Raw genomic sequence first — 56,147 nt, 5'->3', positions numbered from 1 at the left:
CCGTAGCCGGCGACGTACTCCTTGCCCGAGTGGTGCGGCGTGTTCCACATCTCGCGGACCTCCTTGAGGGCCGCGTCGGGGTCCATCCAGGGCTCGTACCAGCAGATCGGCGGGACGCTCGCGACCACCGATCCACCGCCACCGCCGCTCGGGGCGGCCGTGCCGGTGTAGGTCACCTGCACGCAGTAGCTGCCGCCGCCGCACGACGACCCGGCGCTGTCGAAGCCGTCGGCGTTCGCCGCAGCCTGCCCCAGGAACGCCAGCGCGGTGCCGGCCCCCAGCGTCAGCGCGGCCTTCACGGCCAGTCTCGTCAGGCTCATCGATCCCCCGTCGTTCCGTTCGCGCTCGCTCAGACCTGACACGGCGCCGTGCTCAGGCGGACCGCGTCCGCCACCACCCAGCCGTCGGATGCCCGCTGAGCACGCCCCGAAACGTGTAGAAGGGGTTCAGCGGCTCCGTCGGCCGGTCGTTGCCCTGCTTCACGTCCACCGACCAGTTCTGGGCACAGCTCCGGACGGTGGCCTGCCGGCCGGTGATCCTGACCGCCCCGACCGCGATCACGGCGTCGCCCCGGGTGTAGAGCTTCTCGTCCTGCAGGTAGCGCACGTAGGCGATGACCTGCTCGGCGGCCTTCCCCGTGGCGACCTCGCCCAGCGCGGCCGGGTCCAGCTCGGGACCGGCGAACGCGTCGAACCGGGTCTGCCAGTAGGCGATCCAGGCGTCGGCCACCGCCTGCCGCTCGTCGTCCTTCACCGCGACACGACCGGGGTAGATCTCGTGCCCCTCGTCGTCCGCCTCGCCGGCGGGGTCCTCGGACTCGGTCGGGCTCGGGGACGGCTCGCTGGGCTGCGACGTGCCCAGCTCGACCTCGCGGGCGGGGGTGTCGGCGTCGGACGAGCAACCGGCGAGGACCGAGAGCGCGCAGGCCAGGACGACGGTCGGCACGAGTGTCTTCTTCACTGGTGCGGTCTCCCCCGAGGCTGGCGACGGTGCGAGCCGCAGCCTAGCCGACCACGAGCGGGCACTGCTCCGCGAAGTCCACGGTGATGTCCGCGATCACCCAGGTGTCGGAGCTGACCTGGAGCGCGTCGACGCGGCCGAGGTACGCCGCCGGGGCCTTCTTCTCGACGACCTGGCCGGACCCGTCCACGTCGACCGAGGAGTTCTGCATGCAGGTGTCGATCGTGGCGGTCGTGCCCTCGACCTCGACCCTGTTGACGTTGACGACGATGCTGCCCACGACGTGCTCGCCGCGGCGCGCGAGGCGGTCGGCGTACGACGTGACCTGGGTGACCGCCTCGCCGGTCGCCACCTCGTCGAGCGCCGCCTGGTCGACCTCGGCGCGGTTGAGCATCTCGAGCCGCACCTGCGTGTAGCGGACGAACGCGTCGACGACCGCGAGCTGCGACGGGTCGCTGACGGTCACCTCGCCCTCGGAGGCGTTGACGTCGTCCTCGGCGACGACCGTGCCGAACGCCGGCGGGCTCGGCGGCTCGCTCGGGCTGGGCTCGGCCGCGCTCGTCGGCGCGGGCTGCGCGGGGGTCGACTCGGGCGCGGCCGGCGTCTCCGTCGCGTCCGTGCAGCCGGCCAGCGTGAGCAGCAGCGCGGCGAGGGCGACGACGGGGGCGCGGGTCACGCCCCCAGCATGGCTCAGAACGCGTCCGGCGGGACGTAGACGCCCCACACCTCGCGCAGCGCGTTGCACACCTCACCGACGGTGGCGCGGGCGCGCAGCGCCTCCTTCATGGGGTGCAGCACGTTGTCCGTGCCCTCGGCCGCGGCCTTCAGGTCGGCGAGGTGCTTCTGCACGGCGTCGTTGTCGCGCTCCGCGCGCAGCGCCGCCAGCCGCTCGGCCTGCTGCGCCTCGATCGCGGGGTCGACGCGGAGCGGCTCGTAGGGCTCCTCCTCGTCGAGGCGGAACCGGTTGACGCCGACGACGACGCGCTCGTCGCCGTCGATCTCGCGGGCGATGCGGTACGCCGACTTCTCGATCTCGTTCTTCTGGAAGCCCTTCTCGATCGCGGCCACCGCGCCGCCGAGGTCCTCGACCTGCGCCATCAACTTGCGCGCCTCGGCCTCGAGCTCGTCGGTGAGCTTCTCGATCGCGTAGGAGCCGGCGAACGGGTCGACGGTCTTGGTCACGTCGGTCTCGTAGGCGATCACCTGCTGGGTGCGCAGCGCGAGCCGGGCCGACTTGTCGGTCGGCAGCGCGATCGCCTCGTCGTAGGAGTTGGTGTGCAGCGACTGGGTGCCGCCGAGCACCGCGGCGAGCGCCTGCACGGCGACGCGGACGAGGTTGACCTCAGGCTGCTGCGCAGTGAGCTGCACGCCCGCGGTCTGCGTGTGGAAGCGCAGCGTCTGGGCCTTGGGGTTGGTCGCGCCGAACTCGTCCCGCATGACCTGCGCCCAGATCCGGCGGGCGGCCCGGAACTTCGCGACCTCCTCCAGGATCGTCGTACGGGACACGAAGAAGAAGGAGAGCCGGGCGGCGAACTCGTCCACGTCGAGCCCCGCCTTGATCGCGGCCCGGACGTACTCGATGCCGTCGGCGAGCGTGAACGCGACCTCCTGCGCGGGCGACGCCCCCGCCTCGGCCATGTGGTAGCCGGAGATGGAGATGGTGTTCCAGCGCGGCACCTCGGCCTTGCAGTAGGCGAAGATGTCGGTGATCAGCCGCAGGGAGTGCGCCGGCGGGTAGATGTAGGTGCCGCGGGCGATGTACTCCTTCAGCACGTCGTTCTGGATGGTGCCGGTGATCTTGTCGCCGGGGACGCCGTTCTCCTCCGCGACGAGCTGGTACATCAGCAGCAGCAGCGCGGCCGGCGCGTTGATGGTCATCGACGTCGACACCTGGTCGAGCGGCAGCCCGTCGAACAGCACCCGCATGTCGTCGATCGAGTCGATCGCGACGCCGACCTTGCCGACCTCGCCGTGCGCGATCGCGGAGTCGGAGTCGTGGCCCATCTGGGTCGGCAGGTCGAACGCCACGGAGAGGCCGCCGGTGCCGTTGGCGACGAGCTGCCGGTAGCGCTCGTTGGACTCCTTGGCGGTGCCGAACCCGGCGTACTGCCGCATCGTCCACGGCCGGCCGGTGTACATCGAGGAGTAGACGCCCCGCGTGAACGGGAACTCCCCCGGCTTGCCGAGCTGCGCCTCGGGGTCGAACCCCTCGAGCGCCTCCGGGCCGTAGAGCGGCTCGAAGGGCAGTCCTGACTCGGTGATGCCGGTCTCACTCATGCTTGTGAGGGTACGGCGGGCGGGTGGCGACGGTCATCGTGAGACATCCCACTGGTCGACACACGAAAGGCACCGCGTCCGGCCGGCCGGCCCGCGGTGCCGATCGTGCGTCGGGGTCAGGCCTGGCGTCCTCGGTGGATGTCCTCCGACATCCGCACCAGCGCGTAGTAGAACTCCAGCGTCATCCGGATGAGCGCCAGGTACAGGATCGCCAGGATCGGGCCGAGGACCAGTGTGAACAGGATGGCGGTCGATTCGCCTGTGGCGATGGCCGCGATCAGGAAGCCGACGAAGCCGACGGCCAGGGCGATGGTCGCCAGCACGTAGACGACCTTCACGATGCTCGGCGTCACGAAGCTGTTGAACGAGAAGTCGAACAGCGCCCCGAAGAAGCCCTTGGCCGGCGGGCTGGTCGGGCCCGGTTGCTGTCCCCAGCCCGCAGGATCGCTGGGCGGCGGAGGCGGCGGTGTGTACTCGGACATGTTTCCCCCTTGCGTGGACGCAGGCGCCCGATGCGCCTGCTGATCGGCAGTGTGGCGACCGCGGGCAGCCTTGGGAAGGATCGACATGCCGCGGCGTGATAGACCCACTCCATGCCTGACGCCCCTGGGTCCCGCGAGCAGGTGGAGCAGCTGCTCGACCGGATCGACACCGTCGACGTGCACACCAACGCGATCTGCACCCTGCACCCGGACGCGCTGGGGCAGGCCGAGGCCCGCGACACCGAGGCGGCCGAGGGTCGCTCGCGCGGGCCGTTGCACGGGGTGCCCGTGCTCGTGAAGGACAACGTCGACACCCACGACCTGCCGACGACCGCCGGGTCCCTCGCGCTCGCGGACGTGCCGAACCCGACCAAGGACGCTGCCCTGGTCCAGCGGCTGCGCGAGGCCGGGATGGTCGTGCTCGGCAAGACGAACCTCAGCGAGTGGGCGAACATCCGCGACGGCCTCTCGACGTCGGGCTGGAGCGCGTACGGCGGGCTCACCCGCAACCCCTACGGCCTCAACCGGTCGGCCGGCGGCTCGTCGTCGGGCAGCGGCGCCGCGGTCGCCGCCGGCCAGGCGCGCTTCGCCATCGGCACGGAGACCGACGGCTCGATCACCTGTCCGGCCGCGTTCAACGGCGTGGTCGGGATCAAGCCCACCGTCGGGCTGGTGCCGACCGACGGCGTCGTCCCGATCAGCCGCTCGCAGGACGCGCCCGGCCCGATGGCGACCTCGGTCCGCGACGCCGCCACCCTGCTCACGGTCCTCACGGGCGACGGCACCGACTACGCCGCGCACGCGGTCGACGGCCGGCTCGCGGGCAAGCGGATCGGGGTGCCGCGGAAGATCTACTGGGGCTACTCCGCGCACGCCGACACCGCCGCCGAGCGGGCGGTCGGCCTGCTCGCCGCCGAGGGGGCGGAGATCGTCGACGGCACCGACCTGCTGTCGATGGAGGACGCCGGCTGGGAGGACGAGCTGCTGGTGCTGCTCGCCGAGCTGCGCAGCGGCCTCGCCGACTACCTCGCCACCCGCCCCGGCGACGTGCCCCGGACGCTGGAGGAGGTCGTCGCCTTCAACAAGCAGCACGCCGACCGCGAGCTCGAGTACTTCGGCCAGTTCCACTTCGAGCGTGCCCTGGACGGCCCGGCCGTCGGGAGCGAGGAGTACGTCGCGGCCCGGGCCCGCTGCGTCAAGGCCGGCCGCGACGAGGGCATCGACGCGGTGCTGCGCGAGCACGACCTCGACGCCCTGGTCACCCCGTCGTACGCCCCGGCCGTGCCGATCGACCTGGTCAACGCCGAGCACCACCCCGGCGCCTGCACCCAGCCGGCGGCGATGGCCGGCTACCCGCTGGTGACCGTCCCGTCCGGGCTCGCGGGCGGGCTGCCGGTGGCGGTGTCGTTCTGGGGCACCGCCGGCAGCGAGGCGACGCTGGTCCAGATCGCGCACGGCTACGAGGCCGCGCGCAACCGGGTGGCCGGGCCGCTGCCCGCGCCGACGTTCCCCACCTTCGTCTGACGCGACCCGCCGGTCCTTTCGACAAGGGGACCGTGCGGTAATCGATGTCACAGCCCCTGGCGACGACGGACCGGGTGGGCCAGGAATAGAGTGCTGGGGTTACCCGTCCGGTCATCTCCGAAAGGTTCCTCCCTTGCCCAGCAGTCCGGCAGGAACGCTGTACCGGGGCCGTGAAGGCATGTGGTCGTGGGTCGCCCACCGCATCACCGGCGTCACGCTCTTCTTCTTCCTCTTCGCCCACGTCATCGACACCTCGATGGTGCGGGTCTCCCCCGAGGCGTACAACACCGCGGTCGAGACCTACAAGAACCCGATCGTCGGGATCATGGAGGTCGGCCTCGTCGCCGCCTTCCTGTTCCACGGCCTCAACGGCATCCGGGTCATCCTCGTCGACTTCTGGTCGAAGGGTCCGCGCTTCCAGAAGCAGATGACGTACGGCGTCCTCGGCATCTGGGTCGTGCTGATGATCCCCTTCGTGATCCGGCACCTCTCCAACGTCTTCGGAGGTGGCCACTGATGAGCGCCCCGGCGATCCAGGCTCCCCGGTCCCGTCCGGCGAAGGCCTCCAACTTCGAGCTCAACACCTGGCTGTTCATGCGCGCCTCCGGGGTGCTGCTGCTGGTGCTGGTCTTCGGCCACCTGTTCGTGAACCTCATGCTCGGCAAGGGCATCCACGCCATCGACTTCGCGTTCGTCGCGGGCAAGTGGGCCAACCCGTTCTGGCAGGTCTGGGACCTGGCGATGCTGTGGCTCGCGGAGCTGCACGGCATGAACGGTCTCCGCACGATCATCAACGACTACGCCACCAAGCAGCAGACCCGCTTCTGGCTCAAGACGCTGCTCTACTTCTCGGCGTTCATCGTGCTCGTGCTCGGCACGCTGGTCATCTTCACGTTCGACCCCTGCATCGACCCGAGCTCCACGCTCGAGGTCTGCCGGGTCAAGTAAGCGAGGCTCCTCATGGTTCAGCACCACAAGTACGACGTCGTCATCGTCGGTGCGGGTGGCGCCGGCATGCGCGCGGCCCTCGAGTCCGGCCAGCGCACCCGCACGGCGGTCCTCACCAAGCTCTACCCCACCCGCTCCCACACCGGCGCGGCCCAGGGCGGCATGTGCGCGGCCCTCGCCAACGTCGAGGAGGACAACTGGGAGTGGCACACGTTCGACACCGTCAAGGGCGGTGACTACCTCGTCGACCAGGACGCCGCGGAGGTGATGGCCAAGGAGGCCATCGACGCGGTGCTCGACCTGGAGAAGATGGGCCTGCCGTTCAACCGCACCGACGAGGGCAAGATCGACCAGCGTCGCTTCGGTGGCCACACCCGCAACCACGGCGAGGCCGCCGTACGCCGGTCGTGCTTCGCGGCCGACCGCACCGGCCACATGATCCTGCAGACGCTCTACCAGCAGTGCATCAAGCACGGCGTGGAGTTCTACAACGAGTTCTACGTGCTCGACCTGCTGACCGTGGAGGACAAGGGCGGCGTCAGCGTCAACGGCGTCGTCGCCTACGAGCTCGCCACCGGCGAGATCCACGTCTTCAACGCCAAGGCCGTCATCTTCGCGACGGGTGGCTTCGGCAAGGTCTTCCGCACCACCTCCAACGCCCACACGCTCACCGGCGACGGCATGGGCATCGTGTGGCGCAAGGGCCTGCCGCTCGAGGACATGGAGTTCTTCCAGTTCCACCCGACCGGCCTGGCCGGCCTCGGCGTGCTGCTGTCCGAGGCCGCGCGCGGCGAGGGCGGCATCCTCCGCAACAGCGAGAACGAGCGCTTCATGGAGCGCTACGCCCCCACCATCAAGGACCTCGCGCCGCGCGACATGGTCGCCCGCGCGATGGCCAACGAGGTGCGCGAGGGTCGCGGCTCCGGTCCCGACAAGGCCTACGTCTACCTCGACCTGACGCACCTGCCGAAGGAGCAGATCGACGCGAAGCTCCCCGACATCACGGAGTTCGCGCGCACCTACCTCGGCGTCGAGCCCTACACCGAGATGATCCCGGTGTTCCCGACCGCGCACTACGCGATGGGCGGCATCCCGACCAACATCAAGGGCGAGGCGCTGGCCGACAACCACACGGTGATCCCCGGTCTGTACGCCGCGGGCGAGGTCGCCTGCGTCTCGGTGCACGGCGCCAACCGGCTCGGCACCAACTCGCTGCTCGACATCAACGTGTTCGGCCGCAGGGCCGGCATCTACGCCGCGGAGTACGCCGCGTCGACCGACTTCGACGACATCGTCGAGGAGCGCCCGGAGGGCCGCGTGGTCGACATGATCGAGCACATGCGTGACGCCGGCGGCTCCGAGCGCGTGGCGGCCATCCGCCAGGAGCTCCAGGCGACGATGGACATCAACGCGCAGGTCTACCGCACCGAGGGCTCGCTCAAGCAGGCGCTCGCGGACATCGAGGGCCTCAAGGCGCGCTACGTCAACGTCTCGGTCCAGGACAAGGGCAAGCGGTTCAACACCGACCTGCTCGAGGCCATCGAGCTCGGCTTCCTGCTCGACCTCGCCGAGGTGCTGGTCGTGTCCGCGCTGGCGCGCAACGAGTCCCGCGGCGGCCACTTCCGCGAGGACTACCCCACCCGTGACGACGTGAACTTCATGCGGCACACGATGGCCTACCGCCAGGAGGACGGCACCGTCCGCCTCGACTACAAGCCCGTCATCGAGACCCGCTACAAGCCGATGGAGCGCAAGTACTGATGTCGACCGCCACGACCGAGGCGGGCGCCGCGCCTGCCACCAGCACCACGACCATGACCGTCACGGTCAAGATCCTGCGCTACAACCCCGAGGTGTCGGAGGAGCAGCACTGGGAGAGCTACCAGGTCACGGCCGAGCCGACCGACCGCGTGCTCGACGCGCTGCACAAGGTCAAGTGGGACCTCGACGGGTCGCTCACCTTCCGCCGCTCCTGCGCGCACGGTGTCTGCGGCTCCGACGCGATGCGGATCAACGGCAAGAACCGGCTGGCCTGCAAGACGCTGCTCAAGGACGTGAACCCGTCCGAGCCGATCACCGTCGAGCCGATCAAGGGCCTCCCGGTGCTCAAGGACCTCGTCGTCGACATGGAGCCGTTCTTCGCGGCGTACCGCTCGGTGATGCCGTTCCTCATCACGACCGGCAACGAGCCGACCCGCGAGCGGCTGCAGTCGCAGAAGGACCGAGACCGCTTCGACGACACCACCAAGTGCATCCTGTGCGCCGCCTGCACGACCTCGTGCCCGGTCTACTGGACCGACGGGCAGTACTTCGGCCCGCAGGCGATCGTCGGCGCGCACCGGTTCATCTTCGACAGCCGCGACGAGGGCACCGACCAGCGCCTGGAGATCCTCAACGACCAGGAGGGCGTGTGGCGCTGCCGCACGACCTTCAACTGCACCGAGGCGTGCCCGCGGGGCATCGAGGTGACGAAGGCGATCCAGGAAGTGAAGCGGGCGCTGATCTTCCGACGGTGAGCCGTCGGGCTTCAGTACTCCAGCGCGTAGTCGGCGTCGGCCTTCGCGTCCGGGGCCGAGCTCGCGTGCACCCACACGTGGCCGCGGCCGTCGCAGTGGTGCCGTGCACAGCTCAGGTTGCCGCCGGGTGACTTCGCTTCGCACATGGTCAAAACCTCCATCCCGAGGGTTGCCCGCCGGCGCGCTCCCAAACGGCATGACCAGACAGGATGGGCGCATGGAGCACGCGTACGACGTCACCGTCACGTGGACCGGCAACACCGGCGAGGGCACGGCGGGCTACCGCAGCTACAGCCGCGACCACACGCTCGTCACGGAGGGCCGGCCGGATCTGCTGGGCTCGTCCGACCCGACGTTCCGCGGTGACCGGACGCGCTGGAACCCCGAGCTGTTCCTGCTGGCCGCACTGTCGGAGTGCCACCTGCTGTCGTACCTGCACGTGTGCGTGTCCGAGGGCGTCGTGGTGACGTCGTACGTCGACGAGGCGCACGGTTCGATGACCACCGACCCCGACGGGAGCGGCCGGTTCACCGAGGCGCTGCTGCGCCCGCGGGTCACCGTCGCCGACGCCTCGATGGTCGCCGCCGCCGAGAAGGCGCACCACCGCGCCAACCAGCTCTGCTTCATCGCCAACAGCGTGAGCTTCCCCGTGCGGCACGAGCCGGTCACGTCGGTTGCGCCGTAACGCGCCCACGGGACGCGCACGTCCCCGACACTGGTGCGGTGTCGCACCAGCCACTCGATATCCAGGTCCTGGAAGCCGTCGCCCAGGGCGTGACCACGTCCGACGGCCTCGTGTCGACCCTCCACGCGGAGCCGGCGAAGGTCGACGCCGCCGTCGAGTGGGCCGTCGCCAACCAGATGCTGCTGCGCCACCACATGAGCGAGGGCGAGTACCTCGAGCTGACCGACGGCGGCCTGGCCAGCGTGGCGATGCGGCGCCGGCTCGCGGCCTCGGTCGACGCCGGGGGCCGGATCGACCTGTCCGTGCTCTCGCGCGAGCTGGGGGCGACGTACCAGGCGATGCAGGAGGGCCAGGCCGACGAGCTCACCCGCAGCCAGGCTCACGTCCTGGTCGACGACGCCGAGCGTGAGTCGGCGGTCGCCGAGCTGAGCCGGCACTTCGCTGAGGGCGCCTTCGGCCAGGAGGAGCTCGACCGGCGGACCGGGCTGGCCCTGCAGGCCCGCACCCGCGGCGAGCTGCACACGGCCCTCGCCTCGCTCGAGGCGGACGCGCCGGCGCCGGTGCCGCTCCGGGTCACGTCGGCCCGCACCACGGTGCGGATCGACCCGAACGCCCGGAAGATCGTCACGATCTTCGTCCTCGCGTTCTTCGGGCTGTGGCTGGCGAACGTCCTGCTCGTCAACGTGGTGCGCTGATCAGCTCGGCTCGATGAGCACCGCGGGCTTCCTCGGGTAGCCGATCGGCAACGCGTAGACGCCCTTGACGTGCCGGTAGAGCACCCGCCACTGCCAGTAGCCGGTGTAGGCCCAGCGGACCTGTCGCATGCTGCGGGCGTACGACGTGATCGCGCGGACGTAGTAGTCGGACGGGTTGTAGTGGTACAGCGCCTGCGCCATGCGACGCGGGGCGCCGTTGGCCTTCAGCAGCCGCGCGGCGGCGAAGATCGCGTCCCGCGGGTCGTTGATGTCGCCACCGGCGCCGTACATCTCCCACGTCGAGGGCAGGAACTGCATCGGGCCCTGCGCGCCGGCGGTGCTGGTGCCGCGGATCCGGCCCATCCGGGTCTCGGTGAGGTGGATGGCGGCGAGGTACTCCCACGGCACGCCGGTACGGCGCTCGGCGGCGCGGTAGTAGCGCAGCAGGACCGACGGGGCCGGCGGCCGGACGATCCGCCAGCGCGGCAGCTTCTTCTGCGGCGGGGTGAGGTCGCGCAGCGGCGCCGCCGCGGCGAGGCACGCGCGCACCACGGTCGCGGCGTCGGGTCCCAGGTCGGCGAGCACCGCACGCTGGGACCTCGACGAACGGTCGGCCAGCGCGCGCACGTCGAGCTGGAAGCCCTCCCCCGCCTCGCGCAGCGCCCGGGCGTCGGACGCGGGGTCGCGCAGCACGTCGGCGGACGCCTGGAGACGCCCGGCCATGCCCGTCGGGGTCCGCGAAGCCGACGCGGACGGCGAGGCAGACACGGTCGACGAGGACGGCTCCTTCGCCAGCGCGGTGGCCTCGTCGCGCGGTCGCTCGGGCGCCGTCCCGCCGGAGCAGGACAGTGACAGCGTGGCGGCGAGGACCGCCGCGACCACCGAGCGCATCATCCCGAGCCTCCTACCCACTCACGACGGGAGCGTCGTGTTGTTACCGCCGCTGACCACCAGCGCGACGGTCTCCCCCGCCGCGACGGGCACGACGCCGCTCAGCACGGCGGCGAGCGGGACGCAGGCGGCCGGCTCGGCCAGCACGCGCAGGTGGTCCCACAGCCACTGCCGCGCCGGCAGGATCGCGTCCTCGTCGACCAGCAGCGACGAGGCGCCCTGGGCGGTCGCGAGGGCGAAGGCGTGGTCGCCGATCCGCGGCGGTCCCAGCGCGTCGGCTGCGACGCCTTCCGACGGCCGGTCGACGGGGTGGCCCGCGGCGAGCGCGTCGTGCAGGTGGGCGCAGAGGGCGGGCTCGACGGGCTGCACCGGGACGACGCCGGCCAGTGCGGTCGCCACGCCGGCGTAGAGGCCGCCCCCGCCGCACGCGATCAGCACCCGGTCGGCGTCGGGCACCTGCTCCTCGAGCTCGAGGCCGAGCGTGCCGGCGCCCGCGACCGTGGCGAACGTGTCGTAGGGGTGCACGACCGGCACGCCCTCGCGCTCGCTGTGCTCCTGGCAGGCCGCGAGCGCCTCGCCGACGTGCCCGTCGACGCGGTGCAGGCGAGCGCCGTACGCCTCGATGCGCTCGAGCTTCGCGGGTGTGGCGGAAGCCGGAGCGAACACGTCGGCGGCGAGCCCGGCGCGGCGGGCCGCCCAGGCGACGGCCGCGCCGTGGTTGCCGCCCGACGCGGCGGCGACGCCCTCGACGCCCTCGTGCAGGGACAGCACGTTGTTCATCGCGCCGCGCGCCTTGAACGACCCGGCGTGCTGCAGCAGCTCCAGCTTGAGCACCACCCGGCCCATGACGCCGAGCTCGTCGCCGGCCACCTCCACCACGGGGGTACGGCGGACGGCGGGGCCGACCAGGTCGCGGGCGGCCTCGACGTCGGCGCGGCCCGGCAGCACCGACAGGGTCACGAGGTGACCCGGTCGGACGCGGACGTGCCGGTCGCCCGCCAGGCCTTCCAGCCGAGCCGGCCGAGGATCGCGGCGATCGCCAGGTTCACCACGATGAGCACGATGTGCGCGACCCAGTAGCCGGTCGGCCGGTCCTCGCCGCGAGCGTGCGCCTCGGCGAGGTTCTTGGCGAAGTTGGCGTAGCTGAACACGTTCCATGCCGCGATCAGCAGGAACAGGACGGCGTGCTTGCGTTCGAACCTCACCCGGCCATCCTGCCCCGCGCCCGGTAGCCGCCGGCGGGGTGGGTCAGCGGCCCGGGCGCCGCCGGGTGGCGACCAGGCCGCCGACGAGCGCCAGCAGGCCCCCGACCACGGCGAGCCCGGTGCGCGAGGCCCGGCCGGCGTCCCCCGCCCGGTGGTCCGACGCCGTCCCATCGCTGTCGGGCTCCGCCTCCACCGGCGAGGACGGCTGCTCACCGGCGATGCCGACCAGGGCGGCGCCGGGCGAGAAGGTCGCCTCCTTGCGCCGGTGCTCGACAGCGGCAGGCGACGTGTGGGACCACGCGGCGGCGTACATCACCAGTCGCGAGAAGTAGTTGATCCAGATCACCAGGATCAGGGTCACGCCGAAGGCCTGGAACGACGCCTGCCCCTTCGTCAGCCCGATCAGGAAGCCGGCGAGGCTCTTGAGCACCTCGAACCCCACCGCGCCGAGCGTCGCGCCGGTGATCATCGCGTGCCGCGGCAGGTGCGGCGCGGCCAGCAGCCGGAACATCGCGAGCAGCAGCACGACCGACGCGACGACTCCGAGGGCGTGCCCGATCAGCCACAGCAGCGCGTTCGGCAGCGTGGCCGCGGCGTCGATGCCGAGCCAGCCCAGGATCCGCTCGGAGAACCCGGTGATCAGCCCGGTCAGGATGACCGAGACGACGAGGGTGAGACCGATGACACCGAGCGTGCCCAGGTCGCGGAGCTTGCCGAACACGAAGTTCGGCTGCTCCCGCCGCGGCAGCACGAACATGACCTCGAGGGCGGAACGCATGCCGGACAGCCAGCCGAGCCCGGAGTAGAGCACGCCGAGCAGACCGATGAGCCCGACCCGGCCGCCGTAGTCCTCGAAGGTCTTGAGCGGGATCTCGCCCTCGTCGCGGCCGATCACCCCGGGGAGGAGGTTCTCCACCTCGGCAGCGATGTCGGCCTTGAGGTCGGGGTAGACGTGCGCGAGGATGCCGACCGCCCAGAAGCCGAGCGCGAGGATCGGGAAGAAGGACAGGAAGCCGAAGTAGGTCACGGCACCGGCCTGGGCGTTGCCGTTCACGGTGCTGTAGTGCCGGACCATCCGGACGAGGTGGTCGACGATCGAGTAGCGCTCACGCACGCGCGCGACCGTGGCGGTGGCACGCTCCTTCATCGTCGGCATGCGGGTCTCCTACCCAGCCGGGACCGCTCCAAAAGTACCGCTGCCCTCAGTCCGCGGCGGCGGTGAGCGGGTAGGCGCGGGTCGGCTCCCAGCCCCGCTCGGCGTCGTGCACGTAGAGGTGGAAGCGGTCGACCTCGAAGGTGCAGTCGAAGTCGGCCAGCTCCCCGAAGGCCTTGTCCAGCGCCTCGTCGTCGAGGTGGTGCGCGACGGTGACGTGCGGGTGGTAGGGGAACTGGAGCTCGGTGGCGAGCGGGCCGCGACGCACGGACAGCGCGAGCTGCTCGCAGCCCGAGATGCCCTCGACGACCACCACGAACACGACGGGCGACACCGGGCGGAAGGTGCCGGTGCCGCGCAGGTGCACGCGGAACGCGGTGTTCATCGCCGAGGCCTCGGCGAGGTGCTGCTCCACCGTGGGCAGGTCGGGATCAGCCACCTCGAACGGCGGCATGAGGGTGATGTGGGTGGGGATGCCGGCGGCGGTCGCGTCGCCGAGCTCGGTGCGGTAGTCCTGCAGCCGGCCGCCCCAGGGTTCGGGCACGGCGATGGCCACGCCGATGGTGGTCATGGGCGCCCCTACCCGATCCGGACGAAGCCGACGCGGTCGTAGACGTCCGCCAGGGTGCGCTCGGCGACCGCGTTGGCGCGGGCCGCGCCATCGCGGAGGACCGCGTCGAGCTGCGCCTTGTCGTCCAGCAGCTCGAGGGTCCGGTCGCGGAACGGCGTGACGAACTCGACGACCACCTCGGCGAGGTCCTTCTTGAAGTCGCCGTAGCCCCGGCCGTCGTACTCCTTCTCCAGGTCCTCGATCTCCCGCCCGGTGAGCGCGGAGTAGATCGTCAGCAGGTTGGAGATGCCCGGCTTCTCCCCCTCGTCGAAGCGCACCTCGCTGCCGGAGTCGGTGACGGCCGACCGGATCTTCTTGGCCGAGACCTTGGGGTCGTCGAGCATCTCGATGATGCCGCCGGGCGAGGACGCCGACTTCGACATCTTCGCGGTCGGCAGCTGGAGGTCGAGGATCTTCGCGGTCGACTTCAGGATGTACGGCTCGGGCAGCCGGAACGTCTTCTTGAACCGGTGGTTGAACCGGGCGGCCAGGTCGCGGGTCAGCTCGAGGTGCTGGCGCTGGTCCTCGCCGACCGGGACGTACTGCGGGCGGTAGAGCAGGATGTCGGCCGCCTGGAGCACCGGGTAGGTGAACAGGCCGACGGACGCGGCCCCCTCGCCGCCCTTGGCGGACTTGTCCTTGAACTGCGTCATCCGGCGCGCCTCGCCGAAGCCGGTCAGGCACTGCAGCACCCAACCGAGCTGGGCGTGGGCGGGCACCTGCGACTGGATGAAGATCGCGGACCGCTCGGGGTCGATGCCCATCGCCAGCAGCTGGGCGGCGGCGCGCAGGCAGCGCTCGCGCAGCAGCTTGGGGTCCTGCTCGACGGTGATCGCGTGCAGGTCAGCAATGAAGAAGAACGGCTCGTGCTCCTCCTGCAGCGCGACCCACTGGCGCAGCGCACCCAGGTAGTTGCCGAAGTGGAACGAGTCGGCGGTCGGCTGGATGCCGGACAGCACGCGCGGTCGGGCCGCCGAGGTGGGGGCGTCGGGCATGCGAGCGATTCTGTCAGGCTCACCCAGGCCGCGGGTCACGAGGCCTTGTCGTCGGGCACGCCGGACACGACGGCCGTGGTCTCGGCGTCCGCGTCCGGCGTGGTCTCGGGCGCGGGCAGCGGCCCGTCCGGGGGTACGACGGTGACCAGGACGCGCCCGACCCGGCGGTTCTCGACGTCCTTGACGACCATCCGGTGGCCCTCGAAGTCGACGCTGTCGCCCTCGGTGACGAGCCGGCCGAGCCGGGCCATGAGGAAGCCCGCGACCGTCTCGTAGGGGCCCTCGGGCAGCTCGATGCCGGTCTCGTCCTCGAAGTCGTCGAGGTTGATCAGGCCGTCGACCTCGATGTCGCCGCCGCGCAGCCGGGTGGTCTCGGCCTCGTCGACGTCGTACTCGTCCTTGATGTCGCCGATGAGCTCCTCGACGAGGTCCTCCATCGTCACGATCCCGGCCGTGCCGCCGTACTCGTCGGCGACGATCGCGAGGTGGGTGCCCTCGCGGCGCATGTCGGCGAGGGCGGCCAGGATCGGGCGGGTCCACGGCAGCACGAGGCTGTCGCGGGCGAGCTCGCCGACGCGCACGGACCGGTTGGCCATGTCGGGGTCGAGCAGGTCGCGCACGTGCACGAAGCCGAGCACGTCGTCGGCGGACCCGCGGATGACCGGGTAGCGCGAGTGCGGCTGCGTCAGCGCCTCGCGGGCGGCCTTGTAGACGGGCGTGCTCGCGTCGAGGAAGTCGACCTCGGTGCGCGGGATCATCACCTCGCGGATCTGCCGGTCGCCGGCCTCGAACACCTCCTCGACGATCCGGCGCTCCTCCTCACCGAGCGTCTCGTGGGCGTTGACGAGCTCGCGCAGCTCCTCGTCGCTCATCTGCTCGGACTTGGCGTCCGGGTCGCCGCCGACGAGGCGCACGACGAAGTTGGTGGAGACCGAGAGCAGCCAGATGACCGGCCGGAACACCTTGGAGATCTTGTCGACCGGCGGGCCGAGGACGAGGGCGAAGGTCTCGGCGCGCTGGAGGGCGAGCCGCTTGGGAGCGAGCTCGCCGAGGACGAGCGACAGGTACGAGATCGCGATCGTGACCAGCACCAGCGCCAGCGCGCCGGCGAAGCCCGGGGGGACCCCCCAGCCGACCAGCACCGGCTCGAGGTCGTCGGAGAGGGTGGCGCCACCGAAGGCCGCGGACAGGAAGCCCGCGAGCGTGACGCCGACCTGCACGGCGGCGAGGAAGCGGTTGGGGTCCTGGTTCAGCTCGGCCACGGTGGCGCCGCGCCTGCCGCGGGACGCGAGCGAGCGGGCCTGACTGTCGCGCAGTGACACGAGGGCGATCTCGGCGGCGGCGAAGAGGCCGCCGATCAGCACGAAGACCACGACGAGGCCGATGTTGGCCAGGGTTCCGTTCACCGTCGGGTCATCCGTCTATGACAGTCGTCCATGCACCAAGGATAAGAGTTTGCGAGGGGTGCTCGTGATCGCCAGGGTTGCGGCATGCGCTTCCCGGACGACGTGCCCACCCTCACCGACGGCCTGGTGACGCTGCGCGCCCATGACGAGGGCGACGTGCCCGCCCTGCTGGAGCAGGGCACGGACCCGGCGATGGTCGCCTGGACGACCGTCCCGGTCCCGGCGTCCGAGGAGTCGGCCCGGGTGTTCGCGACCGAGATCATCCCGGCCGGCTGGGAGAGGGGGACGTCCTGGGCGTTCGCCGTCGAGGCGGCCGACGAGACCGGGACGCCGCGGTTCTGCGGGACGGTCGAGCTGCACGACCGGGGCGCCCTGCGGGCCGAGATCGCCTTCAGCGCGCACCCGTGCGCGCGCGGACGCGGGCTGATGGAGCGGGCCTGCCGGCTGCTGCTGGAGTGGGGCTTCCGCACGCAGCGGCTCGAGACGGTGATCTGGTGGGCCCACCAGGGCAACTGGGCGTCGCGCCGGCTGGCGTGGCGGCTGGGCTTCTCCTGCGACGGCACCGTGCGGCGCTGGCTGACGCAGCGCGGCGACCTGCGCGACGCCTGGGTCGGCGTGCTGCTGCACGGCGAGCCGCGCGAGCCGCGGACGCCCTGGCTCGACGCGCCGCGGATCGACGGTCCGACGGTGTCGCTGCGCCCGTTCCGAGCCGGCGACGTGCCCCGGGTCGTCGAGGCCTGCCAGGACCCGACCACCCAGCACTGGCTGTCGCGGATGCCGTCGCCGTACACGCGTGCCGACGCGGAGGCCTACCTGGAGACCCGCCGCGAGCAGCTGGCGTCAGCGGAGGGGGTCTCCTGGGCGGTCGCCGACCCCGCGACCGACGAGCTCCTCGGGGCGCTGTCGCTGTTCGACCTGCGTCCCGGCGCGACGGCCGAGGTCGGCTACTGGGCGCACCCCGACGTCCGGGGGCGCGGCGTGATGACCGCCGCGGTCCGGCTGGCCGTGCGGCACGCGTTCGTGCCTGTCGAGGACGGCGGTCTCGGCCTGCACCGGCTCACCGTGCTGCACGCGGACGGCAACGTCGGGTCGCAGCGGGTGATCGAGCGGAACGGCTTCACCTACGTCGGCCGCGAGCGGGAGCAGGCGCGCCTGCGGGACGGGACGTACGTCGACCACTTGGCGTACGACCTGCTCGCGCGCGAGTTCAGGCCCTGACGACGTCGCGCCGGTGCAGCAGCACCGACCACGCGAGCAGCACGAGCCCGGCGGCGGACAGCGCCACGCCCACCCACGCGGTGGAGGCGTAGCCCCAGCCGGCGGCGATCACGAGGCCGCCCAGCCACGCGCCCAGGGCATTGGCGATGTTGAGCGAGGAGTGGTTGAGCGCGGCGCCGATCGTCTTGGCATCACCCGCGACGTGCATGAGCCGCAGCTGCAGGTTGATCGTCAGCACCCCGCCGGCCGCGGACACGAAGAACACCGTGAGCAGGCCCGGCCACAGCGCCGCGGACGAGAACGAGAAGACCGCGAGGCCGACGCCCATCGCCGCGCCGCTCGCGACCAGGGAGCGCAGCACCGACCAGTCGGCGAGCCGGCCGCCGAGGATCGTGCCGATCACCGCGCCGAGGCCGAACGCCAGCAGGAAGACCGGGATCATCGACCGCGACTGGCCGGTGACCTCGGTGACCGTCGGGGCGATGTAGGAGTACATCGCGAACATGCCGCCGAACCCGACGGCGCCGACGAGCAGCGTGAGCCACACCTGCGGCTCACGGAACGCCCGCAGCTCGCGCCGGCCCGTTGCCTCGGGGTCACCGGGCGTCGACGGCACCAGCGCGAGCACGAGCAGCACGGTGGCGACCGCGACGAGCGCCACGGCGCCGTACGTCACGCGCCAGCCGAGGTGCTGACCCATCCAGGTGCCGAGCGGGACGCCGGCGACGGTGGCCAGCGGCAGCCCGAGCATCACGCGGCTGACCGCGCGGCCGCGGCGCTCCGGCGGCACCAGCGAGGCGCCGACTAGGGAGGCGAGGCCGAAGTACGCGCCGTGCGGGATGCCCGACACGAATCGGGCCAGCGTCAGCTGGCCGTAGTCCTGGGCGAGCGCGCTGGTCACGTTGGCGACCGCGAACGCGACCATCAGCCCGATGATCAGCGCACGGCGCGGCAGCTTGGCGCCGAAGACGGCGATGACCGGGGCGCCGACGACGACGCCGAGGGCGTACGCCGAGATCACGTGCCCGGCCGCCGGGATCGACACCGAGACGCTCTCGGCCATCTCCGGCAGCAGGCCCATCGTCACGAACTCGGTGGTCCCGATCGCGAACGAGCCCACGGAGAGCGCGGCGATGGCGGCCGCGACCCGGCGCGGCGACGGGTACGTCGCGCGGCCCGGCGCGGTGCGGTCGGTCGTGGTGGCTGGCGCGGTCACACCTGGCCCAAGACACCGCGCACCCGACCTATTCCCGCCCGGCGGTGTGGCGCGTGGCACGATCGCCGCGATGCCGCGAACGACCGAGACGACCGACACCCCACCCCGCCGGCCGAGCGGCACGCCACCCTTCTGGCAGCCCGGCGAGCAGGTCTGGTGGCGCTACCTGCGGCCGGGCTGGCGACCGGGCGACCCCCAGACGGTGCACCCGGTGACCGTCGTCCGCGACGACGCCGACGCCCTGGTGGCGTGGATCGCGCCCGGCACGCCGGTGGCCCGGCCCGAGCGGCCGGACGGCCGCAGCATGCGCGACGCGCCGATCGAGGAGATGTTCACCGCGCCGCGGGTGCAGCGGTGGGGCACCTGGTTCGGGCGCGGCAACATCCGGTACGCGCCGACGGGCAGGCCGTGGTCGGTCTGGCTGTTCTGGGCCGACGACGGCCGCTTCGACGGCTGGTACGTCAACCTCGAGGACCCGCACGTACGCGACGACCGCAACCTCTGGACCCGGGACCACGTGCTCGACGTCGAGGTCGAGCCGGACGGGACGATCACGATGAAGGACGAGCACGAGCTGGTCGCGGCCGTCGAGCAGGGCCGGTTCACGCAGGACGAGGCCGACCGGATCCACGCCGCGGCGCGCGACGCGATCGCCGAGGTCGAGGCCGGGCGTCCGCCGTACAGCGAGGGCTGGGCGGCGTTCCGGCCCGACCCGACCTGGCCCGTACCGGACCTGCCGCCGGACCTGCGCCCCTGACTCCTGGACCTTGACAGTGTTGGTGTCACTGTCGAGACTCGACGGCATGCTGCGCCGCACCCACTGGCTCCGGCAGCTCGCCCGGCTCGACCCGGAGACGGACTACGAGGAGATGTACGGCCTCACCGTCCGGCACGAGTTCCCGTGGGACATGAACCAGTCGCTGTCGTTCGCGCTGTTCCGCACCTACGCGGTGCCGTCGATCGGCCGGCTGCTCGACGAGACGGGTGAGTTCGCGCGGCGTCCGCAGAAGCGGTACGACGACACGAGCCTCCTGCTCGACGAGGTCGCCACCCACGGCCTCGACTCCGACGGCGGCCGGCGCGCGGTCCGCCGGATCAACCAGATGCACGGCGCCTACGACATCTCGAACGACGACATGCGCTACGTGCTCGCGACGTTCGTCGTGGTGCCGAAGCGGTGGATGGACGACTACGGCTGGCGGCCGTTCACGCCCGGCGAGGTGGCGGCGAGCACGCGCTACTACCGCGAGCTCGGCCGGCGCATGGGGATCAAGGAGGTCCCGGAGACGTTCGACGGGTTCGCCCGGCTGCTCGACGACTACGAGGCCGCGCACTTCGCCTTCGACGAGGGCGGCCGACGGGTCGCCGACGCCACGATGTCGCTGATGACGACGTTCTACCCGCGCGTGCTCGCGGCCCCGGTGCGGCTGTTCGCGCGGACGCTGATGGACGAGCCGCTGCTGGCGGCGTTCGGCTACCACGCTCCCCCGGCGTGGGTGGTGCGCGTGGCGCGCGGCGGTCTGCGGCTGCGCGGCCGGCTGGAGCGGCTGCTGCCGGCCCGCCGGGAGCCGCTGACCGTGCGCGACCTGCGGTGGATCCGGAGCTACCCCGACGGCTTCGACGTCGAGGCCATGGGGACGTTCCCGGAGCGGTGCCGGGCGACGAGCACGGCGGCCCCGAGCACGGCCAGCGCGAGCCCGACGACGAGCAACCGGAGCGATGGAGCGCTCTCCTCGCCCGGTGGCGGAGGCAGGAACTGCGAGACGACGGCGTAGAAGCCGGCGAGCACCAGCATGGTGGCGAGCGACGTGACGTAGCCGCGCTCGCGCTTGCGCAACCAACGGGTCATCTGTCCCCCCAGGACGGTCTGACCTGGGAATGCCCGCGGCGGCGGCGCGGCAAACGGTGGTCTAGCTGATCGGGTGGAAGCCGTCGCGCTTCACGCGCTTGTAGAGCCAGAAGGACCCGACGGCGACGAGCACGAGGCCGACGCCGGTCCACAGCCACGGGTTCGCGTCCTCCTGCTCGGGCGACCTCGCCGGCAGCCAGGGGGCGACGAGCGCAAAGATGCCGAACAGGATCAGGAACGCCGCCGCGCTCGTCAGGAATCCTCGGAGTCGACGTTGGTTCCACTCGCGGAACGTCTCGTCGTCGTCCCCGTCGTCGGTGCGGTCGACCATGACCGTTCCCCCGTCCTGTCGTCGTACCGGGAACGGTTCCCCTGGCCGCCGGACCGGAAACGACAACGGGCCCCGCCGAGGTCGGCGGAGCCCGTCGTGCGGGTCGTGCGGGAAGTCAGCCCAGCGAGGCGAGTGCGTCGTTGAGCGTCTTGGACGGGCGCATCACGGACGTGGCCTTGGCCTCGTCGGGGCGGTAGTAGCCGCCGATGTCGGCCGGCTCGCCCTGTACCGCGAGCAGCTCGTCGTTGATCGCCTCCTCGCTGTCGGCCAGCGTCGACGCGAGGTCGGCGAACGCCTTGGCCAGCTCGGCGTCCTCGGTCTGCTGCGCCAGCTCCTGCGCCCAGTAGAGGGCGAGGTAGAAGTGGCTGCCGCGGTTGTCGATCTCGCCGGCCTTGCGGCTCGGGGACTTGTTCTCGTTGAGGAACGTCCCGGTCGCCCGGTCGAGCGTGTCGGCGAGGATCTGCGCGCGGGCGTTGCCGGTGGTCTGCGCGAGGTGCTCGAAGCTCACCGCGAGCGCGAGGAACTCACCGAGGCTGTCCCAGCGCAGGTGGTTCTCCTTGACCAGCTGCTGCACGTGCTTCGGCGCGGAGCCGCCGGCGCCGGTCTCGAACAGGCCGCCGCCGTTCATCAGCGGCACGACCGACAGCATCTTGGCGCTGGTGCCGAGCTCGAGGATCGGGAACAGGTCGGTGTTGTAGTCGCGCAGCACGTTGCCCGTCACCGAGATGGTGTCCTCCCCCTTGCGGATCCGCTCCAGGGAGTACGCCGTCGCCTCGGCCGGCGACAGGATCTCGAGGGTGAGGCCGTCGGTGTCGTGCTCGGGGAGGTACTGCTCGACCTTGGCGATGAGGTTCGCGTCGTGGGCGCGGCTCTCGTCGAGCCAGAACACCGCCGGCGTCCCGCTGGCGCGGGCCCGCGTGACGGCGAGCTTGACCCAGTCGCGGATCGGGGCGTCCTTGGTCTGGCAGGCGCGCCAGATGTCGCCGGGCTGCACGTCGTGCTCGATGAGCACCGTGCCGGACGAGTCGACGACCTGGACCTGGCCGGCGGCCTGGATCTCGAAGGTCTTGTCGTGGGAGCCGTACTCCTCGGCCTTCTGCGCCATCAGGCCGACGTTGGGCACCGAGCCCATCGTGGCCGGGTCGAAGGCGCCGTGGGCGCGGCAGTCGTCGATCACGGTCTGGTAGATGCCGGCGTACGACGAGTCCGGGATCACCGCGAGGGTGTCGGCCTCCTCGCCGTCGGGGCCCCACATGTGGCCGGACGTGCGGATCATCGCCGGCATCGAGGCGTCGATGATGACGTCCGACGGCACGTGCAGGTTGGTGATGCCGCGGTCGGAGTCGACCATCGCCAGCGTCGGGCCGTCGGCGATGCCCTGCTGCACGGCGGCCTTGACGGCCTCGCCGTCGGGCAGCTGCTCGACGGCCGACAGCAGCGCGCCGAGGCCGTCGTTCGGGCTGATGCCCGCGGCCTTGAGCTGCGCGCCGTACTGCTCGAACAGCGTCGGGAAGAACGCCTGCACGACGTGGCCGAAGATGATCGGGTCCGAGACCTTCATCATCGTGGCCTTGAGGTGCACCGAGAACAGCACGTCCTCGGCCTTCGCGCGGGCGACCTGCTCGGTGAGGAAGCGGCGCAGCGCGGCGACGTCCATGTAGGTGGCGTCGACGACCTCCCCGTCGAGGACCTCGATGCCGTCCTTGAGCACGGTCTCGGTGCCGTCGGTGGCGACGTGCTTGATGGTGAGGGTGTCGTCGCCGTCGATGACGACGGACTTCTCGTTGGAGCGGAAGTCGTGCTCGCCCATGGTGGCGACGTTGGTCTTGGAGTCGGAGCTCCAGACACCCATGCGGTGCGGGTGCGCCTTGGCGTAGTTCTTCACCGACGCCGGCGCGCGGCGGTCGGAGTTGCCCTCGCGCAGCACCGGGTTGACCGCGGAGCCCTTGACCTTGTCGTAGCGGGCGCGGACGTCCTCGTCGTCGGCGCCCGTGACCTCGTCGGGGTAGTCGGGCAGGTCGTAGCCCTGCTGCTGCAGCTCCTTGATCGCGGCCTTGAGCTGCGGGATCGAGGCGCTGATGTTGGGCAGCTTGATGATGTTGGCCTCGGGCTTGGTGGCCAGCTCGCCGAGCTCGGCGAGGTCGTCGGCGACCCGCTGCTCGTCGGTGAGCCGGTCCGGGAACTGCGCGAGGATCCGGCCCGAGAGCGAGATGTCCCGGGTCTCGACGCCGACGCCCGCGGTGGAGGCGTAGGCGGAGACGATCGGGAGGAACGAGTGCGTCGCGAGCGCGGGCGCCTCGTCGGTGATGGTGTAGATGATCGAGTTCGGTCGAGCGTCGCTCACGTGAGTGGCTCCGTTCCGCACGTACGGCGTGGGTCGAGGAAAGTTTCTTGACGTCAAGATATCTCATGCCGTCGCCGGCGTGCACCGGCCGTCCCATCCTGCCGCGCGTGCGGAACGCACGCGAGGTCTCGTCCGCGCTCAGTCGTCCCCGCCGGACCCGCCCTCTCCGGCGTCCTCGTGGTCGCCCTCGATCACGACGACCTGCATCTGCTCGTCGAGGCGGACGTCGACGGTGCTGCCGTCCTCCTTCGTCACCTCGACCTCCCAGGTGGCGCCGTCCTCGCTGTCGCGCTCGACGCTGTTCGCCGTACCACCGTGGGTGGCGGCGAGCGCCGCCTGGGTGGCCCGGTCAGCCTCGGGTCCCGTGACCGTGACGTCGCCGTCGTCGCCGGTCGCGACCGCGACCCCGCCGGCCACGCCCGCGATCACGACGGCCCCGCCGACCACGGCGGCGACCTTGGTGCGCTTGTTCATGTCGACCTCCTCGGGATGAGGCTGCCAGGCTCGCGCACCGCACCTGAAGCGACGCTGAACCCGCCTGGACCGACCCGGCGTCGCTCAGCGCGCGTTCAGCCGCGACGTGCCACCGTGGGCACGTGCGCGTGCTCGTGGTCGACGACGACGCCCGGCTGGCCGGCGCGCTGCGGCGCGGCCTGGAGACAGAGGCCTTCGCCGTCGACGTCGCGGCCGACGGCGACGAGGGCGCCTGGTACGCCCAGGAGTTCCCCTACGACGTGATCGTCCTCGACGTGATGCTGCCCGGCACCGACGGCTACACGCTCTGCGCGCGGCTGCGCGAGGCGGGCAACTGGACCCCGATCCTGATGCTCACCGCGAAGGACGGCGACAGCGACGAGGCGCACGCCCTCGACACCGGCGCCGACGACTACCTCGCCAAGCCCTTCTCGTACGTCGTGCTGCTCGCCCGGCTGCGCGCACTGCTCCGGCGAGGGGGTGGCGAGCGGCCGACGGTCGTGACCGTCGGCGACCTCACGCTCGACCCGGCCGCGCACCAGGTGCGGCGGGGCGACGAGCCCCTGGAGCTCACCCCGCGCCAGTTCGCGCTCCTCGAGCTGCTGATGCGCCACCCGGGCGAGGTGCTGGCGAAGCAGGAGATCCTCGACCGGGTCTGGGACTTCGCCTTCGACGGCGACCCCAACATCGTGGAGGTCTACGTGCGGCAGCTCCGCACCCGGATCGACCTGCCGTTCGGGCGCGCGTCGATCCAGACCGTGCGGGGCGCCGGCTACCGGCTCGATCCCGGCGGCGGCTGATGCCCCGGCTGCTCCCCCGCTCCGTGCGGGCGCGCACGACGCTGGTGGCCGGACTCGTCGTCGCGGCCACGCTGGCGCTCGCGTCCGTCCTGCTCGTGGCCGGGCTCACCCGTTCGCTCGCGGCGTCGAGCGACGACGTCGCCCGCTCGCGCGCGGCCACGCTCGCCGCGCAGCTCGCCGCCGGCACGCTGCCCGCGGAGGTCGACGCGATCGGTGACGACTCGTTCGCCCAGGTGGTCGACGGGGAGGGCCACGTGCTCGCGGCGTCGGAGAGCATCGTCGGCGCGCCGGCCGTGTCCGACCTGCGGCCGCGCGGGACGGACCCCGAGGTCCACACGATGCGCGGCGTGCCCGACGACGACGAGACCGAGGACTACCGGGTCTGGGCGCTCGCGGCGCGGACATCCGACGGCGGTCCTGCGGTGGTGTACGTCGGGCCGAGCCTGGAGTCGGCACAGGAGGCCGGCGCCTCGCTGGTGAGCGGGCTGCTGGTGGCGGTCCCCCTGCTGGTCGTCGCCCTGTGCGGCCTGGTGTGGGTGCTCGTCGGACGGACGCTCCGCCCCGTCGAGACGATCCGCGCCGGGGTCGCGGCGGTCGACGGCCAGGTGCTCGACCGGCGGGTGCCCGAGCCGCCGACGGGCGACGAGGTGGCCCGTCTCGCCGTCACGATGAACGCCATGCTCGCCCGGCTCGAGGAGGCCGACACCCGGCAGCGGGAGTTCGTCGCACACGCCTCCCACGACCTGCAGAGCCCGCTGACCGCGCTGCGCGCCGAGCTCGAGGTGGCGCTGGCCGACCCCGAGCGGGCCGACTGGCCGGCCGTCGCCCGTGGCGCCCTGGCCGAGAGCGACCGGATGGAGACGCTGGTGCGCGACCTGCTGTTCCTCGCCCGCTCCGACGCCGGCGGCGGGGACCGGCCGCCGCGGCTGCTCGACCTCGACGACGTGGTGCGCGAGGAGATCGAGCGGGCCCGCACGTCGTCGCCCGTGCCGCTCGCCTGCTCGCTGCAGCCGGCGCCGGTGCGCGGCCACCGGGACGATCTCGCCCGGCTGGTGCGGAACCTGCTGTCCAACGCCGTGCGGCACGCGCGGTCCGCTGTCACGGTCACGCTCGCCGCCGAGGAGGGGCACGCCGTGCTGCACGTGGCCGACGACGGCGCGGGGGTCCCCGCCGACGATCGGGAGCGCGTGTTCGAGCGGTTCGTCCGGCTCGACGAGGCCCGGCGCCGTACCGGACTGGCGGACGAGGGCACCGGCCTCGGCCTCGCGATCGTCCGCTCGGTCGCGGCCGCCCACGGGGGCACCGCCCGCCTGCTGGACGGCTCGACGGTCGAGGTCAGGCTGCCGACGGCGTGAGCCGGGAGCGCTGCTAGCGTCACGAGCATCCACCCGAGCTTTTCCGAGGAGTCGTCGTGAGCAACGCCCCCGTCAAGGTCGCCGTCACCGGCGCTGCCGGCCAGATCGGCTACAGCCTGCTGTTCCGTCTCGCCAGCGGCTCGCTGCTCGGCCCGGACACCCCGATCCAGCTGCAGCTGCTGGAGATCACTCCGGCGCTCAAGGCGCTCGAGGGTGTCGTCATGGAGCTCGACGACTGCGCGTTCTCCACGCTGGCCGGCGTCGAGATCGGCGACGACCCGAACACGATCTTCGACGGCGTCAACCTCGCCCTCCTCGTCGGCGCCCGCCCGCGCGGCCCGGGCATGGAGCGCGGCGACCTGCTCGAGGCCAACGGCGCGATCTTCACCGCGCAGGGCAGGGCCCTCAACGCGGTCGCGGCGGACGACGTACGCGTCGGCGTCACCGGCAACCCGGCCAACACCAACGCGCTCATCGCGATGACCAACGCCCCCGACATCCCGAGCGAGCGGTTCTCGGCGCTCACCCGGCTCGACCACAACCGCGCCATCTCGCAGCTCGCGGCGAAGACCGGCGCGAAGGTCACCGACATCAAGAAGATGTCGATCTGGGGCAACCACTCGGCGACGCAGTACCCCGACATCTTCCACGCCGAGGTGGGCGGCAAGAACGCCGCCGAGGTCGTCGACGACCAGGCCTGGATCGAGAACGACTTCATCCCGACCGTCGCCAAGCGCGGCGCCGCCATCATCGACGCGCGCGGCTCCTCCTCGGCCGCGTCCGCCGCCTCGGCGACCATCGACGCCGCCCGCGACTGGCTGCAGGGCACGCCCGACGGCGACTGGGTGTCGATGGCGGTCAAGTCCGACGGGTCGTACGGCGTCCCCGAGGGCCTGATCTACTCCTACCCCGTCACCACCAAGGACGGCTCGTGGGAGATCGTCCAGGGCCTCGAGATCGACGACTTCTCGCGCGCCAAGATGGACGCCACCGCCGCCGAGCTCGCCGACGAGCGCGACGCGGTGAAGGGGCTCGGCCTGATCTGATCCGCGTGCCCGGCGCCGCCGGGTGCGCCGAGAGGCCACTTTCCCACCGACACGCCGGGCGTGTCGGTGGGAAAGTGGCCTCTCGCCGTTACAGGGGCTGGCTGGGGACGATCACGGCGAGCGTGATCAGGCCCAGGCCGGAGACGGTCAGCAGCACGACGTCGGACCAGCGCCGCCGGACCCGGAGCATGCCGGCCGCGCGCTCGCTCAGCACCGCGCGGGTCAGCGCGCCCACGAGCATCGCGACGCCCATCCACACGAGCCCGGTCCGCCAGGCGCCCCACACGACGAGCGCGAGGCCGACCAGCACGATGCCGACGATCACCACGAACACCGTGCCGCCGACCGTCTGCGGGAGCCGGCGCGGAGGCGGTTCGGGCGCCGGGGGCGGCGGGGTGGGCGGCGTGGTCACGAGCTGGTCGCGGGTGTCAGGCACGGACTGCATCGGCCCGGGCGGCGAGCTGCTCGGCCCGCTCGACGACGTTGCTGAGCAGCATGGCGCGGGTCATCGGGCCGACTCCACCGGGGTTCGGCGACACCCAGCCCGCCACGTCGTAAACGTCGTCCGCGAGGTCTCCCGCGATCTTGCCGTCGACGCGTGAGACGCCGACGTCGAGCAGCGCCGCGCCGGGCTTGACCATGTCGGCGGTGATGATGCCGGGCACGCCGGCCGCCGCGACGACGATGTCGGCCTCGCGGACGTGCTTGGCGAGGTCACGGGTGCCGGTGTGGCAGAGCGTGACGGTGGCGTTCTCCGAGCGTCGGGTGAGCAGCAGGCCGAGCGGCCGTCCCACGGTGAGGCCGCGGCCCACGACGCACACCTCGGCGCCGGCGATCTCCACGCCGTGCCGGCGGAGCAGCTCGATCACGCCGACCGGCGTGCACGGCAGCGGCCCGGGCCGGCCCAGCACCAGCTTGCCGAGGTTGACCGGGTGCAGCCCGTCGACGTCCTTGTCGGGGTCGACCCGCGAGAGCAGGGCGAACTCGTCGAGGCCGGTCGGCTGCTGCACCAGGAACCCGGTGCAGTCGGGGTCGGCGTTGAGCTGGTCGATGACGTTCTCGACCTCGGCCTGCGTCGCGGTGGCGGGCAGGTCGCGCCGGATCGAGGTGATCCCGATCGAGGCGCAGTCCTTGTGCTTGGCGCCGACGTACCAGTGCGAGCCCGGGTCGTCGCCGACGAGCACCGTGCCGAGACCCGGCACGACGCCCTGCTCCTGGAGGCGGGCGACGCGCTCGCGGAGCTCGTCCTTGATCGTCGCGAGCGTGGCCTTGCCGTCGAGAATCTGTGCGGTCATCGCGGTGATCCTTTCAGACCCGTCGCTCAGTGGAAGAAGTGCCGGGTGTTCGTCAGGTACATGCTGACCCCGGCGGCGCGGACGGCCTCCACGACCTCCGGGTCCCGCTTCGAGCCACCCGGCTGCACGATGGCCCGGACCCCGGCGTCGAGCAGCACCTGCGGGCCGTCGGCGAAGGGGAAGAACGCGTCGGAGGCGGCGAGCGACCCGGCCGCGCGGTCGCCGGCGCGCTCGACGGCGAGGCGGCATGAGTCGACCCGGTTGACCTGGCCCATCCCGACGCCGACGGAGGCGCCGTCCTTGGCGAGCAGGATGGCGTTGGACTTCACCGCCCGGCAGGCGCGCCAGGCGAAGGCCAGGTCGGCGAGCTCGGCGTCGGAGAGCGGGTCACCGGCGGCGAGCGTCCAGGTCGCCGGGTCGTCGCCACCGTCGCCCCCGTCACCCGCACGGGCGTCGACCGCGTCGCTGGCCTGGATCAGCAGACCGCCGGTGATCGCGCGGGTCTCGATGCCGGCGTTGTCGGCGGGCTCGCAGACGAGGATCCGGATGTTCTTCTTCTGGGCGAGAACCTCGACGGCGCCGTCGTCGTAGCCGGGCGCGACGATCACCTCGGTGAAGATCTCGGCGACCTGCTCGGCCATCTCCTTGCTCACCGGCACGTTGGTGGCGATCACGCCGCCGAAGGCCGACACCGGGTCGCAGGCGTGCGCCTTGCGGTGCGCCTCGGCGACGTCCGCGCCGACCGCGATGCCGCAGGGGTTGGCGTGCTTGATGATCGCGACGGCCGGGGTGCCGGTCGGGAAGTCGTACGCCGCCCGCCGGGCCGCGTCGGCGTCGACGTAGTTGTTGTGGGACATCTCCTTGCCGTGCAGCTGCTCGGCCTGCGCGAGGCCGGGCTCGGGCACGAAGCCGGAGGTGTAGACCGCGGCGCGCTGGTGCGGGTTCTCGCCGTAGCGCAGCACGGCCTTCTTCTCCCACGTGGCGCCCATCCACGCCGGGAAGCCCGAGCCCTCGCTGGTGTCGGTGAGCACGCTGCCCATCCAGGACGCCACGTGCACGTCGTACGTCGCCGTGTGCACGAACGCGTCGGCGGCGAGGCGCTGCCGCTGAGCCAGCGTGAAGCCGCCGCCGCGCACCGCGTCGAGCGCGTCGTCGTACTGCGCGGGCGAGGTCACGATCGCGACGGACGGGTGGTTCTTGGCGGCGGCGCGGACCATCGACGGGCCGCCGATGTCGATCTGCTCGACGCACTCGTCGGGGGTGGCGCCGCTCATCACGGTCTCGGTGAACGGGTACAGGTTCGACACGACCAGGTCGAACGGCTCGACGCCGAGCTCGGCGAGCTGCTCGCGGTGGGAGTCGAGGCGGAGGTCGGCGAGGATCCCGGCGTGCACCTTGGGGTGCAGCGTCTTGACCCGGCCGTCGAGGCACTCGGGGAAGCCGGTCAGGTCCTCGACCTTGGTCACCGGGACGCCGGTGTCGGCGATCCGCGACGCGGTCGAGCCGGTCGAGACGATGGCGACGCCGGCGTCGTGCAGGCCGCGGGCCAGGTCCTCGAGGCCGGTCTTGTCGTAGACGGAGATGAGCGCCCGCTTGACGGGACGTCGGTCTGACATGTGCTGCTCCTCGTCGATCGTTCGTGTCGTTCGATCAGCGAGGGCACCCAGGCGTTCGATGCGCTCGACCTTGCACTCCCTGGTGGTTGCCCACCTGCGCCAGTCGTGTGCGCCCAGACTATCCGCCAGCCGGCGCCCCGCCGAAACGCACCTTCCGGTCGCTGATCGTGAAGCCCTCGCGGGCCATCCGGCCCACGCAGTCGACGAGCATCGCGCGCTCGGCGACCTTGATCCGCTCGTGCAGGGTCTCGACGTCGTCGTCGTCCTCGACCCGCACCGTCACCTGGTCGACGATCGGGCCGGTGTCGACCCCGGCGTCGACGACGAAGAGCGTCGCCCCCGTCACCTTCACGCCGTACGCCAGGGCGTCGGCCGGCCCGTGCATCCCCGGGAACGACGGCGAGAGCGCCGGGTGCGTGTTGACCGTGCGTCCGCCGTACGACGCCAGGAAGGTGGCGCCGGTCAGCTTCATGAACCCGGCCAGCACCACGAGGTCCGGCTCGTGCTCCGCGCACGCGGCGCTCAGGGCGGCGTCCCACGCCTCGCGGGTCGCGTAGTCCTTCACCCGGTGCACGAACGTCGGGATGCCCGCGCGCTCGGCCCGGGCGAGACCCTCGATCCCGTCGCGGTCCGCGCCGACGGCGACCACCTCGGCGCCGTAGGCCGGGTCGGCCGCGGCGTCGAGCAGCGCCTGGAGGTTGGTGCCGGAGCCCGAGACGAGCACCACGAGCCGGGCGGGGGTGGCGGTCACGGCAGCACCCTAGTGCCGCGGTGGGTCAGAGCCGGACGGTGTCCTCGGTGTCGGGATCACGCTCGGGCTCGGTCACCGCGTCCTCGACCAGGCCGTGCCGGCGCAGCCACCACGTCGCGGCGACGGCCCCGGCCAGCGCGCCCAGGCCGAGGCTGACGACCGCCGCGGCGAGCACGTCGAGGAACGGCGTGCCGACGTCGGCCATCCGGCCCGGTCCGACCGGTCCCCCGGCCAGCGCGACGGCGACGGAGAGCAGCAGGGCGCCGACGACGCCGGCCCCGAGGCCACGGATCGCGCCCTGTTCGAACCGGGAGGTCGGGTGCCGGCGGACGGTCAGGAAGCCGACCACGACCGCGAGCAGCACGGGGACGCCGATCAGCGCGCTCGTCCAGGCCGAGGCGGGGCCGGGCGCCGGGAGCGCGGCGAGCAGCGGGAACGCTGGGACCGGGCCGAGCAGCGCGCCCGAGGGGGCGACGACCGTGCCGGTGCCGACGGCGAAGCCCGGCCCCAGCAGGTACGCCGCACCGAGCAGCGCGGCGTTGGGGGCCACCGCGCCGGTGACGAGCGTGAACAGCGCGGCCCCGGTGCCGTCGGTGTGCAGCCGTGAGAGCACGCTGGCGGCGGTGCCGATGTCGAGCGCCAGTGCCACGGTGACGAGCACCGATCCGGCGGCGAGCACGGCCAGCGCGACGCCGAGGGCACCGCGGACGACCGCGCGGGCGGTCTCGGGCACGCGGGTCGCCCACCACGAGGTGTCGCCGCGGCGGAGCAGGCCGAGCCCACCCCCGACGAGGGCGAGGAGGAACGCGCCGGTGAACGACGGCATCAGGCCCGGCTCGGCCGCCGGGACGGAGGCGAGCAGGGCGGTGACCAGCGCGACCAGGGCGTAGACGCCGGCGAGGACGATCGCGGCCAGCGCGACGGCCGGCGCGTCCTCGTCGGCCGAGGTCAGCCGGGCCCAGCGGCCGAGGCGGAGCACGACGTACCCGCACACGGCGGTGAGCCCCAGCGGGACGACGCCGACGGTGGTGGCGCCGAGAGTGAGGCCGGAGCCGTGGCCGAGCAGCCACGCGACCGCCCCGACCCGGATCGCGTCCCGGGTGTCGCCGTGGGCGCCGGCGTCGGAGGCGAACCAGCCCACCAGCCCCACCGCCATGCAGGCCAGCAGCATCGCGCCGGAGGCGACGACGCCGGCGAACGCGGCGCTCAGCCACAGCGGCCGGGCCACCGGCCCCGACGGGCCGGACGACGGCGGGAGCGAGCGGGTCGGACGGGCGAGCAGGTCGGTCATCGCCGCCAGTCTGGTCGAGCCGGGCGCGCGATCCGCGGACCCACGCCGTGATCCCGGCCACGCGGATTCGGCCTCCCGTGGGATCACCTTCTATCGTGGTGGGGTTCTGAGGACGGCACGGGGAGGTGTTGGGAGGCTGACGCATGCAGCGGGAGGAGAGCTTCGACTCCTTCTACCAGGCGACCCGTCGCGCCCTCCTGCTCCAGACCTTCCTCCTCACCGGTGACCTGACCGCCGCGCAGAGCGCGGTCAAGGACGCGTACGTCGCCGCCTGGCACCTGTGGCGCAAGGTCGGTCCGCTCGACGACCGCGAGGGCTGGGTCCGGGCCCGCGCCTGGCAGCTCGCGCAGCGCCGTCACGCCGGTCGCATCTGGCACCGCAACAAGGGCATCACCGACGACGACCGGCGGATCCTCGACGCCCTCGCCAAGCTCCCCACCGCGCAGCGCCGTGCCGTGCTGCTGATCCTGCTCGCCGGCGTCCCGGCGCCCGCGGCCGCGCGCGAGCTCGGACTCACCCAGGACGTGGCCCAGCGCAACCTCACGGCCGGCGTGGCCTCGCTCGCGGAGGCGCTCGACGTACCCGCGGAGGCGGTGCGGGTCCGGCTGCTCCAGCTCATCGGTGCGGCGTCCTCGGTGACGCTCCCCCGGGCGCCGCTGATCCGCCGCCAGGGCCAGAAGCGCCGGCAGGGCCACACCGTCGCCGCCGCGATGGTCGCCGTCGCCGTGGCGATCGGCGCCGGCGCCGTCGCCTACGAGCCCGGCGGCCGTCAGGTCACCGCCGACGGCAACCTCCGGATGCTGCGCCCCCAGCCGGTGACCGAGCGGACGAGCAAGGTCGCCGAGCTGCCGACCGCGGACAACATGCTCGACAAGGACCAGATCCGCCGGCTCGGCCGGTCCCAGGAGTGGGAGGTCCTGCGCACGCACGCCAACACCGCCGGTGACGGCATCAACACCATCTGCCAGCAGCAGCGGTACGCCGACCCCGACGGGCTCGCGGCGATCGTCCGGGAGTTCGAGACCACCACGGGCAAGTCCGACCGCGCGGCCACCCAGACCGTCGAGATCTCCGAGTCGGTCAAGGCGGCCAAGCGCGGCTACCGGACCACGCTGGGCTGGTACGCCGGCTGCCGGCTCGCGCGCCTGCAGCTGCTCGACGCCTACCGGGTCGACAACATCGGCGCCGAGGCCAACGTCCTGATGGTCCGGGTCTGGGAGAAGCCGGTCACCACCTACTCGGTGGGAGTCGCGCGCATCGGGGCCGTCGTGACGACCACCGTCGCCCGCTCGGTCGGCGCCGACCCACCACCGGCGGAGGAGATCACCCAGTCGCTGGCCGACTCGGTGTCGATGCTGTGCGCGCGCAGCGGCTCCGAGGGCTGCGCCAAGCGCCCGGCGTACTCCGTCGTGCCGCCACCGCCCTCCGGCGAGGAGCCGGCCATGATCGCGGTCGCCGACCTGCCGCCGGTCGGCCGGATCAACGACCCGTGGGTCGGTATCGACGCGACCAGCGGCACGCCCAACCCCGCCGCGACGTCCTGCGACCGCGCCAACTTCGGCAAGACCGGCGCGCGCGAGACCCGTTCGCGCACCTTCCTGATCCCGCAGGCGAAGCTGCCGGCGCGGTTCGGGCTCAGCGAGACCTACGGCCGCTTCCGCGACGAGAAGGCCGCCCGTAAGTTCCTGTCGGGCGTCCGCTCCAGCGTGTCGAACTGCGAGGACCGCGACCTCGCCACGTCCGTGGTGTCCTCGAACACCTACCAGAGGAACGGCGCCGACCGCTCGGTCTACGCCCTGCGCACGGAGATCTCCGACAAGGAGTCGATCCGGTTCCGGGTCGGCTTCGTGCGGATCGGCCGCACCGTGGCCCAGCTGACCTTCGTCTCGGCACCGAAGTACGACGTCACGCCCGACCGGTTCGAGGCGCTGACCGTGCGCGCCGGCGACCGGCTGCGCGAGCTCGACCTCGTCGACGACGACGGCTGAGCCGCCCCGGGCCCCGGCACGGCCTAGGCTGCGGCGGGTGACCGACCCGTCCCCGCTCTCCCGCGACACCGCCTTGGCCCTCGACGCCGCCGACCCGCTGCGCACCGAGGGTCGGCACGGCGACCCCGCCGACCTGTTCGACCTCCCGGACGGCGTCGTGTACCTCGACGGCAACTCGCTCGGCGCCCTGCCGCGCGCCGTCGCCCCGCACCTGGCCCGCGTGGTCGGCGACGAGTGGGGCCGCGGCCTGATCTCGTCCTGGAACGACGCCGACTGGATCAACCTGCCGGCCCGCGTGGGTGCGAAGATCGCCGCGCTGATCGGCGTCCCGTCCTCCGACGTCCACGTCGGGGACTCCACGACCGTGCTGCTGTTCAAGACGATGGTCGCCGCGTCGCGGCTGCGCCCCGGCCGCCGTACCGTCGTGGTCGAGCCGACCACCTTCCCGACCGACGGCTACGTCGCCGCCGGCGTCGCGGAGCTGCTCGGCCTCGAGGTGCGCTGGTGCGACCCGGCCGACCCGGTGGCCGCGCTCGACGACGACGTCGCGCTGCTGGCGCTGACCCACGTCGACTTCCGCAGCGGCGCGATGTACGACCTGCCCGGCATCACCGCCGCGGCTCACGACGCCGGTGCGCTGGTGCAGTGGGACCTCTGCCACTCGGCCGGCGCGGTGCCCGTCGACCTCGCCGGCGCCGACGCCGACCTCGCGGTCGGCTGCACCTACAAGTATCTCAACGGTGGCCCGGGCTCGCCCGCCTACGCGTACGTCGCGGAGCGGCTCCAGGGCGAGCTGCGCCAGCCGATCACGGGCTGGATGGGGCACGCGACGCCGTTCGAGATGCAGCGCGACCACGTCCCGGCCGACGGCGTCCGGCGGATGGCGTCGGGCACACCGCCGGTGCTGGCGCTGTCGGCGCTCGACGCGGCGCTCTCGGTGTTCGACGACGTCGACCCCGCGGCGCTGCGCGCGACGAGCCTGTCGCTGACCGACCTGTTCATCCGGCTCGTCGAGGCGCGGCTCGGCGACACGTTCGAGGTGATCACGCCGCGCGAGCACGCACGACGGGGCAGCCAGGTGTCCCTGCGGCACCCCGAGGCGTACGGCGTCGTGCAGGCTCTGATCGCCCGCGGCGTGGTGGGTGACTTCCGGACGCCGGACGTCGCGCGGTTCGGCTTCGCGCCGCTCTACGTGACGCACGCCGACGTGTGGGACGCGGTCGAGCACCTGGTCACCGTGATGACCGGCGAGGAGCACCTCGACCCGGCCTACCGGGTGCGCAACCTGGTGACCTGAGAAATGTCCGCTCCCCGCGCAACCTCGGCGCCCGCCCGGGCGTAGACCTCCCGAGACAGCGACACGACGAGCGGGACCGACGAGCACGACCGGACGGGGGGCAGGCATGGACGCGGAGGAGTTCGACGACTTCTACGCCGCGTCGTTCGGGCGCCTGGTGCACCAGCTGCACGCGATGATCGGCGACCGCGACGAGGCGCAGGAGTGCGTGCAGGAGGCGTTCGTGCGGGCGTGGTCGCACCGCGGCCGGCTCGACAAGGCGCAGGCGCCCGAGGCGTGGGTGCGCACGACGGCGTACCGCCTCGCGGTCAGCCGCTGGCGCCGCACCCTCCGCGGCCGCCGGGCGCCCGACCGGGCCCTGCAGCCGACCGTCCGCGCGACACCGCCCTCGCAGCAGGTGGACGACCAGGTGGCCGTGATCGCGGCGCTCCGGCAGCTGCCCGAGCCGCAGCGGCGCGCCCTGGTGCTGCACCACCTCTGCGACCTGCCGGTGCGGGCCGTCGCCGCCGAGACCGGCGCCACCGAGGGCACCGTCAAGGCCCGGCTCTCCCGCGGCCGCGCCGCCCTCGCCGAGCTGCTGTCCGACACCACTGCCAGCAGCGCCCGGACCGGAGGTGCCAACCATGCCGACCCCTTCGACACCCTCCGGCGCCGCGACCCCGAGGAGGTGCCCGTGGACCGGCTCCCCGCCGACGAGGTACGCCGCCGTGGTGACGCGCGCCGTCGCCGCCGCACGACGCTGCAGGGCGCGGCCGCCACCCTGGCGGTCGCGGCCGTCGTGGGCGGGGTCGCCTTCGGGACCGGCGCCGTGGACCGCACCGCGCCCGCGCCGCCGCCGGCCTCGCAGGGACCGTCGCCGAGCCCGTCCCCGACCCGCGCGGCGGACCCGACCCCGGTCGTCGACCCGGACGCGGTCACCGCGATCCCGGCGGGCTTCCCGCTGGCCGACGGCTACCCGGCGGACGCCGGGGTCGACGAGGAGCGGCAGGGACCGGCCGCGGACGTGGAGGCGTTCACGGGGATGCAGGCGTGCGACGAGCAGCTCGAGCGCCTTCCCCACGCGGACCGGCTCGCCGCCACGTTCAGCCAGCCCGAGGACTACCGCGGGCGCGAGCTGACTACCTACACGTCGGAGTCCGACGCGCTCGACCAGCTGACCCGGGTCGTGACGCTCTACGAGGGCTGCCCGCGCCAGTCCTTCGAGGGCGGCGGACCCGACACCGTGACGACGGTCGAGCCCGGCTCGCTCGGCGACTCGTCGTACACGATCACCCGGTACAGCGAGCTCGACGGCTCGTACCCGCCGGGCATGGAGGTCATCGTCGCCGTCCGGGTGAACAACGCGCTGCTGCTCAGCAGCGAGGCCAACGAGGGCGGCGGCAGCCTGCAGGGGATCCGGCAGGCGGCCGGCCGCGCCGAGGGGGCGGTCGGGGCGGTCGTGCAGGCCATGTGCGTGTTCGCCGCGGACGGGTGCGGCGAGCAGCACGCGGCGGGCCTGCTCGCCCAGGCCGACTTCGAGCACCTGACCGAGTTCCGCACGACGTGGAGCCGGTCCCGCGCCGACGTCAGCAGCGACGACTGCCGGGAGACCATCCCGGCCACGTTCCTCGAGCGCGGCGCGACGGTCGAGGTCTACGACGGACACAGCGAGGACGACGTCCTGAACGCGCGCGGGATCACCACGTTCACGCAGTACCCGAGCGAGGCCGCCGCGGCCGATGCCTACACGGCCGCCCGGGAGGACCTGGCGGCCTGTTCCGACCAGCCCGTGACCACCGTCGACCGCGGTGACATGACGTGGCGGATGTTCAGCAGCCCGGCGCCCGAGGTGTGCACCGAGTGCGGGACCGCCTGGCTGCACGCCGTCGGACTCGCCCTGGCCGGCGACCGGGTCGTGGCGGTGAACCTGTCGTGGATCGGCGACCTCGAGATGGTCGTGGGTGCCGACGACCCGCCGCCGATGTCGGCGGTGATGGGCGTGGCCACCGAGGTGGCCGTCCAGGAGGGCGGCGGCTGACCGTCGAGACCGGTCAGAGGCGGCGCACGAACATGTGCGAGGCCAGCTCGGGGTCGACCTCGGCGGTCTCGCCGCCGCTGCCGATCAGCACGCCCTCGGCGCCCTTGGCGACGATGACGACCTTGTCGGGGAGCGCACCGACGCGGCGCAGGGCGCCCATCAGGTGCTCGTCCTTCTGGACCTCCTCGCTGATCCGCCGGATGATCACCCGGGTCTCCTCGGCCCCGGCCACGGCGTCGAGCGGCTCCACGTCGGACATGAAGTTCTCGCCGGCCGTCTCGCCGAGCTCCTCGAGCCCGGGGATCGGGTTGCCGTAGGGCGACTCGGTCGGGTGGCCGAGCAGCTCCACCAGCCGCCGCTCGACGGTCTCGGACATCACGTGCTCCCAGCGGCACGCCTCGGCGTGCACGAGCTCCCAGTCGAGTCCGATCACGTCGGTGAGCAGCCGCTCGGCGAGGCGGTGCTTGCGCATCACCCGGGTGGCCAGCCGGTGGCCCGCCTCGGTCAGCTCGAGGTGGCGGTCGCCCTCGACGGTGAGCAGCCCGTCGCGCTCCATCCGCGACACCGTCTGCGACACCGTCGGGCCGCTCTGGTGCAGCCGCTCGGCGATGCGGGCACGCAGGGGCACGATGCCCTCCTCGACCAGCTCGTAGATGGTCCGGAGGTACATCTCGGTCGTGTCGATCAGGTCGCTCACCCGGCCATTCTTACGTATCGCCGGGACTCGCTGGCAGAGTGGAGGCGATGACCGACACGCGCACCGTGATGTGGTTCCGCCGTGACCTGCGGCTCGGCGACAACCCCGCCCTGCTGGAGGCCTGCGAGTCCGAGGGGGTGCTGCCCCTGTTCGTGCTCGACCCGGCCCTGTGGGGACCGGCCGGCGTGCCGCGCCGGGCCTACCTCGCGGCCTCGCTCCGCGCCCTCGACGCCTCGCTCCGGCAGCGCCGCGCCGGTCTCTCCGTGGTCCGCGGCGACCCGGTCCGCCAGGTCGTGCTCGCCGCCCGGGCGGTCGGCGCCTCACGCGTGCACATCGCCGCCGACTACGGGCCCTACGGGCGGCGCCGCGACGCCGACGTCGGGGAGGCGCTCGAGGAGGCCGGGATCGAGCTCGTGCGGACCGGCTCGCCGTACGCCGTCGCGCCGGGGCGGGTGCTCAACGGGTCCGGCTCGCCGTACAAGGTCTACACGCCGTTCTCCCGCGCCTGGGCCGAGCACGGCTGGCGCGGGCCGGTCGACCCGCCGACCGACGTGCACTGGCTGGCGCTCGACGACAGGGTCGACATCCCCGACCCGGCGCTGCCCGACGGGATCGAGCTGCCGGAGGCCGGCGAACGCGCCGCCCGCAGGCGTTGGCAGGAGTACGTCGCGAGCGACCTCGGCGACTACGAGACCGGGCGCGACCGGCCCGACCAGGACACCACCTCGCGGATGTCGATCCACCTCAAGTGGGGCGAGATCCACCCGCGCACCATGCTCGCCGACCTGTCCGGCGACACCCGCAAGGCGATCGGCACCTACCGCAAGGAGCTGGCCTGGCGGGAGTTCTACGCCGACGTGCTGTTCCAGCGGCCGGAGACAGCGCGCGAGTACCTCCGGCCCGAGTTCGCGCGCATGCAGTACGACGACCCGGACCCGGTGCTCGACGCGTGGAAGCGCGGCCGCACCGGCTACCCCGTCGTCGACGCCGGGATGCGGCAGCTGCGGGCGACCGGCTGGATGCACAACCGGGTGCGGATGATCGTGGCGTCGTTCCTGGTCAAGGACCTGCACGTCGAGTGGCAGCACGGCGCCCGGCACTTCATGCGGTGGCTCGTCGACGGCGACCTCGCCTCCAACCAGCACAACTGGCAGTGGGTCGCCGGCTGCGGCACCGACGCCGCACCGTTCTTCCGGATCTTCAACCCGACCAGCCAGGGCAAGAAGTTCGACCCGCAGGGCGAGTACGTCAAGCGCTGGGTCCCCGAGCTGCGCCACCTCGACCCGCAGCACGTGCACGAGCCGGCCTCCGCACCCGGCGGGCTGCCCGACGGCTACCCTGCTCCGATCGTCGACCACGGCGAGGAGCGCGCGGAGGCCCTGGCCCGGCTGGAGAAGATCAAGAAGTGACGCTGACCATCGAGCACCGCTTCCGCGGTCCGGCCCGCTCCGGCAACGGCGGCTACACCGCCGGCTCGCTCGCCGCCCTGGTGGCCGGCACCGACGGCCACGCCGTCGAGGTCACCCTACGGATGCCGCCGCCGCTCGACACGGCGCTCGCGGTCGCCGCCGACGGCGCCACGACCCGTCTGCTCGACGGCGACGCGGTCGTCGCGGAGGCCCGGCTCGTCCCCGACGAGCTCCCGACGGTCGAGGCGGTCGCGCCCGACGTCGCCGCGGAGGCGATGGCGTCGTACGCCGGACTGCGGAAGCACCCGTTCCCCGGCTGCTTCGCCTGCGGGACGGACCGCGGACCCGGCGACGGCCTGCAGGTCTACCCCGGGCCCGTCCCCGGCGCGGCCGACACGGTGGCGTCGCTGTGGGTCCCGCACGCCGCGTTCGCCGACCACGGCGACGTGGTGGACAGCGTCGAGCACGTCGGGGTCGCGGTCGCCTGGGCCGCGCTCGACTGCGTGGGCGGCTGGTCCGAGGACCTCGAGGGCCGGCCGATGGTGCTCGGCCGGATGACCGCCCGCGTCGACGCACTCCCGGTCGTCGGTGAGCCGCACGTGGTCGTGGGCCGACGCCTGGGCGTCGACGGGCGGAAGTCGTTCACCGCCGGCACGTTGTACGACGCCGACGGCCGGGTCGTCGCCACCGCGCAGCACGTCTGGATCGCGGTCGACCCCACGACGTTCAACTGACGCGTCACGGCCTCCCCGGCTGGGCCGTGGCGCTAGCGTTGCCCCCGTGAGCGACAGCGAGACCCTGCGTGTGTTCCTGCTCGACGACCACGAGGTGGTCCGCCGCGGCCTGCGCGAGCTGCTCGAGGCCGAGGGCGACATCGAGGTGGTCGGCGAGTCCGGGCTGGCCCACGAGGCGGCAGCCCGCATCCCGGCCCTCCGCCCACACGTGGCGGTGCTCGACGCCCGGCTGCCCGACGGCAGCGGCATCGACACCTGCCGCGAGGTGCGCTCGGTCGACCCGGACATCAAGGCGCTGATCCTGACCAGCTACGACGACGACGAGGCGCTGTTCGCGGCGATCCTCGCCGGCGCGTCCGGCTACGTGCTCAAGCAGATCGGCGGCACCGACCTCGTCGACGCCGTACGACGGGTCGCGGCCGGCCAGTCGCTGATCGACCCGAGCCTGACCGCGAAGGTGCTCGACCGGGTGCGCAACGGCCCCGAGCAGCACGAGGAGCTCGCGTCGCTCACCGAGCAGGAGCGCAAGATCCTCGCGCTGGTCGCCGAGGGGCTCACCAACCGGCAGATCGCCGAGCGCATGTTCCTCGCGGAGAAGACCGTGAAGAACTACGTGTCGAGCATCCTCGCCAAGCTCGGCCTGGAGCGCCGCACGCAGGCCGCCGTCCTGGCGTCCAAGCTGCTGGGGAGCTAGGGCGCGGCTCTAGAAGGGGTCATTGGTCCCGCCCGGACGAGCCCCACGGCCCTCGCTGAGGGACCTTGGGTCGGACGAGCCTGGAGCTGTCAGAAAGACACTCCAGGAGGCGAAAGGCCATGACAACCATCCGACACCGTCACGACGTACCCGTCGACGAGGGTGCTTTCCTCGTCGAGAAGGACATCGTCACGCACGAGACCGCCCGGCAGGGACTCGCGGTGCTCCGCATCGCGTACGGAGTCACCTTCCTCTGGGCGTTCTTCGACAAGCTGCTCGCGCTGGGCTTCCACACCGGCTACGACCAGGAGGGCACCCTCGACCGCTTCGGTCCGGCCGCCTGGGTCAACGGTGGCAGCCCCACCGAAGGGTTCCTCATGTTCGGTGTCCCCGCGAACAACCCGTTCCACAGCATCTTCAACGACATGGCCGGGCAGACCTGGGTCGACTGGCTCTTCATGCTCGGCCTGCTGGGCATCGGCGCCGCGCTGTTCGCCGGTGTCGGGATGCGGATCGCCGCGGCCGCGGGCGCGCTGCTCTACATGCTCATGTACGTCGCGTCCCTGCCGCTGGAGAACAACCCGGTCGTCGACGACCACCTGATCGGTGCGATCGTCCTCGTGGTGCTCGCCCTGACGCTGGCCGGCGACACCTGGGGAGCCGGCAAGGCGTGGGCGAAGACCCACCTGGTCCGCCGGCACCCGGTGCTGCGGTGACCTCGGCGCAGATCCAGACGACCACCGATCCGTGGGCTCGGGCCCACCGGTCGGTGGTCGTCGGCGTCGACGGTTCCGAGGGCAGCGACAGCGCGCTGCGATGGGCGGCCCACGAGGCCGCCACCGTCGGCTCACGCCTGCGGGTCGTGACGGCGACCGGCCGGCACCACGCCCGTGCCCAGAGCGACCTCGAGCGGGCGACCTCCCGGATCCACGGGCAGGACGTCGTCACCGCGGTGTACGACGGACGGGCTGAGGACATGCTGGTGCACCACCTCGACGACGCCCGCCTGCTGGTGGTCGGCAAGCGTGGCCACGGGGTGATCCCGCGGCTGCTCGTCGGCTCCGTGGCCGTCGCGGTGGCCGGCCGGTCCCCGGTCCCGGTCACGGTGGTCCCGGGCGGCTGGCAGCAGGAGGAGCACACCCAGCTCCCGATCGTCGTCGGGCTGGACCCGGACCGGGCGCACCACCGGCTGCTGCACCTCGCGTTCCGGCGCGCGGAGCGGCTCGTCGTACCGCTCGTGCTGGTGCACGGCCAGGAGAGCCACGACAGCGCCGACGTCGGCAGCCGGTTCGACTCCGAGGTGACGCTGTGGAGCGAGCGCTTCCCCGACGTCGAGGTGCGCTCCATCCTGACCCCGCAGCACCCGACGATGGCGCTGCTCGCGGAGGCCGAGAAGGGCGCCCAGCTGCTGGCGCTCGGCCGGCGGGTGACGCACCGGTTCGAGGGGTTCGGCTTCGGGTCGGTGACCCGGGCCGTCCTGCACTACGCCGAGGTGCCGGTGCTGGTCGTCCCCGTGGACGACGACGTCTGAGCAGTGCGGTCGCCGCGGCTCCTCACCCGAGCGGGACGACCCACTCCAGCCGCGTGCCGTGCGGCTCCTCCGGGAGGAGCCGTGCGGCACCGCCGTGCTCGGAGGCGCGCCGCCGGACGTTGCGCAGGCCGCTCTCGTCGCGCCGCTCCGGCAGCCCGGTGCCGTTGTCGGTCACCGTCAGCATCAGCTCCTGCGCCGTCGCCTCGACCTCCACGACGGCGGCGTCGGCCCGGGCGTGCCGGGCCACGTTGGACAGCGCCTCGCGGAGCACGGCGAGCACCTGGTCGGCGAGCTCGCGGGTCACCGCCGAGTCGAGCGGCCCGGTCGTGCGCACCAGTGGGGTGAAGCCCAGCGTCGGGACGTACTCCTTCACGACGCCGCGCAGGTCGGCGCGCAGCGACCCGCTGTGGGCGTGCTGCAGCTCGAAGATGGTGGACCGGATGTCGCGGATCGTGACGTCGAGGTCGTCGACGGCGCTGGCCAGCCGGGCCTTCACCTCGTCGCCCGCGATCCGGCTGGCGCCCTGCAGCCCGAGCCCGGTCGCGAACAGCCGCTGGATCACCAGGTCGTGCAGGTCGCGCGCGATCCGGTCGCGGTCGGCGACCAGCAGCAGCTCCTCGCGGTCCGACACCGCCTGGGCCCGGTCGAGGGCCAGGCCGGCCTGGTCGGCGAACGAGGTGAGCAGCTCGATCTCCTCCCCCTCGAGCGCGCCGCGGTCCGAGGCGAGCAGCACCAGGAGGACGCCGGCGGCCGCGAGGTGGGCGCGCAGCGGCACCAGCAGGACGGTGCCGGACGACCCCTCCGGCGCCGGTACGACGAGCCGCTCCCCCTGCTCCTCGCAGCGGGCCAGCGTGCCGTCGAGCGCGACGAGCACGTGCGGCACCTGGTCGGTGCCGGGACCCTCGACGGCGGTCACGGTGCGCTCGCCGTCACGGCTCTGCACCACCGCCACCGCGACGGCCTCGGCGACCCGGCAGGCGGCGACCGCCACGTCGCGCAGCGCCGCATCGACGTGCACGGGCGGCTGCAGGGCCTCGGTGACGCGCGCGGACGCCTCCAGCCACATCCGGCGGCGTTCGCTGCGTGCGTAGGCGCGGGCGTTGTCGATGACGAAGCCGGCCGCGGTCGCGAGCGCGTCGACGAGCATCTCGTCGGTCTCGGTGAACGGCTGGCCGCCGTCCTTCTCGGTGAGGTACAGGTTGCCGAAGACGGTGCCGCGGATGCGCACCGGGACGCCGAGGAACGACTCCATCGGCGGGTGGTTCGCGGGGAAGCCGTAGGAGCGCGGGTGCTGCTGCAGGTGCTCCAGCCGGATCGGCTCGGGGTGGTCGATCAGCAGGCCGAGGATGCCGTGGCCGCGGGGCAGGTCCCCGATCTTCTCGCGCAGCTCGTCGTCGAGGCCGTGCGTCACGAAGTCGACCAGCGTCCGGTCGTTGCCGACCACGCCCAGCGCGCCGTACTGCGCGCCGGTGATCTTGCACGCCGCGACCACGATCCGGTCGAGGACGGTGTGCAGCTCGATGTCGGAGCTGATGGCGACGACCGCGTCGAGCAGGGCCCGCGCGTTGTCGGGCAGGTCCAGCTGCGTCATGCGGTCAGGTTAGTGGCGACGGGTCAGCCGGCCAGCCGACGCCCCGTGAGGGTGCGCCAGGTGATCCGCATGTAGAGCTGGCGGGACCCGCCGGCCCACGGGTGCGGGTCCCAGCGGCCGCGGATCTCCGCGAGCTCACCGGGGTCCTCGATGAGCGAGCCGCGGCCGAGCGCGATCACGCTCCAGCCGGTGTGCCGCTCCTCGTCGATGTGGTCGACCTCGAAGGCGAGCTCGGTGTCCCACCCGTAGGTGCCGAGCTCGGAGTACGGCGCGGTGCGGAACACGATCGAGTCCTCGTGCATCGCGTAGTTCACCGGCACGATGCGGGGTCCCCCGGGAGTGGCCAGCGCGACGCGTCCGACGACGTGACGGCTCAGCAGGTCGCGGCACTCCTCGACGGAGAGCTCGGCGGGCATCAGGGTGGTCATGGCAGGTTCCTCCTCGCACTCAAGGGTGGACTGCCGGGCGGCATCCCGGATGGGTCATAGGTCCCGAGCCTCCGGGACTCCGGGCCGCTCCTTCGCCGCTACTTCTCCAGCGTGCGGTTGTACTTCGCGAGCTGGTCGGCGAGGACGGTCAGCTCGTCCGGCGTCCAGTCGTCGAAGCGGGCGACGTACGCCGAGCGGCGCTCGCGCTCGAGGTCGCCCATCCGGCGCTCCCCCTCCTCGGACAGCGAGACCAGGCAGGCCCGCCGGTCCTCGGGGTCGGCGTGCTTGTCGACCAGGCCGAGGTCGGACAGCAGGTGCACCTGGCGGCTCACCGCGCCCTTGTCCATGTCGAGCTTCTCGACGAGGGCCGACTGCGGCAGGCCGGGGTTCTCGCGCAGCGCGACGAGCACCTGGTAGCCGACCGTGGCCAGGGCCGGGTCGATGAGCCGGGCCCGGTCGGTGGTGGCCCGTCGGGCCCGCCGCAGCATCGCCACGACCTCCGCCTCGACCGCCCGGAGCAGGTCGGCCTTGCCGGTCACGCGCGGGCGTCCTCGAGCTCGTCGGCGCGCGCGATCGTGGTGCGGAGCGGGGTCTCGCGGATCAGCAGGATGCACACCAGGGCCACGACTGCAAAGGGTACGGCGATCAGGAACACGTGTCCCGTCGCGTCGCCGTACGCCGCCTCGAACACCGCCCGGACCGGGGCCGGCAGGCTGTCCATGTCGGGGATCGTCCCGCTCTCGCCCTGGACCGCGATACCCAGCTCGGCGAGGCCCGACGTCACCGACGCGGCGACCTGGTGGCCGAGCGCGGCGCCCAGCGCGGACACCCCGGCCGCACCACCCATCGTGCGGAAGAACGCGGCGAGCGAGCTGGCCGCGCCCATGTCGCGCTGGGCTGCGACGTTCTGGACCGCGAGCACGAGGTTCTGGTTGACCGCGCCGAGACCGAGGCCCATCACGGCCATGGAGACGCCCGCCGTCACCATCGACGTGGTGTGGTCGAGCGTGGCCAGCAGGCCGAGCCCGACGACGAGGAGGACGGAGCCGCCGACGAGGTAGCGCTTCCAGACGCCGGTGCGGGCGATGATCCGGCCGGTGACGATGCTGGAGAGCAGCAGGCCGACCACCATCGGCAGCGTCATCAGGCCGGCCACGGTCGGGGTCTTGCCGTGGGCGAGCTGGAAGAACTGCGAGAGGAACACGGTGGCGCCGAACATCGCGACCCCGACCATCGTCGAGGCGATCGAGGCCAGCGTGATCGTGCGGTCCTTGAACAGGCGCAGCGGGATCACCGGCTCGGCCACCTTGGACTCGACCAGCACGGCCAGGGCGAGCAGCGCCAGGCCGCCGCCGACCATCAGGGCGGTCGTGGTCGAGGCCCAGCCGAAGTGGTTGCCGGCCAGCGACACCCAGACCAGGAGCACGGAGACGCCGGCGGCGATGAGCGCCGCGCCGAGGTAGTCGATCTTCACGCCCTCGCGGCGGACGGTGGGCAGGTGCAGGGTCTTCTGCAGCACGACGAGCGCGACGGCCGCGACCGGGATGCCGACCGCGAAGCACCAGCGCCACCCGAGCCACGACGTGTCGACGATCAGGCCGCCGATGAGCGGGCCGCTGACCGTGGCGACCGCGAAGACGGCGCCGAGGTAGCCGAAGTACCGGCCGCGCTCGCGCGGCGACACGATCGAGGCGATCACGATCTGGACCAGCGCCGAGAGGCCGCCGACACCGACGCCCTGCACGACGCGGGCGGAGATCAGCATGCCCATCGACGACGACACCGCCGCCAGCAGCGAGCCGGCCACGAAGATCAGCAACGAGACCTGCACCAGCACCTTCTTGCTGAACAGGTCGGCGAGCTTGCCCCAGATCGGCGTCGTCGCGGTCAGCGCCAGCAGCGTGGCGACGATGACCCAGGTGTAGCCGGACTCGGTGCCGTCGAGGTCGGCGACGATCACCGGGAGCGCGTTGGACACCACGGTGCTCGACAGCATCGCGACGAACATCGCGAGCAGCAGGCCGGAGAGCGCCTCGAGCACCTCGCGGTGCGTCATCGCGCCGCCCTCCTCGACCGGCACCGGCTCCGCGGGCGCGGCGGTCAGGGGTTCGTGCTGGGTGGGCGTGGACGTCACGGGACCTCGGATCAGTCGGACCGGATGAATGGTTGCTTCACGCAACTATACCCGGATAGTTGTCACTCGCAACCAGTTGTGAACGTGGTCACGCTCAGGGCGTGGGGCGGAGGGCGTCGTACCGCAGGAAGGAGCGCTGGATCGCGACCGCGACCAGCACGCCGACGATGCAGGCGAGTCCGCCGAGGACCAGCGCCAGCCGTTCGTACGTCGCCTCGCCGACCGAGCCGAGGAGGAAGTCGCCCGCGCGCGGTCCCCCCGCCACGACCACGATGAACACGCCCTGCAGCCGCCCGCGCAGCTCGTCGGGCGCGGCGACCTGGAGCACGGTGTTGCGGAACGCCGAGCTGACCGAGTCGGCGGCGCCGGCGATGCAGAGGAACACCACGCCCAGCCACAGCGAGCCGGCCAGGCCGACCGAGCCGATCGCGGCGCCGTACACGAGGATCGACAGCACGATCGCGACGCCGTGCCACCGCACCCGGCTGATCCATCCGGACACGACGAACGCCATCAGCGCGCCGACGGCCGGGGCGGCCTGGAGGATGCCCACCGTCGCGGCCCCACCGCCGAAGACCTTGTAGCCGAGCGCCGGGAACAGCGCGCGGGGGTGGGCGAACACCATCGCGCACAGGTCGAGCACGAAGGTCATCCGCAGGTTCGGCGAGCGGCGCAGGAAGCCCAGCCCGTCGAGCACCGAGCGGAAGCCGGCGCGCGGGCTGTCCCGGCCCGGCGGCATGGCCGGCACGCGGTAGATCGCGTACAGCGTGGCGGTGAACAGGATCGCGTCGGCAGTGTAGGCGACCTCGAACCCGCCGACGGAGATGAGCAGCGCGCCGAGCATCGGGCCGACCGTGAAACCCAGGTTGAACGACGCGGAGTTGAGCGCGCTGGCGGCGGGCAGCAGCTCGGCCGGCAGGAGCCGGGCGATCATCGCGCCGCGGGCCGGGCTGGTGGCGGCGTAGCAGGCGGCCTGCACGACGACACAGGTGTAGATGACGAGCACGTTCGTGTTGCCGAGGAAGGCCTGCGCGGCCAGCACAAGGGAGACCAGCCACGACCCGGCCGAGGCGACGAGTGCGAGCAGCCGCCGATCCATGGCGTCGGCGATCGCGCCGGCGTACAGCCCGAACCCGACCAGCGGGACCAGGCCGAGGACACCGATCAGGCCGACGGCGAACGACGAGTCGGTGAGCGTGAAGACCTGGACCGCGATGGTCACGACGGTCATCTGCTGGCCGAGCTGCCCGACGGTGTTGCCGAGGAAGAGCCGGCGGTACGGCGGGGACACCTGGAGGGGGCGGACGTCGGTCAGCACCCGCCTCCACCGTCTCGCCACGACCGAGAGCCTCTCATCCGACCCGCGAAATCCCTTGAGGGGCCTTTGTCCCCCGTCGTAGCCTGAGGGCACACGGGAAAGGAGGTGGTCCAGAAGTGAATTCTTTCAGGACGCGTGAGGTGGCTGCTTCCTAGCAGCGCACCGACCAGCACGGCGCAGCCGATGGTTGTCGTGCGCGCTGGTAATCCAGGGCAGTCACCCGGCCCGTGGGCGCTCGAGCGAGTCCGGCTCGAGAGCGGACCCCCTCCCTGAGGGGAACACCGCACCGCCCACGGGCCGTTCCTCGTTCTCGACCCCTGTCCCCTCCCCTCACACGGGGGCGCCGAGCTCCTCGGCCGTGATCGCGGCGTCGTCGGCCGGCGCGGCGAACTGTGCCTGGTAGAGCTCGGCGTAGGCGCCGCCCCGGGCGAGCAGCTCGTCGTGGCTGCCCTGCTCGACGATCCGGCCGTCCTCCATCACGAGGATCAGGTCGGCGTCGCGGATCGTCGACAGCCGGTGCGCGATCACGAAGCTGGTGCGGTCGGTGCGCAGCGCGGCCATGGCGTGCTGCACCAGCAGCTCGGTGCGCGTGTCGACCGAGCTGGTCGCCTCGTCGAGGATCAGCAGCGCCGGCTTGGCGAGGAACGCCCGGGCGATCGTGACGAGCTGCCGCTCGCCGGCCGAGAGCGAGCCGCCCTCCTCGTCGATCACGGTGTCGTAGCCGTCGGGCAGGTTGTGCACGAACCGGTCCACGTACGTCGCGCGCGCGGCCTCGAGGATCTCCTCCTCGCTCGCGCCCGGACGGCCGTAGGCGATGTTGTCGCGGATCGTGCCCTCGAACAGCCAGGTGTCCTGCAGCACCATGCCGGTGCGGCCGCGCAGGTCGGCACGGCGCATCGTCGCGACGTCGACGCCGTCGAGCGTGATCCGGCCGGAGTCGACGTCGTAGAAGCGCATGACGAGGTTGACCAGGGTGGTCTTGCCGGCGCCGGTCGGGCCGACGATCGCGACGGTCTCGCCCGGCCGGGCGACCAGAGACAGGTCCTCGATGAGCGGCCGGTCGGGGTCGTAGCGGAAGGACACGTCCTCGAACCGGACCTCGCCGCGGCCACCGGTCGTCGGCGGTGCGTCGGACTCGACGGGCTCCTCCTCCGCGTCCAGGAGCTCGAAGACGCGCTCGGCCGAGGCGACGCCGGACTGGAGCAGGTTGACCATCGAGGCGAGCTGGGTGAGCGGCTGGGTGAACTGGCGGGAGTACTGGATGAACGCCTGCACCTCGCCGAGGCTCATCGAGCCGTTGGCGACGCGGAGGCCGCCGAGGACGGCGATCACGACGTAGTTGAGGTTCCCGAGGAACATCATCACCGGCATGATCAGCCCGCTGACGAACTGCGCGCCGAACGACGCCTGGTAGAGCTCGTCGTTCTCGGCCTCGAAGGCCGCCTCGACCTCGCGCCGGCGACCGAGCACCTTGACCAGGCTGTGCCCGGTGAAGGCCTCCTCGATCTGGCCGTTGAGCGCGCCGGTGCGGCGCCACTGCTGGATGAACAGGCCCTGCGACCGCTTCATGATCTGGCCGGTCAGCGCCATCCCGACCGGCACCGTGACCAACGCGATCAGCGCGAGCGTCGGCGAGATCGAGAACATCATCGCCAGCACGCCGACGACGGTGAGCAGCGAGACGAGCAGCTGGCTCATGGTCTGCTGCAGCGTCTGGCTGATGTTGTCGATGTCGTTGGTGACCCGGGACAGCAGCTCGCCGCGGGGCTGCCGGTCGAAGTAGCTCAGCGGCAGCCGGTGGATCTTGGCCTCGACGTCGTCGCGCATCCGGCGTACGGCGGACTGCACGACGTCGTTGAGCACGTAGCCCTGGAGCCACATGAGCAGCGAGGCGACGACGTACACGCCGAGCACGAGCAGCAGCACGTGGCCGACCGCGCCGAAGTCGACGCCCTGACCGGGCACGACGTCCATGCCGGCGAGCATGTCGGCGAGCCGGTCGTCGCCACGCTCCCGGAGAGCGGCGACGGCGTCGGCCTTGGACATGCCGGGGGGCAGGTTGCGGCCGAACAGGCCCTCGAAGATGAGGTCCGTCGCGAAGCCGAGGACGCGCGGGCCGATGACGCTGAGCGTGACCGAGGCGATCGCGAGCAGCAGCACCAGGACGACCTTGCCGCGCTCGGGCGCCAGCCGGCCCACGAGGCGCTTGGCGGACGGGCCGAAGTCCATCGACTTCTGGCCCACCATGCCGCCGCCGAACGGGCCGCCGCGGCCGGGGCCGCCGCCCATCTGGACGCGCTCGGTGACCTTGAGGGTCTTGCGGTCGCTCATGCCGCCTCCTCCGGGGTGAGCTGGGACGCGACGATCTCCTGGTAGGTCTCGTTGGTCGCGACGAGCTCGTCGTGGGTGCCGCGGCCGACGACCTCGCCGTCCTCGAGCACGACGATCTCGTCGGCGTCGAGGATCGTGGAGACACGCTGGGCGACGACCACGACGGTGGCGTCGGTGGTGATCGGGGCCAGCGCGGCGCGCAGCCGCCGGTCGGTGGCCAGGTCGAGCGCGGAGAACGCGTCGTCGAACAGGTAGACCTCGGGCCGCCGGATCACCGCGCGGGCGATCGCGAGGCGCTGCCGCTGCCCGCCGGAGACGTTGGTGCCGCCCTGCGCGATCGGCGCCTCGAGCCCGCCGGGCATCGCCTCCACGAAGTCACGGGCCTGCGCGACCTCGAGCGCCTGCCACATCTCCTCCTCGGTGGCATCGGGCTTGCCGTGCCGGAGGTTGCTGGCGACCGTGCCGGAGAACAGGAACGCCTTCTGCGGCACGAGACCGATCCGGCTCCACAGCACGTCGGGGTCGAGCCGGCGCACGTCGACGCCGGCCACCTCGACGACGCCGCCGGTCACGTCGAACAGCCGCGGCACCAGGTTGACCAGCGTGGTCTTGCCGGCACCCGTCGAGCCGATCACGGCCAGCGTCCGGCCGGGCCGCGCGTCGAGGTCGACGTCGCGGAGCACCGGAGCCTCCGCGCCCGGGTAGGTGAAGGAGACGCCACGCATCCGCAGCCCGGAGCCGGTGGGCTCGGTGACCGGGTCGGCCGGCGGTACGACGGACGACTCGGTGTCGAGCACCTCGGTGATGCGGTCGGCACAGACCGCCGCGCGCGGCACCATCATCAGCATGAAGCTGGCCATCATCACGGCCATCAGGATCTGCACGAGGTAGGCGAGGAAGGCGGTCAACGCACCCACCTGCATCGCGCCGTCGTCGACGCGGTGCCCGCCGAACCACAGCACGGCGACGCTCGACACGTTGAGGATGAGCATCACGGTCGGGAACATCGTGGCCATCCAGCGGCCGACGTTGACCGCGACGCGGCTCAGGTCGGCGTTGGCCTCGCCGAACCGCTCGGTCTCGACGGGCTCGCGCACGAACGCGCGCACCACCCGGATGCCGGTGATCTGCTCGCGCATCACCCGGTTGACCCCGTCGATCCGGGTCTGCATGATGCGGAACCCGGGCACCATCCGCGAGGCGATCAGGCCGACCGAGGCGAACAGCAGCGGCACCGAGACGGCGACCAGCCACGACAGGCCGAGGTCCTCCCGGACGGCCATCAGCACGCCGCCGACCATCATGATCGGCGCGGTGACCATCATCGTGAAGGTCATCAGCACGAGCATCTGCACCTGTTGCACGTCGTTGGTCGTGCGGGTGATCAGCGACGGGGCGCCGAAGCCGGCCAGCTCGCGTCCGGAGAACGAGCCGACGTGGCGGAAGAGCGAGGCGCGCAGGTCGCGGCCGAGCAGGCTCGCGGTCCGCGCCCCGACGTACACGGCGGCGACGCTGCAGAGGATCTGCACGAGCGAGACGCCGAGCATCAGTGCGCCGGTGCGCACGATGAAGCCCGTGTCACCCTGGGCCACGCCGTCGTCGATGATGTCGGCGTTGAGGCTGGGCAGGTAGAGCGCGGCCATCGTCGCGACGAACTGGAGCGCGACGATGACGGCGATCTCGCGCCGGTACGGCGTGAGGTACTGACGGAGCAGCCGGAGCAGCATGCTCACTCCCCTCTGTTGTCGTCGGCCTTGCCGGGCCGTTGGATGCCGCCGAGGAGCACGTCGGTGATCTCGTCGGCGGTGAGGCGGTCGTCGGGGCGGACCCCCGGGTTGCGGGAGCCCAGCACGAGGGTGCGCAGCAGCAGCGCGGCGCGCTCGGGGGTGACGGTGAGCTCGTCGGCGTGGGCGGCGAAGACCTCGGTGAGCCGCTCGAGCAGCGCCTGGTGCGCGACCACCACGAACTCCGGCGGGCCGTGCTGCTCGTGCGCCGGTCCGTCGTCCCCTGCCTGCTCGGCGTCCTGGTGGCGCTGGGCGAGCGAGGACATCCAGTGCTTGCGCATCGCCATCATCACCGCGACGACCTGGTCGGAGCGGTTGAGCATCAGGTCGGCGGTGATCCGGACCTTGGTCGGCAGGTCGAAGGCGTCGGCGAGCGCCGCCTGCAGGTGCTCGCGGGCGTCGCTCGGGTTGAGCGTGTCGGCGGCGACGGCGTTCAGCAGGGCGTCCTTGTCGGGGAAGACCCGGAAGATCGTCCCCTCGGCGACGCCGGCCGCCTCGGCGATCAGCCGGGTCGTGAGCCGGTCGCCGTGCTCGATGAGCAGCGGGCGGACGGCGTCGATGATCGCCCGGCGGCGGTCGTCGGGGCTCATCGGGGCAGCACGGGGTGGCACGCCCGGAATCCTAAGTGAGTGAGCACTCACTCACAAGTGGTTTGACGATGAAAGCATCGCCGGCGAGGCTACGGCGCGAGCCGCTCGGTGAGCCAGCCGTTTTCCGTCCCCTCGACGCGGCGGTAGCGCAGCCGGTCGTGCATCCGGCCGCGCCGGCCCTGCCAGAACTCCACCACGCGGGGCTCGACGAGGTAGCCGCCCCAGCCCGGCGGCAGCCCGACCTCCTGGCCGCCGTTCGCGCCGCCGAACCGGGCGGTCGCGTCGGCGTACATCCGGTCGAGCTCCTGGCGCGAGGCGACCACCTCCGACTGCGGCGAGGCCCACGCGCCGAGCTGCGAGGCGCGCGGGCGGGTGGCGAAGTACGCCGCGTTCTCCGCCTCCCCGAGCCGGGACGCCGGTCCCTCGACCCGGACCTGCCGCTCCAGGTCGTGCCAGGGGAACAGCAGCGCGACAGCGGGGTTGGCGTCGAGCTCCGCGGCCTTGCGCGAGCCGTAGCTGGTGAAGAAGACGAATCCGCGCTCGTCGAGGTGCTTGAGCAGCACCAGCCGGCTCGACGGCACGCCGTCGAGGGTCGAGGACGCGACCACCATCGCGTTGGGCTCGTGCAGGCCGGCCACGGTGACGTCGTGCAGCCAGCGCCGGAACATCGCGATCGGGTCGGGGGCCAGCTCCTCCTCGGTCAGCCCGCCGAGGGCGTACTCGCGCCGGAGCGCGGCCAGGTCGCGTTCGTCGGCCATGGCACCAAACTAGTCCGTGACGACCTTCACCTCGCGGGGCATGATGAGGGCCGGTTCGCATCGAGCCGGGACGCCGGCGTCCCGGTGCCCCCGCAGAGGAAGGTCGCTGCATGACCGAGGTCCACCACGGCCTGGAGGGCGTCGTCGCCTTCGAGACCGAGATCGCCGAGCCCGACAAGGAGGGGTCGGCGCTGCGCTACCGCGGCGTCGACATCGAGGAGATCGTCGGCCGGGTGCCGTTCGAGAACGTCTGGGGCCTGCTGATCGACGGCGCCTACACCCCCGGCCTGCCGCCCGCCGAGGCCTACAACATCCCGGTGCACACCGGCGACGTCCGCGTCGACGTGCAGGCGGCGATCGCGATGCTGGCGCCGGCCTTCGGGTTCCGGCAGACCTACGACATCACGGTCGAGCAGGCCCGCGCGGACCTCAGCCGGGTCGCGGTCATGGTGCTGTCGTACGCCGCCCAGTCCGCCCGCGGCCTGCACAAGCCGGTCGTGCCGCAGAGCGAGGTCGACCAGGGCCGCACGCTCGCGGAGAAGTTCCTGATCCGCTGGAAGGGCGCCGCGGACCCCAAGCACGTCAAGGCGATCGACGCCTACTGGAGCAGCGCCGCCGAGCACGGCATGAACGCCTCCACCTTCACCGCGCGGGTCATCACCTCGACCGGCGCCGACGTCGCGGCGGCGTTCTCGGGCGCCATCGGCGCGATGAGCGGGCCGCTGCACGGCGGCGCGCCGTCGCGGGTGCTCGGCATGATCGAGGAGGTCGAGCGGTCCGGCGACGCGGCCGGCTACGTCAAGGGCCTGCTCGACAGCGGCGAGCGGCTGATGGGGTTCGGCCACCGGGTCTACCGGGCCGAGGACCCCCGTGCCCGCGTGCTGCGCCGCACCGCGCGCGAGCTGGACGCCCCGCGCTACGAGGTGGCCGAGTCCCTGGAGCAGGCCGCCCTCAAGGAGCTGCGCGAGCGCCGGCCCGACCGGGTGCTGGAGACCAACGTGGAGTTCTGGGCGGCGATCGTGCTCGACTTCGCCGAGGTCCCGGCGCACATGTTCACCTCGATGTTCACGTGCGCGCGCACCGGCGGCTGGTCGGCGCACATCCTCGAGCAGAAGCGCACGGGCCGGCTGATCCGGCCGTCCGCCGTCTACACCGGACCGTCCGCCCGCAAAGCCGACGAGGTCGAGGGCTGGAAGAAGGAGTGGTCGGCCTAGCCGGCCTGGTCGCGTAGGGTCCGCCCGTGAGCACCGACGAGACCCGCGCCCTGTGGGACGCGGAGGCCGCGACGTTCGACGACGAGCCCGACCACGGCCTCGCTGACCCGGCCACCCGCGCGGCCTGGCGCGAGCTGCTGCTCGAGCACCTGCCGCCCGCTCCGGCCCGCGTCGCCGACCTCGGCTGCGGCACCGGCACGCTGTCGGTGCTCCTCGCCGCCGAGGGGTACGACGTGCGCGGGATCGACCTGTCGCCGGAGATGGTCGCGCGGGCGGAGGCCAAGGCCGAGGCGGCCGGGGTCGCGGCGACGTTCGCCGTCGGCGACGCGAGCGACCCGCAGCTCCCGGCCGGGTCGTTCGACGTGGTGCTGTCCCGGCACGTGCTCTGGGCCCTGCCCGACCCGGCCGCCGGCCTGGCACGCTGGGTCACCCTGCTCGCGCCCGGCGGCCGGCTGGTGCTGGTCGAGGGCCGCTGGTTCACCGGCGGCGGGCTGACGTCGGCCCAGACCGAGGAGCTGGTGCACGGCACCGGCCGCAGCGTGGCGGTCCGCCACCTGCCCGACCCGGTCTACTGGGGCAAGGAGATCTCCGACGAGCGCTACCTCGCGGTGAGCGTGCGCTGACCGGCCCGCCCGGGCCGGTCGACGGCGTCAGTGCACCGTCGGCCGGTAGACGAGCTCCTGCGTGCGCCGGTCGAGGGTCCGGCTCTCGAGCAGCTCGAGGTCGAAGTCGGCGGCCCCGCCGAAGACCGGGTTCACGCCGCTGCGCCCGGTGATGACGGGGAAGATCGTCACCTGCACCCGGTCGACGAGACCGGCGGCCATCAGCGCCCAGTTCAGGGACAGGCTGCCGTGGGAGCGCAGCGGCACGTCGGACTCCTCCTTGAGCCGGGTCACGACCTCGACGGCGTCACCGCGCGCGACGGTCGCGTCCGGCCAGTCGAGCGGCCCCTCCAGCGTCGAGGACACGACGGTGGTCGGCAGGTTCCTCATCCGGGTGACCCAGGAGTCGCGCACCTCGGAGTCCTCGTCGCTCTCCGCCAGCATCGTCACGAACTGCCGGAACGTCGTGGCGCCGAAGACCATCCGGTGCTCGTCGCCGTACACCCCCTCGCGGTGCGCGATCAGCTCGGGACCCTGCTTGCCCCAGTAGCCACCCCAGTCACCGGGCGGGCCGTAGGAGCCGTAGCCGTCGAGGCTGGCGAAGACGTCGAAGGTGTAGGTCGCGGTCATGGGGCACTCCTCGGGTGCGGTGGTCCGTCTCTTTAGTGACCGGGACCGGACGCAAGAGTCATCGCGCGAGGCGCGCGGCCCGGCCGACGTGGCCGGAGACGTGGTAGCCGTGGCCGTAGGGGTCCGTCGCCGTGCCCGCCTCCCAGTAGGCGATGCGGCGGCCGCCGACCCGCACGGTGCGGACGTCGGGCCGCTCGCCGTCGGCCACCCGGGCGGCGTCCTGCGCGCACGCCGGCACCATCCGGGTGCCGCGGCCGGGCGCCGTCCAGCGCACGTCACGCGTGGACGGGCCGTGCTGCGGGTTGAAGTAGCAGGGCGGCTTCAGCTCCGGGAGCGGCTGCCGGTCGAGCCGGGAGCGCACGCAGGCCATCGCGTAGCGCGCGGTGGACAGCGTGTCGACGACGGCGGCGATGTCGTCGGCCCGGCGCATCCGCGGCACCGAGCGCTGCGCGGCCTCGTAGGCGTCG

57 protein-coding genes and 1 riboswitch (2 of these 58 cut by a window edge) are annotated in these 56,147 nt (G+C 72.5%); of the genes, 23 read left to right on the top strand and 34 right to left on the bottom strand.

The annotated features are described in order from the left end of the window. From ETU37_RS07205 to ETU37_RS07185, 5 genes are all read right to left on the bottom strand, one after another. Positions 1-320, bottom strand: the start of a protein-coding gene (locus ETU37_RS07205) for a hypothetical protein (RefSeq protein WP_129986574.1). It extends 691 nt beyond the left edge of the window; only the first 320 of its 1,011 coding nucleotides appear in the window; its start codon is at positions 318-320; the stop codon falls past the left edge of the window. 52 nt (positions 321-372) lie between these two features. Further along, the gene (locus ETU37_RS07200; protein ID WP_129986573.1) at positions 373-945 is read right to left on the bottom strand and encodes a hypothetical protein; all 573 of its coding nucleotides are present in this window, start codon (positions 943-945) and stop codon (positions 373-375) included. Between the two features lie 58 nt (positions 946-1,003). Continuing rightward, positions 1,004-1,636 (bottom strand): hypothetical protein, encoded by a 633-nt coding sequence (locus ETU37_RS07195; RefSeq protein WP_129986572.1) that lies wholly within the window; start codon positions 1,634-1,636, stop codon positions 1,004-1,006. Positions 1,637-1,650: 14 nt separating this feature from the next. Beyond that, a complete protein-coding gene (locus tag ETU37_RS07190; RefSeq protein ID WP_129986571.1) occupies positions 1,651-3,237 on the bottom strand; it encodes an acyl-CoA mutase large subunit family protein in 1,587 nt (528 codons plus the stop codon). Between the two features lie 116 nt (positions 3,238-3,353). After that, positions 3,354-3,719 (bottom strand): DUF4282 domain-containing protein, encoded by a 366-nt coding sequence (locus ETU37_RS07185; protein ID WP_165372439.1) that lies wholly within the window; start codon positions 3,717-3,719, stop codon positions 3,354-3,356. A gap of 111 nt (positions 3,720-3,830) precedes the next feature. On the opposite strand from ETU37_RS07185, the gene ETU37_RS07180 reads away from it, so the two are divergent. The 5 genes from ETU37_RS07180 to ETU37_RS07160 all read left to right on the top strand — a co-directional run bounded on the left by ETU37_RS07180 (position 3,831) and on the right by ETU37_RS07160 (position 8,707). After that, on the top strand, positions 3,831-5,243 hold the full coding sequence (locus ETU37_RS07180; protein WP_129986569.1) for an amidase family protein: 1,413 nt from the start codon (positions 3,831-3,833) through the stop codon (positions 5,241-5,243). A 133-nt stretch (positions 5,244-5,376) separates the two neighbouring features. Beyond that, positions 5,377-5,760 (top strand): succinate dehydrogenase, cytochrome b556 subunit, encoded by a 384-nt coding sequence (gene sdhC / locus ETU37_RS07175; protein ID WP_129986568.1) that lies wholly within the window; start codon positions 5,377-5,379, stop codon positions 5,758-5,760. Further along, a complete protein-coding gene (locus ETU37_RS07170; RefSeq protein ID WP_129986567.1) occupies positions 5,760-6,191 on the top strand; it encodes a succinate dehydrogenase hydrophobic membrane anchor subunit in 432 nt (143 codons plus the stop codon). The genes sdhC and ETU37_RS07170 overlap by 1 nt, the downstream gene beginning before the upstream one ends. A gap of 12 nt (positions 6,192-6,203) precedes the next feature. Further along, the gene (sdhA, locus tag ETU37_RS07165; RefSeq protein WP_129986566.1) at positions 6,204-7,952 is read left to right on the top strand and encodes a succinate dehydrogenase flavoprotein subunit; all 1,749 of its coding nucleotides are present in this window, start codon (positions 6,204-6,206) and stop codon (positions 7,950-7,952) included. Beyond that, positions 7,952-8,707 (top strand): succinate dehydrogenase iron-sulfur subunit, encoded by a 756-nt coding sequence (locus ETU37_RS07160; RefSeq protein ID WP_129986565.1) that lies wholly within the window; start codon positions 7,952-7,954, stop codon positions 8,705-8,707. Before sdhA ends, ETU37_RS07160 begins: the two co-directional genes overlap by 1 nt. An 11-nt stretch (positions 8,708-8,718) precedes the next feature. Here ETU37_RS07160 and ETU37_RS23835 read toward each other — a convergent pair whose 3' ends face one another. Next, positions 8,719-8,853, bottom strand: a complete 135-nt coding sequence (locus ETU37_RS23835; RefSeq protein WP_276319675.1) for a hypothetical protein — start codon at positions 8,851-8,853, stop codon at positions 8,719-8,721. Between the two features lie 71 nt (positions 8,854-8,924). Between ETU37_RS23835 and ETU37_RS07155 the strand changes: the two genes are divergently transcribed. Beyond that, positions 8,925-9,392: an OsmC family protein gene (locus tag ETU37_RS07155; RefSeq protein WP_129986564.1), complete on the top strand. Its 468-nt coding sequence runs from the start codon at positions 8,925-8,927 to the stop codon at positions 9,390-9,392. A 38-nt stretch (positions 9,393-9,430) separates the two neighbouring features. Beyond that, positions 9,431-10,087, top strand: coding sequence for a DUF1707 SHOCT-like domain-containing protein (locus ETU37_RS07150; RefSeq protein ID WP_129986563.1), 657 nt, complete (start codon positions 9,431-9,433; stop codon positions 10,085-10,087). On the opposite strand, the gene ETU37_RS07145 is transcribed toward ETU37_RS07150, so the two are convergent. Genes ETU37_RS07145 through ETU37_RS07115 form a run of 7 tightly spaced genes read right to left on the bottom strand, consistent with a single transcriptional unit; the run spans position 10,088 to position 16,347 of the window. Then, complete coding sequence (locus tag ETU37_RS07145; protein WP_206053781.1) at positions 10,088-10,981, bottom strand: lytic transglycosylase domain-containing protein; 894 nt, start codon at positions 10,979-10,981, stop codon at positions 10,088-10,090. An 18-nt stretch (positions 10,982-10,999) separates the two neighbouring features. Then, a complete protein-coding gene (locus ETU37_RS07140) occupies positions 11,000-11,938 on the bottom strand; it encodes a serine/threonine dehydratase (protein WP_206053780.1) in 939 nt (312 codons plus the stop codon). Beyond that, positions 11,935-12,183, bottom strand: a complete 249-nt coding sequence (locus tag ETU37_RS07135; protein ID WP_129986562.1) for an SCO4848 family membrane protein — start codon at positions 12,181-12,183, stop codon at positions 11,935-11,937. The genes ETU37_RS07140 and ETU37_RS07135 overlap by 4 nt, the downstream gene beginning before the upstream one ends. Before the next feature lie 43 nt (positions 12,184-12,226). After that, positions 12,227-13,339, bottom strand: a complete 1,113-nt coding sequence (locus ETU37_RS07130; protein WP_129986561.1) for a YihY/virulence factor BrkB family protein — start codon at positions 13,337-13,339, stop codon at positions 12,227-12,229. Positions 13,340-13,385: 46 nt separating this feature from the next. Then, positions 13,386-13,907 (bottom strand): 2'-5' RNA ligase family protein, encoded by a 522-nt coding sequence (locus ETU37_RS07125; RefSeq protein WP_129986560.1) that lies wholly within the window; start codon positions 13,905-13,907, stop codon positions 13,386-13,388. An 8-nt stretch (positions 13,908-13,915) separates the two neighbouring features. Further along, positions 13,916-14,941 carry a tryptophan--tRNA ligase gene (trpS, locus tag ETU37_RS07120; RefSeq protein ID WP_129986559.1) on the bottom strand — a complete coding sequence of 342 codons (1,026 nt, stop codon included), beginning with the start codon at positions 14,939-14,941 and terminating at the stop codon, positions 13,916-13,918. A 35-nt stretch (positions 14,942-14,976) separates the two neighbouring features. After that, positions 14,977-16,347 carry a hemolysin family protein gene (locus ETU37_RS07115; RefSeq protein ID WP_129986558.1) on the bottom strand — a complete coding sequence of 457 codons (1,371 nt, stop codon included), beginning with the start codon at positions 16,345-16,347 and terminating at the stop codon, positions 14,977-14,979. A gap of 84 nt (positions 16,348-16,431) precedes the next feature. On the opposite strand from ETU37_RS07115, the gene ETU37_RS07110 reads away from it, so the two are divergent. Further along, positions 16,432-17,565 carry a GNAT family N-acetyltransferase gene (locus tag ETU37_RS07110; protein WP_129986557.1) on the top strand — a complete coding sequence of 378 codons (1,134 nt, stop codon included), beginning with the start codon at positions 16,432-16,434 and terminating at the stop codon, positions 17,563-17,565. Here ETU37_RS07110 and ETU37_RS07105 read toward each other — a convergent pair. After that, the gene (locus ETU37_RS07105) at positions 17,555-18,781 is read right to left on the bottom strand and encodes an MFS transporter (RefSeq protein WP_129986556.1); all 1,227 of its coding nucleotides are present in this window, start codon (positions 18,779-18,781) and stop codon (positions 17,555-17,557) included. The two genes, ETU37_RS07110 and ETU37_RS07105, sit on opposite strands and share 11 nt — an antisense overlap. Before the next feature lie 70 nt (positions 18,782-18,851). On the opposite strand from ETU37_RS07105, the gene ETU37_RS07100 reads away from it, so the two are divergent. Beyond that, positions 18,852-19,538: a DUF402 domain-containing protein gene (locus ETU37_RS07100; RefSeq protein WP_165372438.1), complete on the top strand. Its 687-nt coding sequence runs from the start codon at positions 18,852-18,854 to the stop codon at positions 19,536-19,538. A 46-nt stretch (positions 19,539-19,584) separates the two neighbouring features. Continuing rightward, positions 19,585-20,556, top strand: coding sequence for an oxygenase MpaB family protein (locus ETU37_RS07095; protein WP_129986554.1), 972 nt, complete (start codon positions 19,585-19,587; stop codon positions 20,554-20,556). Between the two features lie 135 nt (positions 20,557-20,691). On the opposite strand, the gene ETU37_RS07090 is transcribed toward ETU37_RS07095, so the two are convergent. From ETU37_RS07090 to ETU37_RS07080, 3 genes are all read right to left on the bottom strand, one after another. Next, positions 20,692-20,961 (bottom strand): hypothetical protein, encoded by a 270-nt coding sequence (locus tag ETU37_RS07090; protein WP_129986553.1) that lies wholly within the window; start codon positions 20,959-20,961, stop codon positions 20,692-20,694. 115 nt (positions 20,962-21,076) lie between these two features. Next, positions 21,077-23,305, bottom strand: coding sequence for an NADP-dependent isocitrate dehydrogenase (locus ETU37_RS07085; protein ID WP_129986552.1), 2,229 nt, complete (start codon positions 23,303-23,305; stop codon positions 21,077-21,079). A 138-nt stretch (positions 23,306-23,443) separates the two neighbouring features. Then, positions 23,444-23,779 (bottom strand): PepSY domain-containing protein, encoded by a 336-nt coding sequence (locus tag ETU37_RS07080; protein WP_129986551.1) that lies wholly within the window; start codon positions 23,777-23,779, stop codon positions 23,444-23,446. 122 nt (positions 23,780-23,901) lie between these two features. Between ETU37_RS07080 and ETU37_RS07075 the strand changes: the two genes are divergently transcribed. Genes ETU37_RS07075 through ETU37_RS07065 form a run of 3 tightly spaced genes read left to right on the top strand, consistent with a single transcriptional unit; the run spans position 23,902 to position 26,980 of the window. After that, positions 23,902-24,579: a response regulator transcription factor gene (locus ETU37_RS07075; protein WP_129986550.1), complete on the top strand. Its 678-nt coding sequence runs from the start codon at positions 23,902-23,904 to the stop codon at positions 24,577-24,579. Next, positions 24,579-25,934 (top strand): sensor histidine kinase, encoded by a 1,356-nt coding sequence (locus ETU37_RS07070; protein ID WP_129986549.1) that lies wholly within the window; start codon positions 24,579-24,581, stop codon positions 25,932-25,934. Before ETU37_RS07075 ends, ETU37_RS07070 begins: the two co-directional genes overlap by 1 nt. 56 nt (positions 25,935-25,990) lie before the next feature. Beyond that, complete coding sequence (locus tag ETU37_RS07065) at positions 25,991-26,980, top strand: malate dehydrogenase (protein WP_129986548.1); 990 nt, start codon at positions 25,991-25,993, stop codon at positions 26,978-26,980. An 88-nt stretch (positions 26,981-27,068) separates the two neighbouring features. On the opposite strand, the gene ETU37_RS07060 is transcribed toward ETU37_RS07065, so the two are convergent. The 5 genes from ETU37_RS07060 to ETU37_RS07040 form a co-directional block, all read right to left on the bottom strand. Further along, the gene (locus ETU37_RS07060; protein WP_165372437.1) at positions 27,069-27,416 is read right to left on the bottom strand and encodes a DUF3017 domain-containing protein; all 348 of its coding nucleotides are present in this window, start codon (positions 27,414-27,416) and stop codon (positions 27,069-27,071) included. Beyond that, on the bottom strand, positions 27,409-28,275 hold the full coding sequence (locus ETU37_RS07055) for a bifunctional methylenetetrahydrofolate dehydrogenase/methenyltetrahydrofolate cyclohydrolase (RefSeq protein ID WP_129986546.1): 867 nt from the start codon (positions 28,273-28,275) through the stop codon (positions 27,409-27,411). Before ETU37_RS07055 ends, ETU37_RS07060 begins: the two co-directional genes overlap by 8 nt. A 26-nt stretch (positions 28,276-28,301) precedes the next feature. After that, a complete protein-coding gene (purH, locus tag ETU37_RS07050; protein ID WP_129986545.1) occupies positions 28,302-29,891 on the bottom strand; it encodes a bifunctional phosphoribosylaminoimidazolecarboxamide formyltransferase/IMP cyclohydrolase in 1,590 nt (529 codons plus the stop codon). 38 nt (positions 29,892-29,929) lie between these two features. After that, positions 29,930-30,008, bottom strand: a riboswitch (ZMP/ZTP riboswitch). Position 30,009: 1 nt separating this feature from the next. Beyond that, positions 30,010-30,642 carry a phosphoribosylglycinamide formyltransferase gene (gene purN / locus ETU37_RS07045; RefSeq protein WP_129986544.1) on the bottom strand — a complete coding sequence of 211 codons (633 nt, stop codon included), beginning with the start codon at positions 30,640-30,642 and terminating at the stop codon, positions 30,010-30,012. A gap of 25 nt (positions 30,643-30,667) precedes the next feature. Further along, entirely contained in the window at positions 30,668-31,933 is a 1,266-nt protein-coding gene (locus tag ETU37_RS07040; RefSeq protein ID WP_129986543.1) for a cell division protein PerM, read from the bottom strand. 143 nt (positions 31,934-32,076) lie between these two features. Here ETU37_RS07040 and ETU37_RS07035 point away from each other — a divergent pair, with 143 nt between their 5' ends. From ETU37_RS07035 to ETU37_RS23450, 3 genes are all read left to right on the top strand, one after another. After that, a complete protein-coding gene (locus tag ETU37_RS07035; protein ID WP_129986542.1) occupies positions 32,077-33,921 on the top strand; it encodes a SigE family RNA polymerase sigma factor in 1,845 nt (614 codons plus the stop codon). A gap of 37 nt (positions 33,922-33,958) precedes the next feature. Continuing rightward, positions 33,959-35,218 carry a kynureninase gene (kynU, locus tag ETU37_RS07030; protein WP_129986541.1) on the top strand — a complete coding sequence of 420 codons (1,260 nt, stop codon included), beginning with the start codon at positions 33,959-33,961 and terminating at the stop codon, positions 35,216-35,218. A 106-nt stretch (positions 35,219-35,324) separates the two neighbouring features. Continuing rightward, positions 35,325-37,235 (top strand): SigE family RNA polymerase sigma factor, encoded by a 1,911-nt coding sequence (locus tag ETU37_RS23450; RefSeq protein ID WP_206053779.1) that lies wholly within the window; start codon positions 35,325-35,327, stop codon positions 37,233-37,235. 13 nt (positions 37,236-37,248) lie between these two features. Here ETU37_RS23450 and ETU37_RS07020 read toward each other — a convergent pair whose 3' ends face one another. Continuing rightward, entirely contained in the window at positions 37,249-37,932 is a 684-nt protein-coding gene (locus ETU37_RS07020; protein WP_129986540.1) for an iron-dependent transcriptional repressor DtxR, read from the bottom strand. Positions 37,933-37,979: 47 nt separating this feature from the next. On the opposite strand from ETU37_RS07020, the gene ETU37_RS07015 reads away from it, so the two are divergent. The 5 genes from ETU37_RS07015 (at position 37,980) to ETU37_RS23115 (ending at position 42,300) form a co-directional block, all read left to right on the top strand. Continuing rightward, positions 37,980-39,341 carry a cryptochrome/photolyase family protein gene (locus tag ETU37_RS07015; RefSeq protein WP_129986539.1) on the top strand — a complete coding sequence of 454 codons (1,362 nt, stop codon included), beginning with the start codon at positions 37,980-37,982 and terminating at the stop codon, positions 39,339-39,341. After that, complete coding sequence (locus tag ETU37_RS07010) at positions 39,338-40,075, top strand: hotdog family protein (RefSeq protein WP_129986538.1); 738 nt, start codon at positions 39,338-39,340, stop codon at positions 40,073-40,075. The genes ETU37_RS07015 and ETU37_RS07010 overlap by 4 nt, the downstream gene beginning before the upstream one ends. A 46-nt stretch (positions 40,076-40,121) precedes the next feature. Beyond that, complete coding sequence (locus ETU37_RS07005; protein WP_240755596.1) at positions 40,122-40,769, top strand: response regulator; 648 nt, start codon at positions 40,122-40,124, stop codon at positions 40,767-40,769. A gap of 119 nt (positions 40,770-40,888) precedes the next feature. Continuing rightward, on the top strand, positions 40,889-41,485 hold the full coding sequence (locus tag ETU37_RS07000; protein ID WP_129986537.1) for a hypothetical protein: 597 nt from the start codon (positions 40,889-40,891) through the stop codon (positions 41,483-41,485). Next, a complete protein-coding gene (locus ETU37_RS23115) occupies positions 41,482-42,300 on the top strand; it encodes a universal stress protein (protein ID WP_165372436.1) in 819 nt (272 codons plus the stop codon). The genes ETU37_RS07000 and ETU37_RS23115 overlap by 4 nt, the downstream gene beginning before the upstream one ends. Positions 42,301-42,322: 22 nt before the next feature. Here ETU37_RS23115 and ETU37_RS06990 read toward each other — a convergent pair whose 3' ends face one another. The 9 genes from ETU37_RS06990 to pdxH form a co-directional block, all read right to left on the bottom strand. Then, the gene (locus ETU37_RS06990) at positions 42,323-43,891 is read right to left on the bottom strand and encodes a GAF domain-containing sensor histidine kinase (RefSeq protein WP_129986536.1); all 1,569 of its coding nucleotides are present in this window, start codon (positions 43,889-43,891) and stop codon (positions 42,323-42,325) included. Positions 43,892-43,914: 23 nt separating this feature from the next. Then, positions 43,915-44,319 (bottom strand): pyridoxamine 5'-phosphate oxidase family protein, encoded by a 405-nt coding sequence (locus ETU37_RS06985; RefSeq protein ID WP_129986535.1) that lies wholly within the window; start codon positions 44,317-44,319, stop codon positions 43,915-43,917. 98 nt (positions 44,320-44,417) lie between these two features. Continuing rightward, positions 44,418-44,858, bottom strand: coding sequence for a MarR family winged helix-turn-helix transcriptional regulator (locus ETU37_RS06980; protein WP_129986534.1), 441 nt, complete (start codon positions 44,856-44,858; stop codon positions 44,418-44,420). After that, entirely contained in the window at positions 44,855-46,453 is a 1,599-nt protein-coding gene (locus tag ETU37_RS06975; protein WP_338068609.1) for an MFS transporter, read from the bottom strand. The genes ETU37_RS06980 and ETU37_RS06975 overlap by 4 nt, the downstream gene beginning before the upstream one ends. A 94-nt stretch (positions 46,454-46,547) precedes the next feature. After that, positions 46,548-47,792: an MFS transporter gene (locus ETU37_RS06970; protein WP_129986533.1), complete on the bottom strand. Its 1,245-nt coding sequence runs from the start codon at positions 47,790-47,792 to the stop codon at positions 46,548-46,550. A 309-nt stretch (positions 47,793-48,101) separates the two neighbouring features. Continuing rightward, a complete protein-coding gene (locus ETU37_RS06965) occupies positions 48,102-50,102 on the bottom strand; it encodes an ABC transporter ATP-binding protein (protein WP_129986532.1) in 2,001 nt (666 codons plus the stop codon). Continuing rightward, complete coding sequence (locus tag ETU37_RS06960; RefSeq protein ID WP_129986531.1) at positions 50,099-51,829, bottom strand: ABC transporter ATP-binding protein; 1,731 nt, start codon at positions 51,827-51,829, stop codon at positions 50,099-50,101. The genes ETU37_RS06965 and ETU37_RS06960 overlap by 4 nt, the downstream gene beginning before the upstream one ends. A gap of 2 nt (positions 51,830-51,831) precedes the next feature. Next, positions 51,832-52,497, bottom strand: a complete 666-nt coding sequence (locus ETU37_RS23445) for a TetR/AcrR family transcriptional regulator (RefSeq protein ID WP_206053777.1) — start codon at positions 52,495-52,497, stop codon at positions 51,832-51,834. Between the two features lie 68 nt (positions 52,498-52,565). Continuing rightward, positions 52,566-53,234 carry a pyridoxamine 5'-phosphate oxidase gene (pdxH, locus tag ETU37_RS06950; RefSeq protein ID WP_129986530.1) on the bottom strand — a complete coding sequence of 223 codons (669 nt, stop codon included), beginning with the start codon at positions 53,232-53,234 and terminating at the stop codon, positions 52,566-52,568. Positions 53,235-53,344: 110 nt separating this feature from the next. Here pdxH and ETU37_RS06945 point away from each other — a divergent pair, with 110 nt between their 5' ends. Then, positions 53,345-54,448 (top strand): citrate synthase 2, encoded by a 1,104-nt coding sequence (locus tag ETU37_RS06945; protein ID WP_129986529.1) that lies wholly within the window; start codon positions 53,345-53,347, stop codon positions 54,446-54,448. A gap of 26 nt (positions 54,449-54,474) precedes the next feature. Continuing rightward, positions 54,475-55,071, top strand: coding sequence for a class I SAM-dependent methyltransferase (locus tag ETU37_RS06940; RefSeq protein ID WP_129986528.1), 597 nt, complete (start codon positions 54,475-54,477; stop codon positions 55,069-55,071). A 27-nt stretch (positions 55,072-55,098) separates the two neighbouring features. On the opposite strand, the gene ETU37_RS06935 is transcribed toward ETU37_RS06940, so the two are convergent. After that, entirely contained in the window at positions 55,099-55,680 is a 582-nt protein-coding gene (locus ETU37_RS06935) for a dihydrofolate reductase family protein (protein ID WP_129986527.1), read from the bottom strand. Positions 55,681-55,738: 58 nt separating this feature from the next. After that, positions 55,739-56,147, bottom strand: partial view of a hypothetical protein gene (locus tag ETU37_RS06930; protein ID WP_129986526.1) — the 3' portion only. 173 nt of this gene lie beyond the right edge of the window; 409 of the gene's 582 nt are visible here — the last part of the coding sequence; the start codon falls outside the window, past its right edge; it ends in the stop codon at positions 55,739-55,741.

This window comes from Nocardioides iriomotensis, from assembly GCF_004168035.1.
GTDB classification, from domain to species: domain Bacteria; phylum Actinomycetota; class Actinomycetes; order Propionibacteriales; family Nocardioidaceae; genus Nocardioides_B; species Nocardioides_B iriomotensis.
This window is presented reverse-complemented; position numbering and strand designations above follow the sequence as displayed.

Bases quoted from the DNA above. Each gene is read 5' to 3' on its own strand.
- ETU37_RS07190 (WP_129986571.1), bottom strand. From the start codon at position 3,237: ATGAGTGAGACCGGCATCACCGAGTCAGGACTGCCCTTCGAGCCGCTC.
- ETU37_RS07185 (WP_165372439.1), bottom strand. From the start codon at position 3,719: ATGTCCGAGTACACACCGCCGCCTCCGCCGCCCAGCGATCCTGCGGGC.
- ETU37_RS07180 (WP_129986569.1), top strand. From the start codon at position 3,831: ATGCCTGACGCCCCTGGGTCCCGCGAGCAGGTGGAGCAGCTGCTCGAC.
- ETU37_RS07170 (WP_129986567.1), top strand. From the start codon at position 5,760: ATGAGCGCCCCGGCGATCCAGGCTCCCCGGTCCCGTCCGGCGAAGGCC.
- sdhA (WP_129986566.1), top strand. From the start codon at position 6,204: ATGGTTCAGCACCACAAGTACGACGTCGTCATCGTCGGTGCGGGTGGC.
- ETU37_RS07160 (WP_129986565.1), top strand. From the start codon at position 7,952: ATGTCGACCGCCACGACCGAGGCGGGCGCCGCGCCTGCCACCAGCACC.
- ETU37_RS23835 (WP_276319675.1), bottom strand. From the start codon at position 8,853: ATGTGCGAAGCGAAGTCACCCGGCGGCAACCTGAGCTGTGCACGGCAC.
- ETU37_RS07155 (WP_129986564.1), top strand. From the start codon at position 8,925: ATGGAGCACGCGTACGACGTCACCGTCACGTGGACCGGCAACACCGGC.
- ETU37_RS07145 (WP_206053781.1), bottom strand. From the start codon at position 10,981: ATGATGCGCTCGGTGGTCGCGGCGGTCCTCGCCGCCACGCTGTCACTG.
- ETU37_RS07130 (WP_129986561.1), bottom strand. From the start codon at position 13,339: ATGCCGACGATGAAGGAGCGTGCCACCGCCACGGTCGCGCGCGTGCGT.
- ETU37_RS07125 (WP_129986560.1), bottom strand. From the start codon at position 13,907: ATGACCACCATCGGCGTGGCCATCGCCGTGCCCGAACCCTGGGGCGGC.
- trpS (WP_129986559.1), bottom strand. From the start codon at position 14,941: ATGCCCGACGCCCCCACCTCGGCGGCCCGACCGCGCGTGCTGTCCGGC.
- ETU37_RS07110 (WP_129986557.1), top strand. From the start codon at position 16,432: ATGCGCTTCCCGGACGACGTGCCCACCCTCACCGACGGCCTGGTGACG.
- ETU37_RS07100 (WP_165372438.1), top strand. From the start codon at position 18,852: ATGCCGCGAACGACCGAGACGACCGACACCCCACCCCGCCGGCCGAGC.
- ETU37_RS07095 (WP_129986554.1), top strand. From the start codon at position 19,585: ATGCTGCGCCGCACCCACTGGCTCCGGCAGCTCGCCCGGCTCGACCCG.
- ETU37_RS07090 (WP_129986553.1), bottom strand. From the start codon at position 20,961: ATGGTCGACCGCACCGACGACGGGGACGACGACGAGACGTTCCGCGAG.
- ETU37_RS07080 (WP_129986551.1), bottom strand. From the start codon at position 23,779: ATGAACAAGCGCACCAAGGTCGCCGCCGTGGTCGGCGGGGCCGTCGTG.
- ETU37_RS07070 (WP_129986549.1), top strand. From the start codon at position 24,579: ATGCCCCGGCTGCTCCCCCGCTCCGTGCGGGCGCGCACGACGCTGGTG.
- ETU37_RS07055 (WP_129986546.1), bottom strand. From the start codon at position 28,275: ATGACCGCACAGATTCTCGACGGCAAGGCCACGCTCGCGACGATCAAG.
- purH (WP_129986545.1), bottom strand. From the start codon at position 29,891: ATGTCAGACCGACGTCCCGTCAAGCGGGCGCTCATCTCCGTCTACGAC.
- ETU37_RS07040 (WP_129986543.1), bottom strand. From the start codon at position 31,933: ATGACCGACCTGCTCGCCCGTCCGACCCGCTCGCTCCCGCCGTCGTCC.
- ETU37_RS07035 (WP_129986542.1), top strand. From the start codon at position 32,077: ATGCAGCGGGAGGAGAGCTTCGACTCCTTCTACCAGGCGACCCGTCGC.
- ETU37_RS23450 (WP_206053779.1), top strand. From the start codon at position 35,325: ATGGACGCGGAGGAGTTCGACGACTTCTACGCCGCGTCGTTCGGGCGC.
- ETU37_RS07015 (WP_129986539.1), top strand. From the start codon at position 37,980: ATGACCGACACGCGCACCGTGATGTGGTTCCGCCGTGACCTGCGGCTC.
- ETU37_RS07000 (WP_129986537.1), top strand. From the start codon at position 40,889: ATGACAACCATCCGACACCGTCACGACGTACCCGTCGACGAGGGTGCT.
- ETU37_RS06990 (WP_129986536.1), bottom strand. From the start codon at position 43,891: ATGACGCAGCTGGACCTGCCCGACAACGCGCGGGCCCTGCTCGACGCG.
- ETU37_RS06985 (WP_129986535.1), bottom strand. From the start codon at position 44,319: ATGACCACCCTGATGCCCGCCGAGCTCTCCGTCGAGGAGTGCCGCGAC.
- ETU37_RS06965 (WP_129986532.1), bottom strand. From the start codon at position 50,102: ATGAGCGACCGCAAGACCCTCAAGGTCACCGAGCGCGTCCAGATGGGC.
- ETU37_RS06960 (WP_129986531.1), bottom strand. From the start codon at position 51,829: ATGCTGCTCCGGCTGCTCCGTCAGTACCTCACGCCGTACCGGCGCGAG.
- pdxH (WP_129986530.1), bottom strand. From the start codon at position 53,234: ATGGCCGACGAACGCGACCTGGCCGCGCTCCGGCGCGAGTACGCCCTC.
- ETU37_RS06945 (WP_129986529.1), top strand. From the start codon at position 53,345: ATGACCGAGGTCCACCACGGCCTGGAGGGCGTCGTCGCCTTCGAGACC.
- ETU37_RS06935 (WP_129986527.1), bottom strand. From the start codon at position 55,680: ATGACCGCGACCTACACCTTCGACGTCTTCGCCAGCCTCGACGGCTAC.